Source organism: Ureibacillus thermophilus, assembly GCF_004331915.1.
GTDB classification, from domain to species: domain Bacteria; phylum Bacillota; class Bacilli; order Bacillales_A; family Planococcaceae; genus Ureibacillus; species Ureibacillus thermophilus.
In genome coordinates, this window is sequence record NZ_CP036528.1 from 2,228,665 (window position 1) to 2,276,172 (window position 47,508).

39 protein-coding genes, 1 other RNA gene, 5 pseudogenes and 1 other annotated feature (1 of these 46 only partly in view) are annotated in these 47,508 nt (G+C 39.9%); of the genes and pseudogenes, 11 read left to right on the plus strand and 34 right to left on the minus strand.

Annotated features, from left to right (window positions below):
* The 3 genes in view from mnmA to cymR are tightly spaced (at most 17 nt apart) and all read right to left on the minus strand, a layout consistent with a single transcriptional unit that may run on beyond the window.
* Nucleotides 1-298: the beginning of a tRNA 2-thiouridine(34) synthase MnmA gene (gene mnmA, locus DKZ56_RS11035; RefSeq protein ID WP_208650041.1), read on the minus strand. The gene continues 824 nt to the left of window position 1, outside the view; 298 of the gene's 1,122 nt are visible here — the first part of the coding sequence; the start codon lies at nt 296-298; its stop codon lies beyond the left edge, outside the window.
* 14 nt (nt 299-312) lie between these two features.
* Nucleotides 313-1,458, minus strand: a complete 1,146-nt coding sequence (locus DKZ56_RS11040; RefSeq protein ID WP_208650042.1) for a cysteine desulfurase family protein — start codon at nt 1,456-1,458, stop codon at nt 313-315.
* A gap of 17 nt (nt 1,459-1,475) precedes the next feature.
* Nucleotides 1,476-1,895: a cysteine metabolism transcriptional regulator CymR gene (cymR, locus tag DKZ56_RS11045; protein WP_208650043.1), complete on the minus strand. Its 420-nt coding sequence runs from the start codon at nt 1,893-1,895 to the stop codon at nt 1,476-1,478.
* A 128-nt stretch (nt 1,896-2,023) separates the two neighbouring features.
* Here cymR and DKZ56_RS11050 point away from each other — a divergent pair, with 128 nt between their 5' ends.
* Complete coding sequence (locus DKZ56_RS11050; RefSeq protein ID WP_208650044.1) at nt 2,024-3,313, plus strand: replication-associated recombination protein A; 1,290 nt, start codon at nt 2,024-2,026, stop codon at nt 3,311-3,313.
* A gap of 126 nt (nt 3,314-3,439) precedes the next feature.
* Here DKZ56_RS11050 and DKZ56_RS11055 read toward each other — a convergent pair whose 3' ends face one another.
* From DKZ56_RS11055 to hisS, 5 genes are all read right to left on the minus strand, one after another.
* Entirely contained in the window at nt 3,440-3,952 is a 513-nt protein-coding gene (locus DKZ56_RS11055) for a hypothetical protein (RefSeq protein ID WP_208650045.1), read from the minus strand.
* A gap of 165 nt (nt 3,953-4,117) precedes the next feature.
* On the minus strand, nt 4,118-4,879 hold the full coding sequence (locus tag DKZ56_RS11060; RefSeq protein ID WP_208650046.1) for a tRNA threonylcarbamoyladenosine dehydratase: 762 nt from the start codon (nt 4,877-4,879) through the stop codon (nt 4,118-4,120).
* A 175-nt stretch (nt 4,880-5,054) separates the two neighbouring features.
* A non-coding RNA gene (gene ssrS, locus DKZ56_RS11065) (6S RNA) lies at nt 5,055-5,259 on the minus strand.
* A gap of 149 nt (nt 5,260-5,408) precedes the next feature.
* Nucleotides 5,409-7,175, minus strand: a complete 1,767-nt coding sequence (gene aspS, locus DKZ56_RS11070; RefSeq protein WP_208650047.1) for an aspartate--tRNA ligase — start codon at nt 7,173-7,175, stop codon at nt 5,409-5,411.
* 26 nt (nt 7,176-7,201) lie between these two features.
* On the minus strand, nt 7,202-8,473 hold the full coding sequence (hisS, locus tag DKZ56_RS11075; protein WP_208650048.1) for a histidine--tRNA ligase: 1,272 nt from the start codon (nt 8,471-8,473) through the stop codon (nt 7,202-7,204).
* Nucleotides 8,474-8,531: 58 nt separating this feature from the next.
* Nucleotides 8,532-8,751: a binding site (T-box leader), on the minus strand.
* 143 nt (nt 8,752-8,894) lie between these two features.
* Between hisS and DKZ56_RS11080 the strand changes: the two genes are divergently transcribed.
* Nucleotides 8,895-10,436, plus strand: coding sequence for an N-acetylmuramoyl-L-alanine amidase family protein (locus DKZ56_RS11080; protein WP_208650049.1), 1,542 nt, complete (start codon nt 8,895-8,897; stop codon nt 10,434-10,436).
* A 411-nt stretch (nt 10,437-10,847) separates the two neighbouring features.
* On the opposite strand, the gene dtd is transcribed toward DKZ56_RS11080, so the two are convergent.
* The 6 genes from dtd to DKZ56_RS11115 form a co-directional block, all read right to left on the minus strand.
* Nucleotides 10,848-11,288 carry a D-aminoacyl-tRNA deacylase gene (gene dtd, locus DKZ56_RS11090; protein WP_208650050.1) on the minus strand — a complete coding sequence of 147 codons (441 nt, stop codon included), beginning with the start codon at nt 11,286-11,288 and terminating at the stop codon, nt 10,848-10,850.
* A gap of 20 nt (nt 11,289-11,308) precedes the next feature.
* Nucleotides 11,309-13,504 (minus strand): RelA/SpoT family protein, encoded by a 2,196-nt coding sequence (locus DKZ56_RS11095; protein ID WP_208650051.1) that lies wholly within the window; start codon nt 13,502-13,504, stop codon nt 11,309-11,311.
* 220 nt (nt 13,505-13,724) lie between these two features.
* Nucleotides 13,725-14,237, minus strand: coding sequence for an adenine phosphoribosyltransferase (locus DKZ56_RS11100; RefSeq protein ID WP_208650052.1), 513 nt, complete (start codon nt 14,235-14,237; stop codon nt 13,725-13,727).
* Nucleotides 14,238-14,250: 13 nt separating this feature from the next.
* Nucleotides 14,251-16,572 (minus strand): single-stranded-DNA-specific exonuclease RecJ, encoded by a 2,322-nt coding sequence (recJ, locus tag DKZ56_RS11105; protein WP_208650053.1) that lies wholly within the window; start codon nt 16,570-16,572, stop codon nt 14,251-14,253.
* A gap of 141 nt (nt 16,573-16,713) precedes the next feature.
* Nucleotides 16,714-18,981: a protein translocase subunit SecDF gene (gene secDF / locus DKZ56_RS11110; RefSeq protein ID WP_208650054.1), complete on the minus strand. Its 2,268-nt coding sequence runs from the start codon at nt 18,979-18,981 to the stop codon at nt 16,714-16,716.
* Between the two features lie 236 nt (nt 18,982-19,217).
* Nucleotides 19,218-19,550 carry a post-transcriptional regulator gene (locus DKZ56_RS11115; protein WP_245989431.1) on the minus strand — a complete coding sequence of 111 codons (333 nt, stop codon included), beginning with the start codon at nt 19,548-19,550 and terminating at the stop codon, nt 19,218-19,220.
* 94 nt (nt 19,551-19,644) lie between these two features.
* Here DKZ56_RS11115 and DKZ56_RS11120 point away from each other — a divergent pair, with 94 nt between their 5' ends.
* The gene (locus DKZ56_RS11120; protein ID WP_208650055.1) at nt 19,645-21,162 is read left to right on the plus strand and encodes a putative polysaccharide biosynthesis protein; all 1,518 of its coding nucleotides are present in this window, start codon (nt 19,645-19,647) and stop codon (nt 21,160-21,162) included.
* Here DKZ56_RS11120 and DKZ56_RS11125 read toward each other — a convergent pair.
* From DKZ56_RS11125 to DKZ56_RS11160, 8 genes are all read right to left on the minus strand, one after another.
* A complete protein-coding gene (locus tag DKZ56_RS11125; protein WP_208650056.1) occupies nt 21,133-21,783 on the minus strand; it encodes a DUF421 domain-containing protein in 651 nt (216 codons plus the stop codon). The genes DKZ56_RS11120 and DKZ56_RS11125 overlap by 30 nt on opposite strands.
* A gap of 267 nt (nt 21,784-22,050) precedes the next feature.
* Nucleotides 22,051-22,311 carry a preprotein translocase subunit YajC gene (yajC, locus tag DKZ56_RS11130; protein ID WP_208650057.1) on the minus strand — a complete coding sequence of 87 codons (261 nt, stop codon included), beginning with the start codon at nt 22,309-22,311 and terminating at the stop codon, nt 22,051-22,053.
* A 119-nt stretch (nt 22,312-22,430) separates the two neighbouring features.
* On the minus strand, nt 22,431-23,576 hold the full coding sequence (gene tgt, locus DKZ56_RS11135) for a tRNA guanosine(34) transglycosylase Tgt (RefSeq protein WP_208650058.1): 1,146 nt from the start codon (nt 23,574-23,576) through the stop codon (nt 22,431-22,433).
* A gap of 51 nt (nt 23,577-23,627) precedes the next feature.
* Nucleotides 23,628-24,665, minus strand: a complete 1,038-nt coding sequence (gene queA / locus DKZ56_RS11140) for a tRNA preQ1(34) S-adenosylmethionine ribosyltransferase-isomerase QueA (protein WP_208650059.1) — start codon at nt 24,663-24,665, stop codon at nt 23,628-23,630.
* A gap of 14 nt (nt 24,666-24,679) precedes the next feature.
* On the minus strand, nt 24,680-25,681 hold the full coding sequence (ruvB, locus tag DKZ56_RS11145) for a Holliday junction branch migration DNA helicase RuvB (RefSeq protein ID WP_208650060.1): 1,002 nt from the start codon (nt 25,679-25,681) through the stop codon (nt 24,680-24,682).
* A gap of 15 nt (nt 25,682-25,696) precedes the next feature.
* Nucleotides 25,697-26,317: a Holliday junction branch migration protein RuvA gene (ruvA, locus tag DKZ56_RS11150; RefSeq protein ID WP_208650061.1), complete on the minus strand. Its 621-nt coding sequence runs from the start codon at nt 26,315-26,317 to the stop codon at nt 25,697-25,699.
* A gap of 123 nt (nt 26,318-26,440) precedes the next feature.
* Nucleotides 26,441-27,301: a phosphotransferase gene (locus tag DKZ56_RS11155; RefSeq protein WP_208650062.1), complete on the minus strand. Its 861-nt coding sequence runs from the start codon at nt 27,299-27,301 to the stop codon at nt 26,441-26,443.
* Nucleotides 27,302-28,540 carry a LysM peptidoglycan-binding domain-containing protein gene (locus DKZ56_RS11160; RefSeq protein WP_425471026.1) on the minus strand — a complete coding sequence of 413 codons (1,239 nt, stop codon included), beginning with the start codon at nt 28,538-28,540 and terminating at the stop codon, nt 27,302-27,304. It abuts the gene before it with no gap.
* A gap of 136 nt (nt 28,541-28,676) precedes the next feature.
* On the opposite strand from DKZ56_RS11160, the gene DKZ56_RS11165 reads away from it, so the two are divergent.
* Nucleotides 28,677-29,207, plus strand: coding sequence for a transcription repressor NadR (locus tag DKZ56_RS11165; protein ID WP_208650064.1), 531 nt, complete (start codon nt 28,677-28,679; stop codon nt 29,205-29,207).
* Nucleotides 29,208-29,349: 142 nt separating this feature from the next.
* On the opposite strand, the gene DKZ56_RS15995 is transcribed toward DKZ56_RS11165, so the two are convergent.
* A complete protein-coding gene (locus DKZ56_RS15995; protein WP_425471055.1) occupies nt 29,350-29,523 on the minus strand; it encodes an IS3 family transposase in 174 nt (57 codons plus the stop codon).
* Between the two features lie 154 nt (nt 29,524-29,677).
* Here DKZ56_RS15995 and DKZ56_RS15580 point away from each other — a divergent pair.
* The 6 genes and pseudogenes from DKZ56_RS15580 to DKZ56_RS11200 all read left to right on the plus strand — a co-directional run.
* Nucleotides 29,678-29,867 (plus strand): annotated as a pseudogene (locus DKZ56_RS15580) (IS3-like element ISEnfa5 family transposase); the annotation flags it as partial.
* Between the two features lie 383 nt (nt 29,868-30,250).
* Complete coding sequence (locus DKZ56_RS11180) at nt 30,251-30,826, plus strand: biotin transporter BioY (protein ID WP_208650067.1); 576 nt, start codon at nt 30,251-30,253, stop codon at nt 30,824-30,826.
* 3 nt (nt 30,827-30,829) lie between these two features.
* Nucleotides 30,830-32,338: an AMP-binding protein gene (locus tag DKZ56_RS11185; RefSeq protein ID WP_208650068.1), complete on the plus strand. Its 1,509-nt coding sequence runs from the start codon at nt 30,830-30,832 to the stop codon at nt 32,336-32,338.
* Nucleotides 32,339-32,369: 31 nt separating this feature from the next.
* Nucleotides 32,370-33,473, plus strand: coding sequence for an acetyl-CoA C-acyltransferase (locus DKZ56_RS11190; protein ID WP_208650069.1), 1,104 nt, complete (start codon nt 32,370-32,372; stop codon nt 33,471-33,473).
* 89 nt (nt 33,474-33,562) lie between these two features.
* Complete coding sequence (locus DKZ56_RS11195) at nt 33,563-33,973, plus strand: hotdog family protein (RefSeq protein WP_208650070.1); 411 nt, start codon at nt 33,563-33,565, stop codon at nt 33,971-33,973.
* Nucleotides 33,954-34,277, plus strand: a complete 324-nt coding sequence (locus DKZ56_RS11200) for a MaoC family dehydratase (protein WP_208650071.1) — start codon at nt 33,954-33,956, stop codon at nt 34,275-34,277. Before DKZ56_RS11195 ends, DKZ56_RS11200 begins: the two co-directional genes overlap by 20 nt.
* Nucleotides 34,278-34,591: 314 nt before the next feature.
* Here the strand turns inward: DKZ56_RS11200 and DKZ56_RS11205 are convergent, their stop codons facing one another.
* Genes DKZ56_RS11205 through DKZ56_RS11225 form a run of 5 tightly spaced genes read right to left on the minus strand, consistent with a single transcriptional unit; the run spans nt 34,592 to nt 38,191 of the window.
* Nucleotides 34,592-34,987: a thiol-disulfide oxidoreductase DCC family protein gene (locus DKZ56_RS11205; protein ID WP_342775782.1), complete on the minus strand. Its 396-nt coding sequence runs from the start codon at nt 34,985-34,987 to the stop codon at nt 34,592-34,594.
* Nucleotides 34,987-35,859, minus strand: a complete 873-nt coding sequence (gene pheA / locus DKZ56_RS11210) for a prephenate dehydratase (RefSeq protein ID WP_208650072.1) — start codon at nt 35,857-35,859, stop codon at nt 34,987-34,989. Before pheA ends, DKZ56_RS11205 begins: the two co-directional genes overlap by 1 nt.
* Nucleotides 35,860-35,910: 51 nt before the next feature.
* Nucleotides 35,911-36,366 carry an ACT domain-containing protein gene (locus DKZ56_RS11215; RefSeq protein ID WP_208650073.1) on the minus strand — a complete coding sequence of 152 codons (456 nt, stop codon included), beginning with the start codon at nt 36,364-36,366 and terminating at the stop codon, nt 35,911-35,913.
* A 15-nt stretch (nt 36,367-36,381) separates the two neighbouring features.
* Nucleotides 36,382-37,668 (minus strand): GTPase ObgE, encoded by a 1,287-nt coding sequence (obgE, locus tag DKZ56_RS11220; RefSeq protein ID WP_208650074.1) that lies wholly within the window; start codon nt 37,666-37,668, stop codon nt 36,382-36,384.
* A 4-nt stretch (nt 37,669-37,672) separates the two neighbouring features.
* The gene (locus DKZ56_RS11225) at nt 37,673-38,191 is read right to left on the minus strand and encodes a Spo0B domain-containing protein (RefSeq protein ID WP_208650075.1); all 519 of its coding nucleotides are present in this window, start codon (nt 38,189-38,191) and stop codon (nt 37,673-37,675) included.
* Between the two features lie 395 nt (nt 38,192-38,586).
* Between DKZ56_RS11225 and DKZ56_RS11230 the strand changes: the two are divergent.
* Nucleotides 38,587-39,147, plus strand: a pseudogene (locus DKZ56_RS11230) (transposase); the annotation flags it as partial.
* Between the two features lie 880 nt (nt 39,148-40,027).
* Here the strand turns inward: DKZ56_RS11230 and DKZ56_RS11235 are convergent.
* The 6 genes and pseudogenes from DKZ56_RS11235 to DKZ56_RS11260 form a co-directional block, all read right to left on the minus strand.
* Nucleotides 40,028-41,383 (minus strand): annotated as a pseudogene (locus DKZ56_RS11235) (IS1182 family transposase).
* 144 nt (nt 41,384-41,527) lie between these two features.
* A complete protein-coding gene (locus DKZ56_RS11240; protein ID WP_208650076.1) occupies nt 41,528-43,666 on the minus strand; it encodes a heavy metal translocating P-type ATPase in 2,139 nt (712 codons plus the stop codon).
* Nucleotides 43,659-44,027 carry an ArsR/SmtB family transcription factor gene (locus tag DKZ56_RS11245; protein ID WP_055358810.1) on the minus strand — a complete coding sequence of 123 codons (369 nt, stop codon included), beginning with the start codon at nt 44,025-44,027 and terminating at the stop codon, nt 43,659-43,661. The genes DKZ56_RS11240 and DKZ56_RS11245 overlap by 8 nt, the downstream gene beginning before the upstream one ends.
* 303 nt (nt 44,028-44,330) lie before the next feature.
* A pseudogene (locus DKZ56_RS11250) lies at nt 44,331-45,490 on the minus strand (IS256 family transposase).
* A gap of 136 nt (nt 45,491-45,626) precedes the next feature.
* Entirely contained in the window at nt 45,627-46,037 is a 411-nt protein-coding gene (locus DKZ56_RS11255) for a DUF3021 domain-containing protein (RefSeq protein ID WP_208650077.1), read from the minus strand.
* A gap of 1 nt (nt 46,038) precedes the next feature.
* Nucleotides 46,039-46,492, minus strand: a pseudogene (locus DKZ56_RS11260) (LytTR family DNA-binding domain-containing protein); the annotation flags it as partial.
* Between the last annotated feature and the right edge of the window lie 1,016 nt (nt 46,493-47,508).

Below are 47,508 nucleotides of genomic sequence, written 5' to 3' on the forward strand. Positions count from 1 at the left end.
GAGTTCTTCCAGCTTTGTATTCCTCTAAAAAATAGGTAAATACTTTATCCCAATATTCTTTCTCAAAATTTACCGCGTAGTAAGGGATGCCGATTTGATTGCAGACTTTGATGACATCTTCATAATCTTCCGTTGCGGTACATACACCGTTTTCATCGGTATCATCCCAGTTTTTCATGAAGATGCCAATTACATCATAGCCTTGCTGCTTTAATAAATAAGCAGCTACAGATGAATCTACCCCACCGCTCATTCCAACAACGACTCGAATTTGTGATGGGTCTCTTGTTTCTACCATTTTCTTCACCTTTTCTAGTTATTCGTTATTCTTTTGACAATTTTTGCCGTACGCTCTGCAGCTTCCTTGATATCTTCCTCTGTTAATCCTAACCCAAAACTGAATCGAATGGAATTCCGAAGCTCTGGTGCACCTTTACCAAACATAGCAACGAGCACATGGGATGGATCGATGGAACCTGCCGTACAAGCCGAACCGCTGGATGCACAGATGCCATTCATATCCAAATTCACAAGGAAAGATTCCACATCCATTCCAGGAAAGCTGATGTTTAATATGTGTTTAAGAAAATATTCCTGATGTCCGTTGACTTTATAAGCGATATCTTCCTTGTTTAAAACGTCTAAGAAAATTTCCCGGAAACGGAGATAGGTTTCTCGTCTTTTTTCCATTTCTCTTTGCGCAATTTCAACTGCTTTTGCAAAGCCGATTGCCGCATGTACATTTTCCGTTCCTGCTCTTCGTTTTCTTTCTTGGGAACCGCCGTAAAACGTCGCAACAAGCGGCGTTTTTTCCCGCTGATACAAAAAGCCGATTCCTTTTGGCCCGTTGATTTTATGGCTGGAAACACTTAACAAATCTACTTGCAATTCGTTCACGTCGATTTTCTCAAGCCCGTACGCCTGCACCGCATCCGTATGGAAGATTGCTTGATGTTCCTTTAACAGTTCCCCTATTTCTTTAATTGGCTGAATCGTGCCGACTTCATTGTTGCCAAACATGATAGTGACTAGAATTGTATCGTCGCGCAATGCCTCTTTCACGGATTCAACGGAAATGCGACCGTTTTCATCAACCGGCAAATAAGTGATTTCAAAACCAGACTTTTCTAGTTGTTCACAAGCTTGAAGAACGGCATGATGCTCCACAGCAGTTGTAATAATATGTTTTCCTTTCGTTTGTAAAGCCCGTGCTACACCAAAAATGGCCGTATTGTCCGCCTCTGTTCCTCCGCTTGTGAAAATGATTTCCGTATCTTTCGCCCCGATTGACTTTGCAATTGTATTTCTTGCTTCATCCAAAACCTTTCTTGCATAGCGTCCTGCAGCATGGATGCTGGATGGATTCCCATATACCCGAGACATGGCCTCTGTTATCGATTCAATCACTTCTGGATGCACTGGCGAAGTTGCTGCGTGATCTAAATAAAAGGTTTTCATTCTGATAAACTCCTTTATTAAATATAGAACATATAACCGTCATATTCAGTTTCTTCATTGTAGTTTGCTAAATCTTCAATCGTTGTTGTATCAAGCACTTGCTTTACCGCATCACGAATCCGGATCCAAAGCTGTTGCTGAGGCGGCTCTTCATCTTCAATTCCCTCAACCGGCTGGATTGGACCTTCCAATACGCGGATTACATCGGCAGCGGAAATTTTGCTTGGTGGAATGGCAAGCAAATATCCGCCATATGCGCCGCGCACACTTTTAACTAACCCGGCGATGCGCAAAGGAGATACTAATTGTTCTAAGTATGCCTCAGAAAGATTTTTTTCTTCCGCAATTTTGCGCAATGGAAGTGGACCGTCCCCATAATGTTTTGCTAGTTCAATCATAATTGTTAATCCATATCTACCTTTTGTTGATATTTTCATCTCATACACCTCAAATTTTTATTCCGATATTCTTAGTCAAGTATACCATAACACCTTTTATTCCACTTGGAAAAGGTCTATTATAATTTTGTATAAAAAGTTTTAATCAGTTCATCGGAGGAAATACTATGCAAAACGAACCATTAGCCTTTCGAATGCGACCTAGGAATTTAAATGAAGTAATTGGACAACAGCATATTATCGGAAAAAACACCGCATTGTATAAAATGGTGCAAAAAGGTTATGTACCATCGATGTTATTATACGGCGAACCGGGAACAGGGAAAACATCCATTGCATATGCGATTGCAGGAAGCACAAATTTGCCTTTTTTTCCATTAAACGCAACAATTGCAGGAAAAAAGGATGTCGAACAAATTGTATCAGAAGCAAGGCTCACAGGAAAAGTCCTATTATTTTTAGATGAGATTCATCGATTTAATAAACTGCAACAAGATACATTATTACCCCATGTTGAAAACGGGTCAATTATTTTAATCGGCGCGACGACAGAAAATCCTTTCCATGACGTCAATCCGGCCATACGTTCCCGCTGCGGAGAAATTTTTCAATTAAAACGGCTCACTCCTGAGGAAGTAGTAGAACTATTAAATAGAGCCATAGTGGATGAAGAGCGAGGATTAGGAAAATATGCAATTGAAATTTCCGATGAGCAGTTAAAAAACATTGCCATCGCATCCAATGGCGATGCTCGAAAAGCCTTGACTTTATTGGAATCAGTTTTTTATGCTTCGGAAGAAATCGATGGAAAAGTGAAAGTGGAAGACCGCATTATTGAGCAGTTATCAAAACGGATTGGCGTTTATGGAGATAAAGGCGGCTCGCATTTTTACAATTTATTGTCAGCTCTGCAAAAATCCGTAAGAGGCAGCGATGTTAATGCCAGCTTATATTATTTGGCGCATCTTTTGGAAACAGGGGATTTGGTGGCCGTATGCAGAAGGCTGCTTGTAATGGCTTATGAAGACATCGGGCTGGCAAATCCTCATGTGGGCGCTCACGTATATGCGGCTACAGAAGCGGCAAAAGCGCTCGGTTTGCCTGAAGCAAGAATTCCCCTTGCCAATGCAGTCATTGAAATGTGCTTGTCTGAAAAATCCAATTCGGCCTATAAAGCGTTAGATGCGGCCATTGAGGCAATCCATGAAGGAAAAACTGGCGACATCCCAATGCATTTACGGGATGCCCATTATGCGGGGGCAAAAACTTTAGGCCACGTCGGTTATCAATATCCTCACGATTTTCCAATTGGCACTTTTGGCGGATGGGTGAATCAGCAATACTTGCCGGACAATCTCCAAGATGCGGAATTTTACCGTCCCGTGATAGCCGGTGAAGAAAAGCGGATGGCAACCATCTATGAAAAGTTGAAAACTCTGAAAAACAAAAATCCATAGTTTCCGAATGAAAAAGCCCCTATTTTTGTAAAATGTATTTCTACTTTTACTAAACAAGGGGCTTTTTCTGTTAAAAACCATATTTTCTTGTCCAAAAGCATAAGCCATTCACTCAAAGGTTATTAGTCAATTAGAAATTTTTTGTAAACAGAATTCATGAAAATATTTGATGCAATCAAACAGACGATTATTTTTGGCTAAATAGGTTTTTTCAAATTGGGAATGGTCATCATATAAATGGCTGTAAGTTTGTCCGATTTCTTGTAAAAATTGATAATTGCGCCCTTGCACATCCGGCAGGCAGCTTGCTGCATCGTACAAGGCATGTTTAATTTTTTCTTTTTGTTCTTCAGAAAGTTCTTTTTGAAGATTGATATATGCAAAAATTTTAAAGTACATAATTCGGCTTACATTATCCATAAACAAAGACCAATACATTTCATTTTCCGGCAATTGTCTATTATTACTTTGAATGTAATTTCTAAAGTAGGTATTTAACTCATTCAATAATTGCCCTAACTCTTCATAAGCAATATCCCATTTTTGAGATGTATCCACGTAATTAAATAAAATCCTATCCAGTTCTTCCTGCAGCTGAAATAAATTCATTAAGTCATTCGTCACTTGGATTTTCGTCATAAAATACCCCCTTTGTGATCCTGGTTATTATCAATAATAGCAATAAAGTTAATTTATTATTGGCGGAAATAATAAAACGTGAAAAAATTGTATTAAGTATGCTGATTTGTATTCATTATTGACAATTTTCGGAATTTGGGGGTATTTGCATTTTTATATAGAATGTTAGTGCTTTACACGTTGAATAGGAATATCTTTTAACACTGAATTAATAACCCAGCTTGCACAAATGAGACCACAAACAGATGGGCAATAAGCATTAGATGAAGGCGGCATTTTAGCTTTTCGAATCTCCGCATTAGGATTTCCTACTTCTTCCACCACATCCGGTCTTACTACAATCGGCGACTCATCGGAAAAGACAACGGTAATGCCTTTTTTAATGCCCTCTTTTCGCAATTTTGTACGAATCACTTTAGCCATTGGACAAGTATGGGTTTTGGAAATATCTGCAATGCGGAATCTTGTCGGATCCATTTTATTGGCAGCACCCATGCTGGATATAATAGGGATATTCCGTTTTAAACACTCTTTCATTAAATGAATTTTGTAGCTGATTGTGTCCGATGCATCAATCACATAATCAATATCGTATTCGAAAAATTTTTCATAGGTTTCTTCTGTGTAAAACATGTGCAAATGAATGACTTCACATTCCGGATTGATATCTTTAATCCGCTCTTTCATCACTTCTGCTTTAGGACGGCCGATAGTGGATAAATATGCCACTAACTGGCGATTAATATTCGTAATATCCACTACATCTTTATCTACTAAAATGATGCGTCCAATGCCGCTGCGCGCACAAGCCTCAGCCGCAAAGGAACCGACCCCGCCAATTCCCAAAATGGCTACTGTAGTATTTTTTAATTTTTCCAAACCTTCTTTACCTATAGCTAACTCATTTCTTGAAAATTGATGTAACATACCTTTCTGCCTTTCATTCTAATTTTTCTCATCGGAATTATAACATAACTCGTTTTTTTAGGGTATACTCCAATCTTTAATCATTTCAATCAATAATAAAAACTCCTCCAACGATCATGGAGGAGTCATATTTCCGATACATTTTATTTCAAAAATCAGTCCCACATCTTACGCGACGAATCCCGAAAGTGCCGTAGTGCGTAATTAACATTGTTTTGAACCCGCAGCTCGGCAGGTGGGTGCCCTCACTGACTCTTTAAACGTCCCCTGTATTGGCGTTCAAATGGGGCATGTTTGCCAAGCCAGGATTTGGGCTCCCTTTTTATAGGTGTTCGGTCAAAACTGTTAATGTAGCGCATTCGCGTACACTTCAGGATTCGTTTGTCTTTATAATATCATCCAATAACCAATATTGCAATGAATAAGGAATGATTTGTAATATTCTTTTGATATTTTTATTTAATATTTGATTCATCATTTTTTAACAAATGAAAAAGGATCAGGCAACCCGCTCCTTTTCGATTCTTCATTATTCTGGAAGATCCACTTTGATATGCAATTCTTTTAATTGTTTTGGTGTCACAGGGCTTGGCGCTTCCGTCAACAAGCAGCTTGCAGTCGCTGTTTTCGGGAAGGCAATTGTATCTCTTAAGTTGTTGCGGCCTGCTAAAATCATCACTAAACGGTCAAGACCCATCGCAATTCCGCCATGTGGTGGCACGCCGTATTCGAACGCTTCTAATAAGAAGCCGAATTGTTCATAAGCTTGTTCTTTCGTAAATCCTAAAAGATTAAACATTTTTTCTTGCAAGTCTCTTTCGTAAATCCGCAATGAACCTCCGCCCAGTTCATATCCGTTCAACACGATGTCATAAGCTTGGGCGCGGACTTTACCAGGATCTGTATCCATTAATTCGATATCTTCATCAAATGGACGAGTGAATGGATGGTGAGCCGCTGTATAGCGTTTTTCTTCTTCATCCCATTCAAGCAATGGCCAATCTGTCACCCAAAGGAAGGCAAATTGAGATTCGTCGATTAAACCTAACTCTTTTCCAAGTTTGTTGCGCAATGCGCCAAGAGAAGCGGCAACGATGGAAGCTTCATCTGCTCCGAACAATAATAAGTCGCCAGGTTCAGCACCAGTTGCATTTTTGATATCTTCTACAATTTGGCCTTCAAAGAATTTCGCGATAGGACCAGTAAAGCCTTCTTCCGTCACTTTAATCCAAGCTAATCCTTTGGCACCGTAAATGGCAACAAATTCAGTTAACGCATCAATATCTTTGCGGGTAAACTTGTCGTTTGCCCCTTTAACATTGATTGCTTTTACAACGCCGCCTTTTTCAACAGCACTTGTAAATACTTTAAAATTGCAGTCTTTGACAATGTCTGTTAAGTTGATTAATTCCAAACCGAAACGAACATCTGGCTTATCGGAACCGAAACGATCCATTGCTTCTTGGTAAGTCATGCGTGGGAATGGCGTTTGCACTTCTATGCCTTTTACTTCTTTCATAACCGCAGCCAGCATGCGTTCTGTCATATCGATAATTTCGTCCATGGACATGAAAGATGTTTCAATATCCACTTGTGTAAATTCTGGTTGGCGGTCTGCACGCAAGTCTTCATCGCGGAAACAACGAGCGATTTGGAAATATTTTTCAAATCCAGCCACCATCAATAATTGTTTAAATAATTGCGGTGATTGTGGAAGGGCATAAAACTCCCCTTCATGCACGCGAGATGGAACTAAATAGTCGCGTGCGCCTTCAGGAGTGGATTTTGTTAAGATTGGCGTTTCCACTTCCAAGAATCCGTCATTTTGCAAGAAGTTGCGGATTGTACGAGTTACATCCGAACGCAATTTGAATGTGTTGTACATAACAGGACGTCTCAAATCTAAATAGCGGTATTTTAAACGTACATCTTCGTTGATATCTACATAATCCTCAATAGCGAATGGAGGTGTTTTAGATGCGTTAATGATTTTAATGTCAGACGCTACAACTTCGATGTTACCTGTTGCAATATTAGGGTTTACTTGGCTAGGGTCGCGAAGTACGACTTTCCCTTCAATTTCCACTACATATTCGTTTCTGATTTTATCTGCAATTTCTCGGGCTTCAGGTGCTTCATCGCCAAATACAACTTGCACGATGCCAGTTCGGTCGCGAAGGTCAACGAAAATAAGGCTTCCTAAATCTCTTCGGCGTTGCACCCATCCTTTTAGCACCACTTGCTCGCCATGATGTTGTTCTCTTAACTCTCCGCAATAATGTGTTCTTTGAGCCATGTTAGTTCCTCCTAATTCTTTGCGTGTTAGTTTAAATGTTGTTTTAAGTAATTCACAATTTCATTAATTTGCACTTTTTCTTGATTGCCTGTTTCCATTTGTTTTACTACGACAACGCCTTCTTCAAGCTCTTCTTCGCCAATGATGACAACAAATTTTGCTTGTAGGCGGTCCGCAGATTTGAGTTGGGCTTTCATTTTGCGCATCATATAGTCCATATCCGCTGAAATGCCTTTTAAGCGGAAAGAGCTGACAAGTTCAACAGCTTTTTCTTTTGCCTCATCTCCAAGGGCGATGACATAAACATCAAGTCCATCATTGACTTCCAATTCCACACCCTCTGCTTCTAATGCAAGAAGTAATCGCTCGATAGATAAGGCAAAGCCGATGCCCGGAACGCTTGGACCCCCAATTTCCTCCACAAGGCCATTGTAGCGACCGCCGCCGCAAAGGGTTGTAATAGCGCCAAAACCTTCAGATGTGCTCATAATTTCAAAAGCCGTATGGTTATAATAATCCAATCCGCGCACAAGATTTGGATCGACTTCATATTCAATGCCTAAAGCTTCCAAATATTTTTTTACTTGGTCAAAATACTCTTTGGAAGCCGGCGTTAAATAATCCGTTAATTTTGGTGCTGTTTTCATGAGTGGATGCTCGCGGTCCACCTTACAGTCTAAAATGCGCAATGGATTTTTTTCCAAGCGATTTTTACAGTCATCGCAGAATTCATGAATATGCGGTTTGAAATGGTTGATTAGCGCTGTTCTGTGGGCATCTCTCGTTTCTTTATCGCCCAATGAGTTAATCACTAATTTTAAATGTTTTAATCCCAATGTCTGATATACATCCATAGCAAATGCGATGATTTCCGCATCTATGGCAGGATCCGCGCTTCCGATGGCTTCAACGCCAAATTGAACGAATTGGCGGTATCTACCTGCTTGTTGGCGCTCATAACGAAACATCGGACCCATATAAGAAAGCTTTACCGGCTGTTCAGGAGAACCGTACATTTTATGTTCCACATAGGCGCGAACCGTAGAAGCTGTTCCTTCTGGCCGCAATGTTAATGAACGGCCTCCCCGATCTTCAAAAGTATACATTTCCTTTTGAACAATATCTGTTGTATCCCCTACGCTACGTTGAAAAAGTTCCGTATGTTCGAAGATTGGTGTGCGTATTTCTTTATAACGATAAACGCGAGCCAATTCCCGTAATGTATTTTCGATTTTTTGCCATTTCGGCGTTTGATCTGGCAAGATATCTTGCGTGCCTCTAGGTACTTTATAAGCCATTTTGTATCTCCTTCCTGCAAACAAAATTTGGAACAAAAAAATGCTCTCATCCCTCTCTTCAAGGGACGAAAGCATATGACTTCCGCGGTTCCACCCTAGTTGACGCAAAAAGGCGTCCACTCGTTACGGATAACGGCCGTTTCCGTTTTTCCCTACTCATTTTCAGGAAAAAGCCTCACAAGTGTTTTTCGCAAATCCCTCCGTAGGAAAGATTTCAGCCAATGTCTTTCCCTCTCTGGACTTCAGGCAATTGCTACTCTCTTGGTCATGGGCTTTCGACAACATTTTTACATTACTTTTAATCTTAATTGTGGAACGAAAAGTTGTCAACTATTTTCAAAAAAGTATAGATTTATGCCTTCACTCCATTTTACAATAAAAAGAGATTTCAACATTTTTTGTCATTGAAAGTTGGATGTTTATGAAACAAACAATTTTATTTCTTTGTATGGCCCTTCTTCTAATTTGTTCTTCTGCATATCTTTCATCCTATGTTTTGGCCAACAATGGAGAAACCCGCATTGTTAATGCAGAGAAATTATATTTACGTGAAGGGCCTGGTTTATCTTATACCATCCTCGATACCCTTGAAAAAAACGAAAGATTAACAGTGTTGGATGCGGACGGGGATTGGCTTTATGTTGAAACCGATGGCAAAAAAGGATGGGTTGCCTCTTGGCTTACCCAAAAGGAACAAAAAGAAGATGTGCAAAAATATGCGATTGTACAAGTCGATTATTTAAATATTCGGCTTGAGCCCTCCCTCGATTCCCCTATCCTTGGACAACTGTTTACAGGAGATCAAGTGGCTGTTCAAAATGAGCAAAATGATTGGATTCAAATCCAGCATCAACAAATCTCCGGTTGGGTATCTTCTGATTTTGTAACCATCAACGAAACAAAAAACGATGAAACTAATAGGGAGCAAAGTGAACCATCAGAATCTACCGAAATAAAGAATACGAATCAATTTACCATTGCTGTGGATGCTGTCATCGTTCGAAAGAAGCCGAGTTTAAAATCGAAACAGTTAGGCGTTGCCAAAAAGGGAGAACAATTTGAAGTCATCAATCGAAATCATCAATGGATTCAAATTGATTTTCACGGCAAAAAAGGATGGGTTTACAATTTTTACGGAACTTTTGGAATTTCTGAAAACAATGATGATGAAAAAGAATTAAACAAGATTACCATCATCTACAATGGGACAAATATCCGAAAAGAGCCTTCCACTGCATCCAATGTATTGTTAAATGCCCAAGCCGGGGAACAATTTGTACGAATCGGCACAGAGGGAGATTGGTTTAAAATTCAACTGCCTGATGAAACTGTTGGCTATGTAGCTAGTTGGGTCGTTTCAGCAAATGAAAAAACCCCTAAACAAAATGAAAAGAAAGTAGAACGCAAAAAAGGAACCTTAAATGGCGTTACCATTGTGCTTGACCCTGGACATGGCGGAAATGACCAAGGAACAGCCGGGCTCCGTAATACCATTGAAAAAGAAATCACTTTAAAAACCGCTGAACTGTTAAAAACAAAATTGCAGCAAGCGGGCGCTAATGTGATTTTAACCCGTGAATCCGACGTTTATGTGGGGCTTTATAAGAGGGTAGCATTAGCTCATCAACATGGGGCAGATGCTTTTATCAGCATTCATTATGATGCAAGTGAAGACCGCACCATCTCAGGATTTACAACCTATTATTACCATGATTATCAACACTCTCTTGCCCAATATGTCCATGACGGAGTAGCAAATCAGCTTTCTTTACGCGACAGAGGCGTACAGAAGGGAAATTATTTGGTTTTGCGGGAGAACAAACAAAAGTCTGTTTTATTGGAATTAGGCTATTTAAGCAATCCGAGTGAGGAAAAAGTCATTAATGCGGAAAAATTCCGCGAACAAGCAACGATGGGCATTTATGAGGGCATATTAAATTATTTTGATGATCAGCTTGAATAAATCGAGTAGGAGGGAGCGATGAACTCCCGTCCTCTCACACCACCGTACGTACGGTTCCGTATACGGCGGTTCAATTAAGATCATTGACGCAAGTTTTTATAACTTCCGTGAATAGCTGTTCTCTTTATGCCAGTGGTCACTCCACGCTCCAAGAGGACCCCCACGGGATTCACCGCTTCCTCCCTCAAGTGAGGTACTAAGTTTTCTGTGTTCATCATGACCCACTGAATGCCAAGGGTTATTCTCTCTTAATTATTCGGTCCTTCTTAGTAGTTCTAAACCAACTAATACGATGACCTCTGCTGACTTCTGTCTTCGGGGTTCGGGACTTACACCCTATCGTTCATGTACATGCCGGGCGCACACAAAAAGTGGGCGTCTCAAACGACTTTTCAGACGCCCACTTTTCTATTATTTTGATTCTAGAATGATTGTAACCGGTCCATCATTGACAAGGGATACTTCCATCATCGCGCCAAAAATGCCCGTTTCCACTTTCAAACCTTGTTCACGCAGCGCTTCATTGAAGGCATTCCATAACGGTTCTGCCTGTTCTGGCCGGGCAGCTTCCACAAAGCTCGGTCTTCTCCCTTTCTTTGTTTCTGCATACAACGTGAATTGGGAAACAGATAAAATATCCCCGCCATGCTCTTTGATGGAATGATTCATTTTCCCCTGTTCATCTTCCCAAATACGGATTTCCGCTACTTTCTTCGCTAAATATTGCACATCTTCCATTGTATCTGTATGGGTAATGCCCACAAGAAGCACATACCCTTTCTCAATTTGTCCTGTCACTTTTCCATCAATGGTTACTTTCGCTTCTTTGCTTCGCTGCAAAACAACTCTCATTACAAACACACCTCAAAGCATTAATTAATCACCCGTTGCACAGAATAAATATCTGGCATTTGTTTAATTTTCTCAACAACTTTATGCAAAACCGAAATATTCGAAATAGCAAGAGTTAGATGAAGGGTTGCAATCTTATCATGGGCTGCGCGGCCAGAAACAGCTAAAATATTGACTTTTGTATCCGTCACCATATGCATGACATCATTTAATATGCCAGGACGATCAAAGGCAGAAATTTCAATATCCACTGGGTATTCTTTCTTCGTTGCTGAATCGGTATGCTCCCATTCCACTTCAATCAAACGATTTTCACCGCCTGACTGTATATTCGGACAATCTTTCCTGTGAACGGAAACCCCTCTTCCTTTCGTGATGAAGCCGACAATTTCATCGCCAGGAACCGGTGTACAGCATCGAGACAACCGCACTAATAAATTGTCGATGCCTTTGACGACAACCCCTAACTCTCCGCTGCTTTTCTTATGTTTTTGGCTTTTCATCTCTTTTTGGATTTTTTCAAGGGCTTCTTCTTGCTCCCGCTCTCTGCGCTTTTTCTCTGCCAAGCGATTAACCACTTGCTGAGGCGTAATTCCGCCAACACCAACGGCAGCATATAAATCTTCCTCGTTGGCAAAATTCAATTTATTTAAAACCCTTTGAATATTTTCTTCAGAAAGCACTTCTTTTACATCAAATTCCTGTGCCCGAATTTCTTTTTCAATCAATTCTTTGCCTTTTAGGATATTTTCTTCACGCAAATGCTTTTTGAAAAATTGTTTAATTTTGTTTCTTGCCTGGGAACTTTGGGCAATTTTCAGCCAATCCCTGCTCGGACCAAAAGATTGCTTAGAAGTTAATATTTCCACAATATCTCCCGTTTTAAGCGGCGTATCAAGGGGAACCATTTTTCCATTCACTTTGGCTCCGATCGTACGGTTTCCGATTTCTGTATGCACCCGGTAGGCAAAATCAATCGGAACGCTGCCAGCAGGCAATTCAATAACGTCTCCTTTTGGTGTGAACACATACACCATATCGGAGAATAAATCGAGCTTCAACGCTTCCATAAATTCTTCCGCATTGGAAGATTCATTTTGGAACTCCAGAATTTCGCGGAACCACGTTAATTTTTGGTCGATGCTTTCTTTATTCGGATTGACTGATTTTCCTTCTTTATAAGCCCAGTGCGCAGCAATCCCGTATTCTGCGATTTTGTGCATTTCTTTTGTACGAATCTGCACTTCCAAAGGATCCCCATAAGGTCCAATGACAGTTGTATGAAGGGATTGGTACAAGTTTTGCTTAGGCATGGCAATATAATCTTTAAAACGGCCAGGCATCGGTTTCCAAAGAGTATGAACAATTCCTAAAACCGCATAACAATCTTTAATACTGTCAACAATGATACGGACAGCCAATAAATCATAAATCTCATTAAACTCTTTATTTTGCAGAACCATTTTGCGATAAATGCTGTAAATATGTTTCGGACGGCCGTAAATTTCTGCTTCAATATTCACTTCTTTTAATTGGGAGCGGATTTCTCCCATGACATTTTCCAAATACGCTTCCCGTTCCGTACGTTTTCGTTTCATTAAGTTTACGATTCGATAATATTGTTGAGGATTTAAATAGCGGAGAGCCGTGTCTTCCAACTCCCATTTCACCTTTGAAATTCCAAGGCGATGGGCAAGAGGAGCGAAAATTTCCAAAGTTTCCTGAGAAATTCGTCGCTGCTTTTCTGTGGATAAATGTTTTAACGTACGCATATTGTGAAGGCGGTCGGCTAATTTAATCAAAATAACACGAATATCCTGGGCCATTGCAACAAACATTTTTCGATGGTTTTCAGCCTGCTGCTCTTCCTTTGATAAATATTTAATTTTTCCTAATTTTGTGACACCATCAACAAGCATGGCCACTTCTTCGCCAAATTCAGCTACTAAATCTTCCCTTGTCACAGAAGTATCTTCCACTACGTCATGTAGAAATCCGGCTGCTACTGTTGGTGGATCCATTTGAAGATCCGCTAATATACCAGCCACTTGTATTGGATGGATAATATATGGTTCTCCCGATTTGCGAGTTTGTTCTTTATGAGCTTCTTTTGCCACTTCATAAGCTTTTTTCACAAATTCGACGTGCTCATCATTCATATACGTTTTTATTTTTTCAAATACATCTTCGGGCGTCAAAATTTGCTCTTTCGCCATGATTTGTCCACCTTCAAAAAATTTTCTGTTTAATAGTATAAAATTAATTTTATAAAAAAAATATATAAAAAGTAAAGCCCAGTCTTTTAATATTACTTTCAATCAACATTTTAGAATATTGTAGGAATTTGTCAAAATTTTTCTACTGTAATATTCTTTCTTTAATATAGATAGAAAAAATTCGCACGTTATTCATTTCGTGCGAATTCTTCCGAGAAAATCAATATTGAAGCAATGTTTTTATAGGATAATTTCCGATTTTTTCTCGGCCCTTTAACTCTGTCAATTCAATAATGAATGCACAGCCTACCACTTCGCCGCCAAGTTTTTCAACTAGCTTGATTGTTGCTTCCACCGTGCCTCCTGTTGCAAGCAAGTCATCAATAATCAACACTTTTTGTCCAGGCGATACAGCATCTTTATGCATGGTAAGTACGTTTTTCCCATATTCTAAATCGTACTCTACACTTACCACTTCTCTCGGCAATTTTCCTGGCTTGCGCACTGGTGCAAAACCGATTCCTAATGCATAGGCAACAGGGCAGCCAACGATAAACCCGCGGGCTTCTGGACCAACAATAATTTCTGCTCCCACTTCTTTTGCAAATTCCACGATTTGGTCTACCGTATATTTAAAAGCATTCCCATTATCCATTAAAGGCGTAATATCTTTGAAGCTGATTCCTTCTTTTGGAAAATTCTCCACAATTGCAATATGTTCTCTTAAATTCATTACATGTTCCTCCTTAGGAATAAGAAAAATCCTTGATTCGCTCATTAAACCATTGCTTTAACTCCGAATAAGTGGAATATAAAAATTGTTGTTCCATTTCAATTTGCTGTTTGCGCAGTTGATAGCTGGCAGCTTCGGTTAAAGACCGTTTTTCAGTAAATGGATTCACTGAAATCAGACCATTTTCTATTGTAACAAAACCAAGCTCAAAAAACACCTTTGTCATAAACTGAATGGCGTCTACATTTAACCCTAAATGTTTCGATAAATGAGGAATGTGTTCCTTCAAGTTGATAAATGGCCGGCTTTTTAACAACGTATAATAGTGGGCAAAATGTTTCCGCGTTGGCATCCCATTGAAAAACAGAGGATTTGGCGTATAAAATACTGCATAAATCCGTTTAGGTTTGGCCGTTTCAATCAGTTTTTCCATCTCATCGATTTGTTTAGGCAAATCTAAGAGCACTAGAAAAGGTGAAAGGGAAAGCATCACCGCATCCTCTACCAATTGAATGGATGGCAATATACCGTGGAAACATTGAACGGTTTCCTCACGAAAAGCAATAAAGGAAGAATCTGCTGGGACCAATTTTAACCACTGATGAGCATTTGCTTTTCCTCTAAGATCAAATAACTGCCATTCTGACGTCTGGACATCTGAGATGAAAAATTGCGGTTTCTTTCGCCCTTGCCATTCGTTGATTTGCAAATCTCCAACAACGGATAATTTCACGCCATACGTGATTTCATCGTATAAATATCCTTTATAAAATCCAACAGCATCGATTATTCCATAGGCATTTTCCAGTTCCATTTTAATATGCTCTTCCTTCGCCCCAATTTTGCGCATAGAGCGGACAGAAACTTGTTCGATTGCAAAAATCGGCTTTTCAAATCCGACGCCAAAAGGTTTTAAAGCTTGGATTTCTTCAATGGCTTCAACGGTCACTTCACTTAAATCAACTGGCACATCAATGAATAATTTAGGAGTCAACAATTCCTCCGTTAAACACTCTAAAGCCTGCTGATGCAAGCGATTTCTTAATTCATCAATATGATTTGCTGTTAAGGTCATCCCAGCAGCCATTGGGTGACCGCCAAAATGAGGAAGAATATCCCGATTTTTTGCGAGTTCATTATATAAATGAAATCCATCAATACTTCTTGCAGAACCTTTTGCAAGCCCCGATTCTTCATCGATAGATAGCACAATCGTCGGTTTGTAATATTTCTCCACTAATCGGGATGCAACAATCCCAATCACTCCCGAATGCCATCCTTCTTTCGCCACAACCAGCACTAAAGAATTTTTTATATCCGGATTGTTTTCTATCATCTCAATGGCTTCTTCAGTGATGGTATTGACGAAATCTTTTCGTTCATTGTTTTTTTGATTTAATAATTGGGCGCCTAAAGCTGCGCTTGCTCTATCTTCACTCATTAAAAATTCTACGCCGGGCTTTGCGTCATCTAAACGTCCAATGGCATTCAATCTTGGACCAAAATAAAAACCGATGATTTCTTCGTCAATTTCATGTTGTTTTACACCGGAGACTTCACATAATGCCTGAACCCATGGATTAGTGGACTTTCGAATGTGCTCAATCCCTTTTTTAACAAGGTAGCGATTTTCCCCTGTCAATGGCACGAGGTCTGCAATGGTACCTATGGCAACATACTCAAATAAATGTTCGGGAACTTCTCCGTATAAAGCATGGGCAAGTTTAAAAGCAACTCCCACTCCCGCCAGTTCTCCAAAAGGATATTGCCCCTTTGGAATTCTTGGATGAACGATCACATCAGCGGGCGGAAGCTCATCTCCTGGTTCGTGATGGTCTGTCACAATTACATCCATTCCCAGTTCTTTCGCTAAACGAATCTGATCGATTCCACTAATCCCATTATCAACGGTGAGGATTAACTGAACGCCACTATCATGGGCCTTTCGAAACAATTCTTCATGAGGTCCATATCCATGGATAAAGCGGTTTGGAATTTCATATTCAACATCTGCACCTAAATCCAGAAGTACATTTAACATAACCGTTGTACTTGTTATGCCATCAGCATCATAATCTCCATAGATTAATATTTTGTCCCCGCGATTTAGAGCGCGTTCAATGCGTTCGACCGCTTCCTTCATTCCTGATAACATAAACGGATTATGTAAATGAGTATCATCTGTATAGAAAATATGTTTAGCTTCATCGATGGTTTGAACTCTTGAAGCCAATATTTTGGCGCTTAAACTTGAAATGCCTAATTCCCGTTGTAACCTTTGAACAAACAGTTGATCGGGATTTTGAATCTTCCACTTTCTTGTAGACTCTATCATTTCCTCACTTCCTCACGAAGAACATTATACATAAATTTTAATAGAATTGGACATACACTTTTCAAAATTCATCTAAGTATTAATATCACAACAAAAAAGATACTCCCGAACAATCGGGAGTACCTGTCCCACAACGATTCATTATACAACCGGCTCGTCTGAACCCCATTGTTTTTTCTCTTTTTTCTTCAAAGTTGTACCTTTTTTATCCATTTCTCGCGTTTTAAGCGTATACCAAAGCTGAGCGGCAATACAAATGGATGAGTACATACCTGTAATTAAACCGATGAGCAATGCGATTGAGAAGTTTCGAATCGCCGGCGCACCAAAAATTAAGAGCGCTACAACAACGATAATGACAGTCAACACTGTATTAACCGAACGCCCCATTGTTTGGCGGAGCGATTTATTAATGATGTCCGCAAGCTCTTCTTTCGTTTTAATTTCACCTTTATGGTCAACGTTTTCACGAATCCGGTCGAAGGTAACAATGGTATCGTTGATGGAATATCCGACAATCGTTAAAATTGCTGCAATGAATGTAATGTCTACTTCCAAGCGAAGCACGCTGAAGATTGCCACCATGAAGAATACGTCGTGCAATAATGATGCAATCGCACCGACACCCATTCTCCATTCGAAGCGGATGGCCACATAAATAATGACGCCAAGCGAAGCAATAGATAATGCTTTAATGGCATTTTTCACAAGTTCCCGTCCAACTGTCGGGGAAACGGTGCTGACATTTGGCTCATGGCCATAGTCTTTCATCACTTTTTCTTTTAAATCCAATGTTTCTTGCTGAGTGAAGTCTTTTTTATAGGTTGCAACAGCTGTATCGCTATTGTCACCGCTAATGACTAATTCATCTGGCGCAAATCCGATTTTAGCTAAATAATCGGCCATTTCTTCCTGCGTGGTTGGTTCATTTGTTAAAATTTCCACACGCGTACCGCTGGAGAAATCGATGCCTAAGTTCAATCGGAAAATACCAATCATGATCGCCCCAATGATGATGATGGCTAAAGAGATTGTGTAGAACTTTTTGCGATTGTGAACAAAGGCAAAACGGTCAAAATTCGTAGACAAGTCTAGTGTTTCTACGCCTTCTGAAGGGTCGTGAATTTTTGATTTGCGTACGCCGTAGAAGAATGGGCTTTCAAATTTTCCGCTTTTGACAAGGAGTCCAAGAAGCACACGGGACAACCATACAGAAGTTACGAAACTTAAAATGATAGAAATCATTAATGTTGTAGCAAACCCTTTAACAGAGCTTGTACCAAAGAAGAATAGCACGGCTGCAGCCAGCAATGTTGTCAACTGCGCGTCCACGATGGCACTTAAAGATACTTTTGTACCAATTTTAAATGCTTCTTGAGCCGATTTTCCGACGCGAATTTCCTCGCGAATGCGTTCTGCCGTTAAGATGTTCGCATCAACGGCCATACCGATACCGAGCACCAGCGCCGCAATCCCCGGCAGCGTCAACACTGCACCAATCCAGTTTTGAATAAGCAATACTAAATAAGCGAAGACTGTTAAAGTAATAATCGAGATAAATCCAGGCAATCGATAGTAAAGCAGCATGAAGATAAAGATTAATGCTACCCCAACGATGCTGGCAAAAATCGTGCTTTGTAATGCTTGTTCACCAAATTGCGCCCCAACAGATGTCGCATAAATTTCCGTCAATTTTACTGGAAGTGCCCCGGCATTTAATATGCTCGCTAAATTTTTCGTTTCTTCAACGGTGAAGTTTCCAGAAATCATGACATCTGTCGTATTTAAAGTTTGGTTTACAGAAGCTGCTGAAATAAATTTCGGATCAGCTTTTGTTGCTTCTTCCTTGTAGGAGTCTTTGCCTTCCTCAAAGTCCATCCAGATGACTAGTAAATTTTCACCCTGTGGCATTTTGGAAATTTTCGAAGTAATTTCCGCAAATTTTTGAGCATCTTTCAATGTTAATGTAACAATTGGACGGTTTTGTTGGTCAAAGGATGCAGCAGCGCCACCTTCCTTTAAATCTGAACCATCCAGCAATAAATTGTCGTTGACATCTCGGAACGTCAAATTCGCCGTACTTGACAACATTTCCCGAGCAGAGGATTGATCGTCAATTCCTGCAAGCTGTACGCGAATTCGATTTTCCCCTTCAACTTGGATGCTCGGTTCGCTAACACCGAAAGCATCAATCCGCTTTGATAAGGCGGTTGTTGTATTTGCAACGACATCATGTGTAATTTTTTGCCCTTCTTTCAAAGGCTGAACTTCATATAAAACTTCAAATCCACCCTGCAAGTCGAGCCCGAGTTTTACGTCTTCCAACACGCCTTTAATCGTAAAGCCCATCGCGCCAAATAAGACGACGACAGCTACGAAAAAGGCTAAAATACGGCTTTTTGAATTCATTTGAAATCCTCCTTGATGCAATATGTACAAAAGCTTGTACATACATAAACACACGAAAGCATATCTTTACAATAATCTTCCGAACAAGGGGCACAAAATCTTCTCGTGATATTTTTAATCATCGAAGAATAAACTTGAATTGAAAAATTCGTTCGTACCTATTGTAAAAATATACCTTCCATTTTCTCAGTAACAAACTAATTATGAATCACGAAAGCAAAGCTGTCAAACTGATTCTACTTCATTTCCATATCAGAATTGTAATGCTTCGCAGGTTTTAACAGTTCGTTCAGTTCTTCTTGATTCACTTCAGAAAACCAATTCGCTGATTGGAACTGTTGGATTTGAAGATGATTTACAATCTCTGAACCTCTTAATGAAAAAATCGTCGAAACAACTTCATGCAATCGAATTTCGTTCACTTTTTTCTTTCGCCATTTCTTTTGAAGACAATAATTCCAAATATCTTCAATCGAAATACCTTCATAGCCGTTCAATTTTAATTCTTCTAATTTGCTTTGAAGCACAGGCAAGACATGTTTAAATAAGCGATCGTGTTCAGGCATCATCCATCATCACTCCACCGGTTTTGTATTAACTGAAAATTTTAAAACATACAAATATTGTAACCAAAAAAAGATTAATTGAGAAGGGACTGTAGGAATGGCATCATTCGTGCGGGGTACTTTTTTTCTTACAATTGTCATTTTTTTGTCAAAACTTATCGGCTTTATATATAGAATGCAATTTATGAGAGTGGCAGGCGAAGAAGTGGTCGGGGTTTATATGACTGCTTATCCTGCATACATTTTCTTCGTATCGGTTCTGCAGCTAGGCATTCCAATCGCAGTAGCCAAAGTCGTTGCGGAACTCTATGCAAAACGTCAGCTAGGACAACTTCATACTGTGATGAAAACCGCCTCAAAATGGTCCATATTATCAATCATTTTATTTACTCCTATATTAGTGTTGTTCATCCCATTTCTAGCAGAAACGCTCTTACATAACGAAGGAACAAAAATCACGTTATACATCGCTTTAGGTGCTGTTCCCATCATCGTATTCTCCGGTTTAATTCGCGGATTTTTGCAAGGAATTGCCATCATTTCAGCGACAGCTTGGTCCCAAATAATTGAACAATTAGTGCGGATTTTTTTAATTTCCTTTGCCTTGCCGTTTTTTGTCGTGCCGGACAACCCTGAATTGACAGCAGCCTATGCTATGGCGATCACAGCTATTGGGGAGTTTATTTCATTTATCTATTTGTACATCCATTATGTAACGAAAAAAAGAAAAATTAAAAAACCTTCTTCTTCCAAACCATATCCGGCAATGCCTTTGCTTCGCATCGCCGTTCCAAGTGCGGGGAGCAGACTATTCGGAACATTCACATGGTTTCTAGAACCCATCGTCTTTTTAAAAGCTTTAACAATCGCAGGACTCACTGCCGCTGGTGCAACAACCCTCTACGGAATTATTTCAGGTGTTCATGTACCATTATTGCTTTTCCCTTCTTTCATTCCGAATGCATTGTCCATTGTGCTGATTCCTGCTGTCAGCGATGCGGTGGCAAGAAGCAATAACCGTTTACTAAACGATCGCATAGGGGTGAGCCTGCGCCTATCATCCATTATCGGCGCCTATGCAGCAACTTATTTTTTCCTTCATGGGGATGAGTTGGCGATGCGGCTATTCCATCTGGAGGAAAACCGAGGATTTATGAAAATCCTAGCTCCGATTTTCTATTTCTACTACATTCAAAGCCCTCTGCATTCTATTTTGCAAGCAATCGATGAAGCAAAGCCAGCCATGATGAACTCCATCTACGGCGGAATCGGAAAATTATTTGTAATGTTTGTATTGGCTTCACAACCGTTCATTCAAGAATACGGGGCCATTATCGCCATTGGATTTGGGGTGCTGGTGACATCCTTCTTGCATATGGCGACTCTAAGAGGTCATAAAATGATTAGTTCCGGTTTTCGATTTTTTGCCATTCCGTATGTGGCTTTCATTATTACTTGTTTGATCCAAAGCGTGCTTTTATCGAAAATGTCCTTTGGCTTTTGGGGAGACAGCGCCATAACCCTCATTGTTTTATCAATTTTATTGCTCGCAACTAATCAATTTAAGTGGAGCGATTTTCGATATTTACGCGCCATTTTTGTTCGTCGTTTTTAATTGGACGTGCAAATCGTAATTTTCATAACAGCAATAAAAAATCTCTTCTGGCTTTTCATAGCCTTTCTTTTTTAAGTTTTCTAGCAGCCATTCTTTATCTTTATTAATAAATTTTAAATGGCGCTCCACAATATATCCATCGACAATGAGCGGGAACACAACCGGGTCATCGTCTTTTAAAAAAATCGATAGCTTCCCAGATGGCTCCAAAAAAGCAAATTGGATTTGCCGGACAGATGAAACCCCTTGTTCCCGCATTTGCTGAAACAAGTCATCCAAATTGTAGCGCTGCTTTCTCATTTCTTCTTGATTAATGACGCCGTTTTCCACAATTAATGAAGGGTCTCCGTCAATTAAATCGCGGAGTTTTTTGCTTTTTAATGCAAACATTGAATTTAAATATTGAATGCCTAATAAAATCAAAATTGGAAAAACATTCTCAAATATAGGTTTTTCTAACTCATCTATGGAAAAGGCTACACACTCTGCAATGAGCACAAAAACGACTAAATCCATGATGCTCAATTCGCCGACTTCCCTTTTTCCCATTAGTCGAAACACGATTAAAACAAGAAGATACAAAAAAACCGTTCGGAAAAAGATTTGCAAATATATCTCCATATGTTCACATCCTTCCTTTCCTATTGTTTGCCGGCTTCCCTAGAACTATGCAAAATAAAAAAAGGGCTGTCCAGAAAGTCGAACACTTTCTGGACAGCCTTACTTCTTATAGGAATATTCTCTTAAAAACTTTCCCTGCGGTGGTCACAAAACGCGCCTCCTCGTCGCAATTTATCTGCGGCAAAAACTCTAGCGACAGCCGCAAAGGGTCGTCTTGAAATGATTTTTCAGACGCCCCCTTTCTTTTTACAGTTTGTCCATATTCAATTATTCGTTGATTACTCGTCCAATCGCTTGGCGTTCAAATTTTAGGCGCGTTTTTCCATCAACGAGAAGATAAACGACAGAATCTTCCAAAGAATCCACTTCTCCATGAAGTCCGCCGATTGTCACTACTTTATCTCCACGTTTTAAATTGTTTTGCATTTCTTGTGTCGCTTTTTGGCGTTTTTGAGCCGGGCGGATGATGATTAGCCACATTGCCACAAACATAATAATGATCGGTAATAAACTATATAATGTTTCCACCTTTTGACTCCCCTTTCTGATTCTCACTTCATAAGTATAGTATAAAATTATAGTAAAAATCGATGGATTTTCTAATTTATTTAAAAAAATCCCATTTTTTAATCTTTCATCATTTTACATTAAAAATTCTTTGCATCCGGTTTATTAAAGCCGTATTGCTCGAAAAATTCATCGCGGAAGTCAAGCAATCGATCTTCTCGAATAGCCTGTCTCACTTTTTCCATCAATCGCAACAAGAAATAGAGGTTGTGGTAAGTTGTTAATCTCATACCGAAAATTTCGCCTGTCCGAATGAGATGGCGAACGTAAGCCCGAGAATAATTTCTGCAAGCATAGCAGTCGCAGTTTGGATCAAGTGGGCCAAAATCTCGCGCATATTGGGCATTTTTAATGACAAGACGGCCTTGGGATGTCATAAGGGTGCCGTTTCGGGCAATTCTTGTCGGCAATACGCAATCGAACATATCAATTCCTCGAATCGCCCCTTCAATCAACGCATCCGGCGAACCGACGCCCATTAAATAGCGAGGCTTATCTTTAGGCAAAAGCGGTGTTGTGAATTCCAACACTCGGTACATAACCTCTTTTGGCTCCCCAACGGATAAACCGCCGACTGCATAACCTGGGAAATCCAATTCCACAAGAGCTTCCGCAGAGCGTTTTCTCAAATCTTCAAATTCGCCCCCTTGAACGATGCCAAACAGCCCCTGCTCTTCTGGACGCTTGTGGGCTTCTTTGCATCGTTTTGCCCAGCGCGTCGTCCGGTCAACGCTTCTTAGCATATATTCATAAGTGGCTGGATATGGAGGGCATTCATCAAAGGCCATAATGATGTCTGCTCCTAAATCGTTTTGAATTTCGATGGATTTTTCAGGGCTCAAGAAAAGTTTATCTCCATTTAAATGGTTGCGGAAATAAACCCCTTCTTCTTCAATTTTTCGAAGATCGCTTAAAGAAAATACTTGGAATCCGCCAGAGTCTGTTAAAATCGGCCGATCCCAACTCATAAATTTATGCAATCCGCCCGCTTCTTTTACAATATCATTACCGGGTCTAAGCCATAAATGATACGTATTGGATAAAATAATGCCTGCCCCAATTTCTTTTAATTCTTCAGGCGACATCGTTTTGACGGTTGCTTGGGTTCCAACCGGCATGAATGCAGGAGTTTCAAAAGATCCATGAGGTGTATGGACAATCCCAAGTCTTGCCCCGGATTGTTTACAAGTTTTGATATGTTCATATCGAATAGCTGGTTGTGTCATAAAAAATTCCTCTCTTCATCTAAAGTATAAACAGTACTTCGATTAATGGAGTTACCGTTTTGGGCGAATAAACATCGCATCTCCAAAACTAAAGAAACGATATCGTTCCTTAATCGCTTCTTCATATGCATAGAAAATCGTTTCTTTTCCGGCTAAAGCACTCACAAGCATCACAAGGGTTGATTTTGGTAAATGGAAATTTGTAACAAGTCCGTCAATACATTTAAACTCATAGCCGGGATAAATGAAAATATCCGTCCAACCTTGTTCTGCTTTAATTTTCCCATCATATTTGGAAGCGACGGTTTCAAGGGTTCTTGTGGAAGTAGTGCCAACAGCAATGACTTTGCCGCCGTTTGCTTTCACTCTGTTAAGGGTTTCCGCAGCACTTTCGCTAATGCTGTAAAACTCTGAATGCATCTTATGCTCTTCAATGGTATCGCTTGTAACAGGGCGGAAGGTGCCGAGCCCTACATGAAGGGTAATAAAGACAATTTCCACCCCTTTATTTCGAATTTGTTCAAGAAGTTCTTCCGTAAAATGAAGACCCGCAGTTGGCGCGGCTGCTGAACCGATTTCTTTTGCATACACCGTTTGATAGCGTTCCTTATCTTCCAATTTTTCATGGATATATGGCGGAAGCGGCATTTCTCCCAGCTCGTCCAACACTTCATAAAAAATGCCGTCATAATGGAACTCAAAAATGCGTCCGCCGTGCTCAAGGATATCCGTGCATGTTGCTGTCATCCGGCCATCCCCAAAGGTGATTTTTGTACCTATTTTTACCCTTTTAGCCGGTTTGACTAATGTTTCCCATCGGTTATTATCCAATTGTTTTAATAGCAAAACTTCCACATGGGCTCCCGTTTCTTCTTTTATCCCAAATAGCCGCGCAGGCATTACGCGTGTATCATTCAACACAAGGCAATCGCCCGGATTGAGTTCTTCTACAATATGGGAAAATTGATGGTGTTCAATCTCCTTTGTGTAAGGAGTCACAACAAGAAGTCTGCTTGCAGCTCGATCTTTTAATGGTGTTTGAGCAATTAATTCTTCTGGCAAGTCAAAATCAAATTCTTCTATTTTCATACTAAAACTTCCTTTTACTTAGTTTCATGATAAGTATAACCAAGATGTTCAAAAGCTAATTTCGTCGCCACTCTACCTCTAGGGGTGCGCTGAATCAATCCGATTTGCATCAGATAGGGTTCATATACATCCTCAATGGTGATGCGTTCTTCCCCTATGGATGCAGCCAGTGTATCGAGGCCAACCGGTCCCCCATTAAATTGAACAATCATGCTTTTCAGTAATTTATGGTCAATTTGGTCAAGTCCAAAACGGTCCACTTGGAGCAATTCCAAAGCCTGTTTGGCAATATCTAAAGAAATAGTTCCGTCCCCAATGACTTGAGCATAATCTCTCACCCGTTTCAGCAAGCGGTTGGCGATTCGCGGAGTCCCTCGGGAACGTCTTGCAATTTCCTCTGCTGCTTTGTCATCAATATCCACTTCAAACAGTTTACTGCTTCTTTTCACAATTTCAACTAAAGATTGCTGGTCATAATAATCAAGCCTTAATAACACGCCAAAGCGGTCCCTTAATGGGGCAGATAAAGAGCCTACTCTTGTGGTTGCTCCCACCAGTGTAAAAGGCGGCAAGTCTAATCGGATGGAACGGGCTTCCGGACCTTTGCCGACGACGATATCAAGGCAATAATCTTCCATCGCCGGATAAAGCACTTCTTCTATTGCCCGGGAAAGTCTATGAATTTCGTCAATAAAGAGGACATCTCCAGGCTCCAAAGAATTGACAATGGCTGCCAAATCCCCTGGGCGTTCAATGGCCGGACCGCTAGTTAAACGGATATTTACTCCCAATTCATTGGCAATAATATTAGCTAATGTGGTTTTCCCCAGTCCAGGAGGGCCGTAAAGCAGCACATGGTCCAGTGATTCTTGCCGCATTTTTGCAGCTTCAATAAAAATCTTTAAATTATCTTTTACTTGCTGTTGTCCAATATATTGAGACAAACGTTGAGGTCTGAGGGAAAGTTCAATTTGTTGATCCGATTCATTAGCTTCGCTTGAAACGATTCGATCCACTTGCCGCCCTCCTTATCATTTCGTATTTAACAACAGTTTTAATGCATATTTCATGTAGCTTTCAGTTGATTGCAACTCTTCATTAGCTTTTAAATCCGGCACGATTTTCGCCAATTCTTTTTCGGAATAGCCGAGAGCCTTAAGCGCCAATATCGCCTCATCCAACTCTTGTTGATGGAAATTTCCTCCAAACAGCGGCAGTTCATCTTGGGCGCTAGGAAGTTCCACATGCTCAAGTAAAGAACCAAGCTTCCCTTTTAAATCAAGAATCATTTGCCTTGCTGTTTTCTTTCCTACTCCAGGAAATTTTACTAAAAAGCCTTCATCTTCCATTTCGATAGCTGCAATCACCTGCGATGGATTTCCGCTTGCTAAGATGGATAAGGCGCTTTTTGGCCCGATGCCGGAAACTTGAATCAGCTTTCTAAACAACTCTCTTTGTTCCAACGTTTTGAAACCAAACAGCTGTTGGGCATCTTCCCTGACATGCATATGTATAAAGACTTTTTGATGTTTAGGATTGATTCGAAATTCATATGGATTTGGCGTCATGACCATATAGCCAATTCCGCTTTGCTCCAACACGATGTATTCAGGGGTGATTCTCGTCACCTGTCCAATGATATAATCATACATTTCCATTCCTCACATTCATCGTGTTTTATAGTAAAACACTTTTATAGAAAACAAAAGAAAGACCGTCCTATGATGACGGTCACTTATTTTCTATTCCACTCTATATTATCATAATCTTCATCTTTATCCTACTTCAAACATTTCCTGAATTTTTTCCGTTGCAACCATTAATTCAGGCCAATGCCTTAACGCATTTTCTGTAAACGGCATTATATAGTCTAAGAAAGCATCTCTTTCATAATCTCCTAAATGTAAAACATACTGCCATTCTCTTAGTAATTCATTGGGATATTGCAAATAATGCAATTTTGATAGACAAATATCTCTTAAATATTTATTTTCTCGTAATAAAGTTTCAAGATTATAATCTAAATTCGGAAGCGCCCGGTGCATCCATAAAATCATTTCTTCCGCCGCATCTCCAACAACCGCCAAATCAAAATCAATCAATTTCATTCCATCTTTGGTGATTAAAAAATTATGATGAACTACATCGCCATGGAGCAATGTCAATTTTTTTGGAGTCGGTCCAGGATTTTGCTGAATCTTTTTTAAAGCTTTGTTTGCGTATAGAACAATATCATAATAATGGTGGCTCAAATATTTAACCAGCTCATTTTCTTGAAATAAAAATCGTTCAAGCCTTGCATTCCATTTTTGAATGAGTTTATGTTTTGGAATAACAGGATAATGACTCCACTCAATATGTTTATTCGTTTCATGGAGAGCTTTTAAAATTTTGACAGCTTTCTTCCGATGGGTTTCTTTCCCAAAATCCGCGCTGTAGCTGTTCTTTTGCCAGCTTTGCACAATTACATTGGGCTCTCTTGATTTTTTTAAAGGAATGGTATAGGGAAATCGAAGTTGTTCCAATTGTTCATGAATCAGCGCAACTTTTTCGAAAACGTGCATTTGGTCATATTTTTTGATGAACAGTGTTTCATCCCCTGCATGTTGCTTCCATATATTATTTTTGATTTGCATTTAGTATGACCACGGTTTAAATTGTGGTGCACAAGGATCCATGCTCATTGGATTATATTGCTGTTGATATTGCTCCATTTGCGGATATGTTGGTTGTGGATAGAATGGGTACATTGGTGAATAATATCCTTGTTCCATTGGAGGATATTGTGGGTATTGGTAATAATCATAAGCAGGCAATGTTGTTGCTTGCTCAAATTCTTTTGAAGCGTCTTGATGATCTTTTGATTGTACATAACCTTGGCTGATTGTTTTTACATCTTCCGCATCTTCTTTTGTAGTGGAGTCAAACAGCCAATCTGTATTATCTTGAGCTTCTCCATGAAGAGCATCTAATTGCGGCGGAACATATCCATATCCATCATACATTCCCAACTGAGGTTGTTGAGCGTATTCTTGAGCTGAATAAGGCATCATTTGAGAAACATCATATCCTTGAGGCATCATCGGATATGGCATTGCTGAGTAATCCGGGCATGGTGGCAGCATTTGCGGCCCTGGAAAATATGGTTGAACGTAATCATGCATTTGGTGATGTCTTCCTCTGCAGCCACAGTCCTCTACTTTGTGCTGCATGCCGTGACAAGGATGTACCGGCTGCGGCATACATGGGATATAAATTGGCTGCGGCACAGGAACATATTCAACATGAGTTTGAGGTACAGGAACATATTCCACTTCTTTTTCGACCACCTTTTCTTTTTCTTCTTTCTTTTCTTCCTTCACTGCTTGCGGCGCTGGTTGTGGAATTTCGATAAAAATTGGCTGCGGCATCACAGGTTGCGGGATTGGCATAATTTGCGGCTGCATCATTTGGCGTTGAATACTAAATTGCGGATGAATATCAAAATGAAATTCATTTTTTTCCTGGGAGTGGAGTTGTTGAACAGGTGTTGGAGCAATTGGCGGGATAGATGGGATCGGTGGAATTGGCGGCATTTTCAACTCTGCTTTTTTCTCCATCTTTTCGATTGGCTTTTCTTTTGTCGGAGTCTCCACTTTCATTTCCTTAGGCGGCGTTTCAATTGCTTTTGCTTTATCTGGCATTTCTTTAGGAGCTGCCTTTTGTTTTGGTACAGCAAAATCATCTGGTAAAATAATCTCCATGCCAGGTACAATATAATCCGGATTAGCTAAATGAGAATTGAGTCTTTTTAACTCCACAAAATCAATTCCATATTGTTTGGCAATTTTCCAAAGAGTGTCTCCCTTTTGTACAATATGTGTTCGCACAAACATCCTCCTTCTCTCGATTTATAATATGTTATGAAAAGAAAATGGTCACAAAAATATACCCTTTCATCTACCTCGTGTTAAACTATGTTTTATAGGCTTATCCGTATACACAGAATTTGTCTATTTAGAAGGTGATTGTATGAAAAAAATGCTTGGAGAAGAACGTAGAAATGAATTATTAAATGTATTAAAAAATTCAAGAACACCGATTACGGGAACCCAATTAGCAAAATATGCAAATGTCAGCCGACAAGTGATTGTCAATGATATGAACTTGTTAAAAGCCCGCAATCTCCCTATTATCTCTACAAGCCAAGGTTATTTATATTTGCATCAAGAGGTAGCGGATTCTTTGATTGAAAAGAAAATTGTCTGTATACATACAGCGGATGAGGCAGAAGATGAAATGTTTACTATTGTCGACTGCGGGGTGACGATTAAAAACGTCATCGTTGAGCATCCAGTCTATGGAGAAATTACCGCTTCCATGATGTTGTCATCCCGGATGGATGTGGAACATTTTTTAAAAAAAGTGAGAGAAACGAATGCCACTTACCTTTCCGCATTAACTAACGGTACGCATTTGCATGTCATTTCATCTCCGACCATCGAACAAATTGAGGAAGCAGAAAGAAGACTGCGGGAAAAAGGATATTTAGTGGAAGAATGATTTCAAAACAATCTCCATTTATTTATAAAGTAATTAGGCGGAACTGTCTGAAAAAGAAAAAAAGAGGCTGAGGCAAAAACAAATAATTAAAGAGGTTAGAGAAGTAATTGAACTGCTTCCTGTCAAGTAGACAGTGTAAATACTAAGCGGCTTGAGCCCTGTATTCTAAGGGACTTAAGCCGTTTAATTTTTTCTGATAACGGAAATGGTTATAAAAATAAATATATTCATCAATCGATTGTTTCCGTGCTTGATATGAATCATAGGTATTCAAATGATATTTTTCACATTTGAATTTACTCCAAAAGGATTCAATTGAGCGTTATCGATGCATTGACCCACACGAGACATACTTTGTGTTCATTGTGCCTCGTCTATGATCTCCTTATATTTTTTGGATGTATATTGGAATCCTCGATCGCTATGTACGAGTGGATGTTCGTCAGGTTTCAGGGTTTGGATTGCTTTTGAAATCACCTGTTCAACACGTAGCTGAAAATCGATTAAATCGCGAGTTTACTGCAGAAAAGCCCAATATGAAATGGTGTACAGATGTAACGGAGCTGAAAAAAAAAAGCCTATTTAAGTGCCCTTATTGATTTGCATGATGGTTCTAATGTGAGTTATGAATTGGGTCATTCCAATAATAAACATATTATTCTTTTTATGTATCGTACTGTTAAATACTTAGAGGAACAAGGTTATTCAATACCTTTTAACTCAGAAATAGATGATAGTAAAATTAAATTAGGTATGACTTATGAAGATGTATATGAAATAGTTAAGAAAAAAGTATTTTCAATGGATAATTCCAAAATTTATACAAATGTAAGTCGCAATAATACTAAAGTTACTACGGATTATATATTTGAAAGTAAATATTCAGCTGTCTTTACGTGATGAGGAATTCTTAAATTCCCTCAAAAAAATTTTTGCTCTAAAATAGTAAACTTAATCTAAAAATAGGTTGACATAAATGTAGATTACGATGTAAATTGATGTCAACCTATTTTATATTTTGGTTTACTAAAGGGGATGTAAGAATGAAAATTAAAGAGATTACTTATGTTGCATTGTTTGCGGGAATCATGGGAATTTTGGGATTGGTTCCACCTATTACATTGGGGTTCACTCCTGTACCAATTACTTTACAAACGTTAGGTGTGATCTTGGCAGGAGGTATACTCGGTGCTCGGCTTGGTTCGTTGAGCATCATTGTCTTTTTATTGATCGTAGCTGCAGGAATGCCGCTTTTACCCGGTGGACGCGGTGGAATTGGGGTCTTTTTCGGTCCGAGCGGCGGCTATTTAATAGGATATGTAATTGCTGCTTTTAGCATCGGCCTTATTTTTTCTAAAATTCAAACGTTGAAATTTAAACATATTATCGCAACAAATTTAACGGTTGGCATTTTTTCTGTCTATTTAACAGGTATTCCTGTGCAGGCTTTTGTAATGAATCTTCCAATACTTGAAACGATTAAATTGAGTCTTGTTTATATTCCAGGAGATTTCATAAAAGCAATTATTGCTTCAATCCTTGTTTACAAATTACAGAAATACCCGATTATTGCCCAAAACTTTGTTAAATCGTCTACAGCACAAGTAAGGGAGGGATAAGGTGTGATTACTTCTCCCTATTCAAAGCATGCAAAGCTTTTTCCCAATAAAGCTGCACTAATAACGAAAGATGGAGTTTTAACATACCGTGAATGGGATAAAGCGGTACGGAAAACGGCCACATGGTTTCAGGCAATGGATTCCCATCATAAAACAGTTGGCATCCATTTGCCGAATGGAATTCCGTTTTTGCAGGTTTTTGCAGGGGCAGCTGCTGCCGGATGGAAGGCAGTTCCCCTTGATTTAAAATGGAAGAAAGAAGAACTGCAAAAACGTATTGAACTTGCCCAACCTGATGTCATCATTACTACAACAAATCTTTTTTCAAAAGAAATAGGGTTTAATCAGAATGTATGGATTTGGGAAGAATGCAAAGAAAAAATTGCGGAAATGCCACCAAAGAAAAACTTTCCGGATTTAGACGATTCGCTTCCGTTTTATCTTGGATTTACATCAGGCTCAACCGGTTCGCCAAAGGCTTTTATCCGTTCGCACTTGTCTTGGATAGAAAGTTTTGTGTGCACTCGCCGTGAATTTGGCATCAAGGAAAACGACCACGTGCTGATTCCCGGTCCGCTTTTTCATTCCCATTCGTTATTTGGAGCGATGAGTACTTTGTTTATCGGTGGAACCGTGTATGTATTGGACAAATTTTCCCCTGAAAAAATGTTTTCAGTTATCAGGGATCATCCGGTTTCAGTAGTGTATATTGTTCCGACGATGGCTGAGGCGCTTCTTAAAAAAAACACATCGGTGAAGCAACCGTTGAAATTAATTTCTTCTGGGGCGAAATTAGAGGTACATACGAGAAATAGAATCCGCTCAATGTTTCCAAACCTGACATTGTTTGAGTTTTATGGTGCAGGTGAGCTTAGTTTTGTTTCATTTTCTAATAATGAAAGAAAGCCAGATTCTGTTGGCAGGCCGTTTCATAATGTGAAGGTTCAGATTCGCCGCCATAATGGAGAAATTGCCGGTGTCGGAGAAATCGGGAAAATCTATGTACGCAGCCCTATGACATTTATTGGTTATATCACAGAACCGGGTGGATACGCGAAATCAATTGCAGATGAACAAGGTTGGGTGACGGTCAATGATATGGGATGGATCGACGAGGAAGGTTATCTCTATGTCGCGGGCAGGGAGAATAATATGATTTTGTATGGTGGTATAAATCTTTTCCCTGAGGAAATCGAAGCTGTTTTGAGTAAGCATCCGAAAGTGGAAAAAGCGGCTGTGGTTGGATTAAGCGATCCGTATTGGGGGCAAATTGCGGTAGGTATTATACAGGGAGATGTATCTGAACTGGAATTAAAGCGGTATTGCAAAACGCATTTGGCTTCATATAAAGTGCCGCGCAAATGGTATTTTACAGAAGAAATGCCTATGACTACCAGCGGAAAAATCGCCCGTGGAGAGCTTCTGAGGTTGCTGGAGAAAAGACTGGTGAATGCCACTTCGATTAATGATTGTAAACACCCCATGATAGAAAGGGATGAGCTGCCGCGGTAAAGAGAAGTAGGTGCGAAAGGAGAATGATGACATGAGAGATGCGGTAATTGTTGCAGCGAAAAGAACTCCGATTGCCCGTGAAAACGGGGCTTTATGTCATCTGCAGGCACATCAATTAGCGGCGCCGCTTCTTTCTTTTTTAGCCAAGGGAATCGAGGAGAAGATTAATGACGTCATACTTGGCAATGTTGTTGGTCCTGGAGGCAATATCGCACGTTTATCAGCTTTAGAGGCAGGTCTTCCCTTCTCTGTGCCCGGAATCACTATTGACCGTCAGTGTTCTGCAGGACTTGAGGCTATTCGCATGGCTTGTCTTTTTGTTCGTGCAGGTGCCGGATCGTGCTATATGGCAGGAGGAGTTGAAAGCGTCAGCACCTCTCCCTTCCCGAAGCGTGCCCGGTTTTCACCAGAGAGAATCGGGGATCCGGATATGGGAGTGGCTGCGGAATATGTAGCTGAGAAGTTTGGCATTACAAGAAAAATGCAGGATGAGTATGTTTTGTTAAGCTGGACGCGAAGCCGGAATGCTTACAGCAATGGAATCTATGATGAGGAAATCTTTCCTGTAGACGGCTTGGAATGTGATGAAATATGGCAGCGTAAACGGAATATGGAGAAGATAGTGAAACGGGCGAATCCCGTTTTTGTGAAAAATGGAACGGTAACAGCGGCAAATAGCTGCGGAATTCATGATGGTGCAAGTGCAGTTCTTGTCATGGAAGCTGGTCTGGCGGAAAAACTTGGATATAAACCGCTGCTTCGTTATGTCGACAGCCAAGTGTCGGGTGTGCATCCTTTTTACCCTGGATTTGCTCCGGTGCCTGCGATCAAAGAATTGCTTGAACGAAATACTTTGACGATTGATGATATTGATCTTATTGAAATAAATGAAGCGTTTGCGTCCAAAATTGTTGCTTGTACTCAGGAGCTGTCGATTCCATTGGAAAAAATAAATGTTCATGGTGGTGCACTTGTGATTGGCCACCCATACGGTGCATCGGGTGCGGTTTTAGTAACAAGATTATTTTATGAAGTTCAACGGCATCCAAGGACTAGATATGTCCTTGCTGCTATCGGCAGTGGCGGAGGCGTAGGGGTGGCAATGTTGTTTGAAGCAATTGGAGAACAGGAATGAACTATGTCCCACCGAGCGGTCAAATGGTTGGCATAGAAGAACAGGGACATATTATATCAAAGTACCTCTTAAATAAATGAGGTGATAAATTGAAATCGGAGAGTTATACAGTTTGTTTTACAAAAGAAGAAGTTCTTCGTTATACCGAATTAGCCGGAGTGAAAAATCCGATCTTTCGCAATATGGAAGCGGCATTGGAGAAGGGGTATAAAGGGATACCTGTTCCACCGGCGATGGCAATGATTGCCTACCGACACATTAAATTACCTTGGAAGCTTTCCGAACCGGTCATTCTCAGGAAACAGGAATGCCGGCTGTACAGAATCATGTATGCGGATGAAATTTATACCGGTACCGTTAAAATATCAAAGTATTCATTCCGTCATAATAAACTATTTATTCTTCAGGAATTGGAAATATTTGATCAGCAGAATCATCTCTGTTTTAACGGAATCTCTCATTTGATAGCAGGTGGTGTAATTGAAAAAAATACAGTTTGAAGTGACAGAAAAGGATATCGAAGGTTATGCAGAGTTGTCAGAAGATTATAATCCGATTCATCTTGACAATGAATATGCCAAGGCTCACGGCTTTTCGGGAAAAATGGCCCATGGGATGCTATCTTTGGCGAAAGTATGGGGCATTTTAGCCAATGAATTAGAAATCATGCAATTTCCAGCTGAATTCCATTTGCAATTCCAATCGCCTGTCTATGTTGGGGAACAGGTAGAATTGAACATTATGGAAAAAGACAATGTTGTCACAATCACCGGCAAAGTTATGAAAGGCAGGGCGTCGTGGTGACGTTTTAATTTACACCTTCAATTGATCGTTTGTACACATATGATTTGATCAAGCACCTCTTGAGACGTTTTTTAAACCTTACAATCAATATTGGCTGTAGGGATTTTTTCATGAATTAAAAATTGGATGTTTAATAAAAAAATTTCTTACTTGAATCGTATAGATTCTTAGTTCTTTGTCAAATGGTGTTGGTGATAAGTTTAAGTGACTTTTCAGGTATGATGTAATCGTACGGAGGCTGTCCACTTTTTCAGACGCCCCCTTTTTTTAGATTTTGTCTTAGCCTCTTTACTTTTGACAGCCTAGTCCCTCTATTAGAAAAGAAATCGTTCTGCCTCTTCTGGGCTCGGCAATTGGCAGACAGCTTTCCCGCCAAGAAGATAACGATATTTGGCCACACCATCATAAATCAAATCTCGAAGAAAAGAGGGAAGCATTATGAACAAATAAAAAACTTTCCAAAAGCCGTCAAGCTTCCGGCAAATTCGCAAAACGGCAGAAGATTTTGCATAATATCGTCCATTTTCTATAAGAATTAAACTGTCCATATCAGCCGGAACTCGGTAATCTCTGCATAACCCTTTGCCTGCTTCACTTTCCAACGAAGCAAACTGAAAAAGCTTTCGGGAATCTCTTTTTATAATGAATTGTACGCCTCGATGGCAAAATCCGCATTCCCCATCAAATAATACGATTGCTTTCAGATTCATCACTCCGTTGCATTGTATGTATAATATGTACCGAGTGATTTGACTGTGCATCCAAGGGCACGCAATTCCTCAAAGGCCCATTCCATCATCGGTTCATTTTCATCTGCTAGCACATCAATGATAAAGAAATAATTCCCCAATCCCGTTTTCAGCGGGCGGGATTCAATTTTACTCAAATTTAACTTTCTCCAGGCAAAAACAGAAAGCACTTGATGCAATGCTCCGGAATCATCATGAGGCAATGTCAGCATCAGCATCGTTTTCGGCTGGCCGTCTGAATTTTCAATCGGCAAGCGGGTATTGTGCTTCGATAAAATCACAAAGCGGGTATGGTTAAAATGAAAGTCATGAATATTTTTTTCAACGATTTCCAGCCCGTATTTTTCTGCTGAAGAGGCATTGCCAATGGCTGCGATGCATTTGTCTGGATTTTCCGCCACCATTTTTGCCGCTTCTGCTGTAGAAGTTGTTTGATGCAATGGGACATGGCTGAAACGATAAAATAAATATTTATGGCATTGAGCTAAAGCATGGGGATGGGAATAAATCCCCTCGATTTTTTCCCAATGGTCTTTTTGGGCTTTATTCACCATTAAATGTTGCTGAATTTTTAATTTAATTTCTCCAATGATGAATAGATTGGCTTCATGGAATAAATAGTCGATGGTAAGCGGCACTGTGCCTTCCAAAGCGTTTTCAAGAGGCACGACGGCATAATCCACCATATCATTTGTTACAGCATCAATGCATTCAGGAATGGTTCTATAGGCAATAATCCATTCATTTGGAAATATTTCTTTTGTTGCTAAATACGTAAAAGAAGCTTCCGGTCCTAAATAGGCAATCCGGTACTTCCATTCATTTTGCGTCACAATAAAGCCTCCTATCAACCCTAAATGGCGCTTCTTTCCCCGAAACTTCTACTATAATGCTCCAGAACTGATCACTTCCGCAGATTCAACAAATTCCAATTCGTTCAGCTTTTTAATCAGCTCATGCAAATCAATAACCATGCTTGTTACATCCAAAGAAAGGGTGACGTTGGCTCGGCCTTGAATGGGTATGGTTTGATGGATGGTTAAAATGTTGCAGTGCGCTTCTGTAATCACTTCCAACACTTTTGCCAACGTTCCCTTTTGATCTTGCAGTTGAATAATGATCGTTAAAATTCTTTCTTTTACGATGGAGTGAAAGGGAAAGACGGCATCCCGATATTTATAAAAGGCGCTTCTCGATAAGTCCACTTGTTTGACTGCATCCCAGATCGAATTCACTTTCCCTGATTCCAACAGCCTTTTTGCCTCCAACGTTTTTTGCATCGCATCGGTCAACACATCTTCCCTTACTAAATAATAGCGTTGTTCAGCAACATTCTTCATCTCCATCCCTCCCAACTATTCAATAAATTCAAATTCGTAATCTAAAATGCGCACAGTGTCTCCGTCTTTCGCACCGCGTTCTCTTAAAGCATCGTCTACCCCCATATGACGAAGCTGTCTTGCAAATCGGCGGATGGATTCATCACGGCTGAAATCCGTCATTTTAAAGAGACGCTCAATTGTATATCCGCTTAAAATATAAGCGCCATCATCGTCGCGGGTAATTTCAAAATCCCGTTCTTTTTTCTCATGTTTATAAACGACTGTTGCATCGCTTTCATCCGCGATATCATACAGTTCGAAATATGGAGTAACCTCCAGTAAGTCGGCAATTTCATGCAATAGCGGTTTAAGCCCTTGTTTGGTAATGGCGGAAATAGGAAAGACTTTTATATCATCCCCAAGTTTTTTCTTAAATTCTGCTAAGTTTTCTTCCGCACCCGGCATGTCCATTTTATTGGCCACCACAATTTGTGGACGTTCTGTCAGGCGCAAATCATATTGTTCCAACTCTTTATTGATGGTTACATAATCTTCATAAGGGTCTCGCCCTTCCATTCCAGACATATCCACCACATGGACAATAACTCTTGTCCGTTCGATATGGCGCAAAAATTGAATGCCTAACCCCACACCTTGATGAGCGCCTTCGATTAACCCCGGCAAGTCAGCCATGACGAAGCTGCGGCCGTCATCCGTTTCCACTACACCAAGATTTGGAACAATCGTTGTAAAATGATATGCACCAATTTTTGGTTTTGCGGCAGACACAACAGAAAGCAATGTGGATTTCCCGACGCTTGGATATCCGACAAGACCAACATCGGCTAATAATTTTAATTCTAATATAACATTTAATTCTTGCCCTGGCTCTCCTTTTTCTGCAATTTCCGGTGCAGGATTAGCAGGTGTGGCAAATCGCATATTTCCTCTTCCTCCGCGGCCACCTTTTGCAATAATTGCCTGCTGGCCATGTTCAACTAAATCGGCAATCACTTTTCCCGTCTCTTCATTAATAACCACCGTACCTGGTGGAACTTTTACAATTAAATCTTTTGCATTTTTCCCATGCATGCCTTTACTCATGCCGTTTTCGCCCCGGGATGCTTTAAAATGGCGATTGTAGCGGAAATCCATCAATGTGCGCAAACCTTCATCCACTTCAAATACAACGTTACCGCCATTTCCTCCATCCCCGCCAGCCGGGCCGCCATAAGGAACATATTTTTCACGGCGAAAGGCAACCATTCCATCCCCGCCATCTCCACCTTTTACATATATTTTTACGTGATCAACAAACATATTTTCACTCCTTAATGGTTAAAACATATTTCCATTCATGGTTCGTTTCTTTTTCCGTTATTACTTTCAACTGACGATTGACATCAGAATGGAAAGGCTCCACATCCCACTTTCCTTGCAAATCAAAGATGATATTTACCATTTCTTCGTTTGCTTTCACTTCCATCAGCAGTTGCGGCTCGGTATATGGGTCAAGATGAGCATAAACATGCTGAATCGTCTCTTCTAAGTATTCGACAGTTTCCCCATCTTTTTTCACTTTTGGAGTCATTGTGACATTACTTTTTAACAAAAATTCAATGGAAGGAAACCGATAACGAAAGGTTTGAACCCATTCAACGGTTTTCGGCCAGTTCAATTTATTTAAATTTGAATAAACTCTATATTGATTGCAATAATTTTCTATATGTTTTTTCGCATCTTCAATTCGATTTAAATCTAAATTCATTTTGATTAATTGCAACTGATTAATAAAATCATGATTTACTGCCCTCAAAATTTCACCAGTTGAAAGTTTCGTCAATTCCCCCACTCCTACACAACTTTTCTAACCAATACCTTTTTTAGTATAACAAGTTTTTCTTCGCATTTCTTCTATCAAATCGTCCATTTTTAGAAATAAAAAAAGGACTGCATCTTTGCAGTCTGAAAGGAGTAGCATTCGCTACTCCTTTGCTCTTTCTTCCATGCGTTTTAAAATTCCACTTCGCAACAAAACAATTTTATTTAACATTATTTTTTTCAACTATATCTCGAATAATTAAAATAATTCCAACTATGTTTATGGCAAACTAAAAATGTAACGTTTGGCAATTAATTTATGCAGGTCCTATAAAACAAAAAACCACTTGCCAACATTCCCCAAATACACTACCCTCCTAGTTGGACAAAACAGTTCAACGGGAGGTATTCAAGGAGATGTTAGCAGTGGCTGAAATTCATTATATCAGATATGAAGCAAACCAAAAAGGATGTTCCTATTCCGATATTGCCAAAAGAATGAATCGTGATCCAAGAACAGTGAAGAAGTATGCGGAAATGGAAGACTTCAATCCCTCAAAAGTTAAACAAACGAGAAAAGCGAAAGTGATGGATCCAGTGAAACCGATATTGGATCAATGGATTAAAGAGGACTTGACAAAGAAGAAAAAATATCGAAGAACTGCGAAACGAATGTATGAAATCTTAAAAGAAGAATATGGATTTACAGGTTCAGATCGTTCTGTTCGGCTCTATGTATCAAAAAGAAAACAAGAACTGCTCGAACAAAGTGAATCAGCTGCGTTACCTTTAGAATCGAAACCTGCAACGGCTCAAGTTGATTTTGGAGAAGCTCCTTTTCTCTATCAGGGGAAATACGTCGATTTTCCTTACCTGGTCGTTTCATTCCCTTACAGTAATGCGGCCTATGTGCAAGTCATGCCAGCTCAAAATCAAGAATGTTTCTTGGAAGGATTAAAACGAATCTTTCACTATATATTTGGTCCCAGGAGCTGTTCGACCTTCCTTCACTTCTACTATAAAAAAATAGTAGCACAAACCTTGGCCTAGGTCTGTACTACTAATGTTAGTATGTTTATTTTTCTAAACTTGCAAAAATCGAGTAGGAGGGAGTGATTAACTCCCGTCCTCTCACACACCGTACGTACGGTTCCGTATACGGCGGTTCAGTTAAAATAATTGAAGTTTTTATAACTTCCGTGAATAGCTGTTCTCTTTATGCCAGTGGTCACTCCACCCTCCAAGAGGTCTCCCACGGGATTCACCGCTTCCTTCCTCAAGTGAGGTACTACGTTTTCTGTGTTCATCATGACTCACTGAATGCCAAGGGCTATTCTCTCTTAATTGTTCGGTCCTTCTTAGTTGTTCTAGACCAACTAATACTATGACCTCTGCTGACTTCTGACGGTTCAGCTACTTATCACTAAGTAGGTTATGAAGCGTATTTCACCTATCCGCCAGACCTCCCCGGGTAAGTACATGCACTTTCACACCATCTATCCGCCTCATTTACTCGATATGACCTTCGACAGAAAGAGCTTTGTTTTGTTTGGCAAACTCACTCAATCATACCTAGCCTTATATGAGGTTCGTGTTCCTCGGACCGGTGTTTTGCCTCCAGCTTCCTTCAGATTCCGCGTCACCACGGACACCCTTGCTCTTGGCTAACCTCTACTTCTGTCTTCGGGGTTCGGGACTTACACCCTATAGTTCATGTACATGCCGGGCGCACCAAATAAGAAATGCTTGGCTTTAAGCGCCAAGCATTTCAGACTGTCGACAAACCCCAACTCAAATGTTTCATTTGAGTTGGGGTTTGTCTTTTTTTGCTCATTATTTTCTAAGATTCTTGTCTTATTTAGGCTGGACATGGTCTTTTCCATGTCCAGTTTGCCATTTTCTTTAAGTTCATGGCAGCGAAAGTAAGCATCGCCTGCATGGACAATTTTTCCAATCCTCGTAGAGTTGTCCATCGCATGCCATGCTTCTCTTTTCCATCGGCAAAGACCCGTTCAATCGTTTCTTTGCGCTTATCATATATATTTCTATTGATATCTGTATGTCTTAAGTGGTCGACTTCTTCCACATAATGCTCCCAAATGTGGCGATGAATAAATTTAGTGTGATCTTTACTTTGGGTACACTTTTCTAAAAATGGGCACGTTTTACATATTTCCGGTTTCGAAGCGTACTGTCGATATCCTTCTCTTGTTGTTGTTCGGTATTCAAGAGTTTGGTTGTTTGGGCAGATATAACAATCATAATGCTCATCGTATACATATTCATACTTTTTAAAGAAACCGTCCTTTGTTCTAGGCCTTGTATATGGCATGACTGGACGAATCTCTTTATCCAATAGACTTTTCGCATTCGCTGGGGTTTTGTATCCGGCATCTACGGCTACTGCAGTTGGTTTGCCTACTTTTTCGATGACTTGTTCGAGTAATTGACCAAACACCTGACTATCATGAATATTCGCTCCCGTTACCTTGGTAGCTAAGATAAAGCCTTTTGCATCACAGGCGGTATGAAAAGAATAGGCAAACATCTTTTCCCGTTCATCTTTTACGTAATAGCCACTATCAGGATCGGTTGTACTGACCTTTATTTCCTAGGTTTCTTCATTCTCTTTCGGGGGAAAGGGCTTTTTTCCATGGTTTTCACGGTCTTGGTTAATCTCTAACTCTAATTGCGCTTGATAGCTTTTTGTTTCTGCCCGGACAATTTTCTTATCGAACTTCTTTTTATTGGCGCTCGCTTTGACATGTGTTGAATCAATAAAGGCAACAGATGCATCCACTAATCCTTTATTCATCGCTTCTTTTAAAATACGATAAAATATCTGTTCAAATAAATCAGTACCTTGAAAACGACGAACATAATTCTTGCCGAACGTTGAAAAATGAGGAATTTTCTCTGTGAAACCATATCCTAAGAACCATCGATACGCCACGTTGGTTTCAATTTCTTTGATCGTTTGACGCATGGATCGAATACCAAATAAATACTGCACAAAGACCATTTTAATGAGCACAACAGGATCAATACTAGGCCTTCCGTTATCTAGGCAATAGGTATCTTTGACAAGATCGTAAATAAAATCAAAGTCTATGGCTTGTTCAATCTTCCTTACCAAATGATCTTCTGGAACCAATTGATCAAGAGCCACCATTTCCAATTGATTTCGATTATTGTCAGTACGCTTCGATAACATCCTAAATTTCCCCCGTTAACCAAGAATTCTATCCCTATTATACAAAAAAAGCCTGTAGATTTGGCCCCTAGTTAGAGACTTTGTCTACAAGCTGAAAGACCGAAATAAATTCGGTCTTTTTGTGTGTCTTCTTCAACTATTGCATTATTCTTTCACATTTAGCAATCGCATGCTGTTTAATGTTACGATTAATGTTGCTCCCATATCGGCAAATATCGCTAACCATAACGTTAACCAACCAGGCACAATTAACAGTAATGCCAATGCCTTAATCCCTAAAGAGAAAGTAATGTTTTGCTTAATAATCGCTAAAGCTTTGCGGCTCAATTTAATCGTATATGGCAATTTGCTTAAATCATCAGACATTAAGACAATATCGGCTGTTTCTAGGGCTGTATCGGTTCCAGCACCACCCATTGCCACACCAACGGTTGAAGCTGCAAGAGCTGGTGCATCGTTCACACCATCTCCAACCATCGCAACACTTCGATACTTGTCGCGAAGCTCTTTGATGAAATTCAGTTTATCTTCTGGAAGTAAATCGGCTTTAATATCGGAAACACCGACTTGTTTTCCGATGGCTTCGGCTGTTCTTTGGTTATCTCCCGTCAGCATCACCGTTTTTTCAATACCGACTTGATGAAGTTTTCGAATAACCTCTTTGGATGATTCTCTTATTTCGTCTGCCACGGCAATTAACGCCAGAATTTCTTTTTCCGTCCCTAATGCCATGACCGTTTTCCCTTGTATTTGAAGGGTTGTAATTTGTTCTTTTATTTCTGATTGGATGCCATTTGGAAGAAGTTCTTCAAAAAGACCTGGACTTCCGACATAATACATTGCGTTATTTACTTTGGCTTTGACCCCTTTACCTGTAATGGATTGGAATTCTTCAACCGATACATCATTAAAATTCAATCCATCTTCTTCTGCTTTTCTTATAATGGCGGAAGCAAGTGGATGTTGTGAGCCTTTTTCAATGGCTGCTGTAATGGTCATTAATTCATTTTCATTGCCATTATAAGTGACCACATCGGTGACGGAAGGAATACCTTTTGTTAATGTTCCTGTTTTATCAAAAGCAATCACTTTTAAGTTTCCTGCTTCCTCTAAATAAATACCACCTTTAATTAACACACCGTTTTTCGCTGCATTTCCAATGGCAGTTACAATCGAAACAGGCGTGGAAATAACCAACGCACACGGACAACCAACCACTAATACAGCTAGACCTCGATAAATCCATTCGCTCCAATCAGCACCCATAAATAATGGAGGAATAACGGCTAGTAAAAGAGCAAAAATGATAATGGCTGGTGTATAGTATTTGGCAAAACGATCTACAAACGCTTGAGAAGGTGCTCGTTCTGCTTGAGCTTCTTCCACTAAATGGATGATTTTCGAAAGAGTTGTATCTTCCACTCGTTTTGTCACTTTTACTTCCAATAACCCTTCTTCATTCAATGTTCCTGCAAAGACTTCATCACCGACTGTTTTGGTTACTGGAACACTTTCTCCCGTAATGGCAGCCTGATTTAATGTAGATGTACCCTTGATGACGATTCCATCCATCGCTAATTTCTGACCAGGCTTTACGATCATAATATCTCCGACTTGAATATCGTCAACAGGGACCATCATTTCTTCATTTCCTCGACGAATTAATGCTTCTTTTGGAGCAATATCCATCAACGATTCAATGGATTGACGAGCTTTATCCATGGAATAACGCTCTAAGGCTTCGCTAATGGCGAATAGAATAACAACCGTTGCACCTTCTCCCCATTCACCAATCGCTGCAGCTCCTAAAATCGCCACTGTCATCAGCGTATTCATATCAAAATTCAATCGAACTAGGTTTTTGAAACCTTTTATAAATAACGAATATCCACCGATTAAAATTGCTGCAGCATATCCAATTGTCGCAAAGATATGCTCTTCTCCGTATTGCTTCCCTAAAAACCAACTGATCACAAGCAAAACGGCGGAAATATACACTTTAATGTTCTCTTTTTGCTTCCAAAAAGGTTCACGCTTGACTGATTTTTCTTTATCTTCCCGAACCTTTAAGTTTTCAAAAGCTCCTGCTTTTTCTAATTCTTCGATGGTTGTTGTACCCAAAACGGTAATTTTAGATGCTCCAAAGTTTACTTTAGCATCTTGAACACCTGGCAATGATTTTACATTATTTTCAAACTTTGCCGCACAGTTTGCACAAGTAAATCCTTGAACACGGTAGGTTTTCGCTTCTGATTTAGATAATTTTGCTTGTTGTTCAGACACGGACTTTCACCTCTTTATCATGTACTAACGCAATCATGATTAACTGCTTAATATGGTCATCATCCAGCGAATAAAATGCTAGCTTTCCTTCTTTTCGATACTTTACAATCCCTTGTTTATAAAGGGTGCGTAAATGATGGGAAGTTGTTGCAACAGAAGCCCCGATGATATTAGCAATATCACATACACATAACTCTTCATCTTGGCAAAGTGAATAGACAATTTTTGCCCTATTTTCATCTGCCAGTGCTTTAAACAACAGGACAACACTGGATATATCTTCTTTTTGCAATTCCCCTTGTATTCGATTGACTTTTTCTTCGTCATAACAATAAATTTCACATGTATCTTTCTTACTCATTCATTATCCCCCTTTCATATTCAAATTTCCGTTTGAATATATTATACCTCATTTCTTTTATTATTCAAACATTTATTTGAATGAAAAACAAAAAAGAATTGGATGTAAAAAATCAACCTAATATTTACCAGGCATTTCATTTAGGTACCGTCAAGAATTTTGTGTAATGTAAATGGGGTAGGGTTTCTCTGAAATGGATTTGAATTGATAGGGGACTGATTTTCTCCACACAGGGGACTGAATATTCAGTCTCCTGTGTGGAAAGAGAGAATCCCCCTTATCTCATTGATTTACATGATTTGGTTAATTGTAACGTTCTTCAAACATTCGTTGAAGGGCTTCATGAGCTTCGGAAAATCCTCGTAACTTTCGCCCTGCCCATTTCTCATTAAAATCTTGGATGGTCAAATACACGACTTTTTCCGCGGCTTCTAAACTGCTCAAACTGTTCATCGGCTTTAGACGTTTCCGAATCTCCTTGATCGTTCGTTCAATGGTATTCGTCGTGTAAATCACACTTCGAATACGGCTTGAATCATCCATAAATGTTAGGAGGGCATCCAACTCATTGGCCCAAGATTGGACTTCTCTCGGATACTTGCTGGACCATTTCGACTCAAACTGTTGAAACATCTGTAACGCACTCTCCTTATTCGGTGCGCGATAAATCAGTTTGAGATCCTCTGCCAATTCAAATTGATCTTTTTTCCGAACACGATTTAAGGTATTACGTACTTTGTGAACGACACAGCGCTGCACATCGGCTTTCGGATAAACGGCCCGAAAAGCTTCCTCCAGCCCCGGAAGGCCATCGAAGACGCCCAGAAGCACTTCCTTTACGCCTCTGTTGTATAGTTGTTGAAGAATCTCCTGCCATCCATAGGCGCTTTCCTGTCCTCCCACAAAGAAATCAAGAATTTCGCGATATCCTTCTTCATTCACCCCTAACACCACATAAATGGCTTCTTTCTCCACGGTTTCGCGACGAAGTTTTACGTATAAACCATCCAAATATAAGACGGAATAACGCTTGTGCAGTGGACGAGCGTGCCATTTCTCGATGTCTTCCTTCACTACATCGGTAATACGGCTGATCGTTGCAGGAGAATAGGCATTGCCTAAAATTCGTTCAATAAACTTGCCAATTTCCCGTGTACTCATGCCGCTTTGGTACATCCTAATGATGGCTTCCTCAAGCCAGCCGGTGTGGCGTTGATAAGGGGCAAACAATTGTGTTTGAAACGTTCTCTTGGCACCAAAAGACCCTCAATCCGGCCATATTGCGTATCTTGATTTCGTTGATAGTAGCCGTTTCTCATATTGGATGTGTCCGCCTGTTCGATTTCGAGGAAATGTTTGATTTCTTCCCGCATAATCAGCTCTAATTTTTCCTTCACAAACTGACGAATGACACTTTCCAGTTGATTTGCCCAGTCGACATTCGTTATACTTCTTTTAGACATAGGTAGGGTACTCCTTTCTCTAAGATTTTTGGTCCAATCAGAGAATGCCCTACCTTTTTTCTTTTGATCTAGTAAAATGCTTTACACAAAATTTTATACATCATCAAATCCGATCCTGACTGAAGGGGATATTTATTTATATTTTCTCTAAATCTTCATTCATTTGATTTGCTAAGTTTTTGAAATATAAATAGTAGCAACCCCATATAACTAAATAGACTACAATAAATATAGTTGCTGAAATAAGGATGTTTTTCAAATCAAACGGGATCCACCCAATTCCCAAGGACAGGATAAAATATAAAACAATTACTGTAACAAAGTGCAATGCCGTTTGTTGCGACAGACGGAGCGATTCTAATTCAAAATAAAGCGAAGATACGGCAAAAAACCATCCACAAAATATGCTCCCAAATGAGTTTTTTATAAATTCTTCACCATTAATGACAGGGAAATGACCGAAATAGATGATAGAGCTAGTTACCACTACTGCGATAAAGGAACCGATCAATATCCCGATGATGCTTCTGTATAAGAATTTTTTCATTCTTTTTCCCCCTATTCTTTTTTAATGCTTTTTTGATGGCATGAACATAACGTCGAGAAATGTACTCTTTCACTCCTGATTTAAAATAAACGCATAGAGTGCCATTGAACGATGCTTCAAACCGGCTCAACTCATAGAGATTTACAATGACCGACTTAGAAATGCGAACAAACTTGTTAGAGGGAAGCAATTTTTCGAGCTCATACAGCTTTTCCTTCAAATTTAAATGTTCCCTCGGCTGTCACCGCCTCGATGCTATCCCCATGAGCACGAAAAAAATGGATCTCATTTGGCTTTAATATATAATGCATATCACCATTTTTTCCGACAATAAATTCCGTCTCCATCCCTTTTAAAAAATCAAGAATTTCTTTAATCGTGTCATCTACTTCCTTACAGTGAATGGTCACGATTGTCTCAGCGTAATCGCTGTCAATATCCAAAGACACTTTCATTCTGCCCGCCTCCTTTACATTCATCTTTTTTATTAAATTGTATTCGTTATGCTAGCTGTTGTCTTCATGATAAAGGTAAAAGGTTGTTTTTCCATCCCATCCGGCAAAAATCGTCCCTTGAAATGCATACGATACATGAACCTCTCCCACCTCGGCGCTATACCGAAACTTCGATGAAACTGGACGATCTGGCCCAAAAAGACCACCTAGCACGGCGATTGATTTTTTCCTTTATTTACGACATAGTGAAAGATCTCTACTCTGAAATCGTATTCGGCAAATAAAATCGAGTAGGAGGGAGCGATTAACTCCCGTCCTCTCACACCACCGTACGTACGGTTCCGTATACGGCGGTTCAATTAAGATCATTGACGCAATTTTTTTTAACTTCCGTGAATAGCTGTTCTCTTTATGCCAGTGGTCACTCCACCCTCCAAGAGGTCCCCCACGGGATTCACCGCTTCCTTCCTCAAGTGAGGTACTGCGTTTTCTGTGTTCATCATGACTCACTGAATGCCAAGGGCTATTCTCTCTTAATTGTTCGGTCCTTCTTAGTAGTTCTAAACCAACTAATACGATGACCTCTGCTGACTTCTGACGGTTCAGCTACTTATCACTAAGTAGGTTATGAAGCGTACTTCACCTATCCGCCAGACCTCTCCGGGTAAGTACATGCACTTTCACACCATCTATCCGCCTCATTTACTCGATATGACCTTCGACAGAAAGAGCTTTGTTTTGTTTTGCAAACTCACTCAATCATACCTAGCCTTATATGAGGTTCGTGTTCCTCGGACCGGTGTTTTGCCTCCAGATTCCTTCAGATTCCGCGTCACCACGGACACCCTTGCGTTGAGCTAACCTCTACTTCTGTCTTCGGGACTTACACCCTATCGTTCATGTACATGCCGGGCGCACACAATCGAGTAGGAGGGAGCGATTAACTCCCGTCCTCTCACACCACCGTACGTACGGTTCCGTATACGGCGGTTCAATTAAGATCATTGACGCAAGTT

Excerpts from the sequence above, each read along its gene's own strand:
- ruvA (WP_208650061.1), bottom strand. The coding sequence starts at position 26,317 with ATGTATGATTATATCATTGGACAGGTGACGAGAATCACCCCTGAATAC.
- DKZ56_RS11050 (WP_208650044.1), top strand. The coding sequence starts at position 2,024 with ATGCAAAACGAACCATTAGCCTTTCGAATGCGACCTAGGAATTTAAAT.
- DKZ56_RS11115 (WP_245989431.1), bottom strand. The coding sequence starts at position 19,550 with ATGATGCCTGAACACGATCGCTTATTTAAACATGTCTTGCCTGTGCTT.
- DKZ56_RS11155 (WP_208650062.1), bottom strand. The coding sequence starts at position 27,301 with ATGCAAATCAAAAATAATATATGGAAGCAACATGCAGGGGATGAAACA.
- cymR (WP_208650043.1), bottom strand. The coding sequence starts at position 1,895 with ATGAAAATATCAACAAAAGGTAGATATGGATTAACAATTATGATTGAA.
- DKZ56_RS11100 (WP_208650052.1), bottom strand. The coding sequence starts at position 14,237 with ATGAATTTAAGAGAACATATTGCAATTGTGGAGAATTTTCCAAAAGAA.
- DKZ56_RS11160 (WP_425471026.1), bottom strand. The coding sequence starts at position 28,540 with ATGTTTGTGCGAACACATATTGTACAAAAGGGAGACACTCTTTGGAAA.
- queA (WP_208650059.1), bottom strand. The coding sequence starts at position 24,665 with ATGAAAATAGAAGAATTTGATTTTGACTTGCCAGAAGAATTAATTGCT.
- DKZ56_RS11120 (WP_208650055.1), top strand. The coding sequence starts at position 19,645 with ATGGCATCATTCGTGCGGGGTACTTTTTTTCTTACAATTGTCATTTTT.
- DKZ56_RS11215 (WP_208650073.1), bottom strand. The coding sequence starts at position 36,366 with ATGAAGAATGTTGCTGAACAACGCTATTATTTAGTAAGGGAAGATGTG.
- DKZ56_RS11165 (WP_208650064.1), top strand. The coding sequence starts at position 28,677 with ATGAAAAAAATGCTTGGAGAAGAACGTAGAAATGAATTATTAAATGTA.
- tgt (WP_208650058.1), bottom strand. The coding sequence starts at position 23,576 with ATGACACAACCAGCTATTCGATATGAACATATCAAAACTTGTAAACAA.
- DKZ56_RS11125 (WP_208650056.1), bottom strand. The coding sequence starts at position 21,783 with ATGGAGATATATTTGCAAATCTTTTTCCGAACGGTTTTTTTGTATCTT.
- DKZ56_RS11080 (WP_208650049.1), top strand. The coding sequence starts at position 8,895 with ATGAAACAAACAATTTTATTTCTTTGTATGGCCCTTCTTCTAATTTGT.
- dtd (WP_208650050.1), bottom strand. The coding sequence starts at position 11,288 with ATGAGAGTTGTTTTGCAGCGAAGCAAAGAAGCGAAAGTAACCATTGAT.
- DKZ56_RS11040 (WP_208650042.1), bottom strand. The coding sequence starts at position 1,458 with ATGAAAACCTTTTATTTAGATCACGCAGCAACTTCGCCAGTGCATCCA.
- aspS (WP_208650047.1), bottom strand. The coding sequence starts at position 7,175 with ATGGCTCAAAGAACACATTATTGCGGAGAGTTAAGAGAACAACATCAT.
- DKZ56_RS11205 (WP_342775782.1), bottom strand. The coding sequence starts at position 34,987 with ATGAATCTGAAAGCAATCGTATTATTTGATGGGGAATGCGGATTTTGC.
- recJ (WP_208650053.1), bottom strand. The coding sequence starts at position 16,572 with ATGATAGAGTCTACAAGAAAGTGGAAGATTCAAAATCCCGATCAACTG.
- DKZ56_RS11180 (WP_208650067.1), top strand. The coding sequence starts at position 30,251 with ATGAAAATTAAAGAGATTACTTATGTTGCATTGTTTGCGGGAATCATG.
- DKZ56_RS11245 (WP_055358810.1), bottom strand. The coding sequence starts at position 44,027 with ATGAGTAAGAAAGATACATGTGAAATTTATTGTTATGACGAAGAAAAA.
- hisS (WP_208650048.1), bottom strand. The coding sequence starts at position 8,473 with ATGGCTTATAAAGTACCTAGAGGCACGCAAGATATCTTGCCAGATCAA.
- DKZ56_RS11060 (WP_208650046.1), bottom strand. The coding sequence starts at position 4,879 with ATGTTACATCAATTTTCAAGAAATGAGTTAGCTATAGGTAAAGAAGGT.
- DKZ56_RS11255 (WP_208650077.1), bottom strand. The coding sequence starts at position 46,037 with ATGAAAAAATTCTTATACAGAAGCATCATCGGGATATTGATCGGTTCC.
- obgE (WP_208650074.1), bottom strand. The coding sequence starts at position 37,668 with ATGTTTGTTGATCACGTAAAAATATATGTAAAAGGTGGAGATGGCGGG.
- DKZ56_RS11095 (WP_208650051.1), bottom strand. The coding sequence starts at position 13,504 with ATGGCGAAAGAGCAAATTTTGACGCCCGAAGATGTATTTGAAAAAATA.
- DKZ56_RS11190 (WP_208650069.1), top strand. The coding sequence starts at position 32,370 with ATGAGAGATGCGGTAATTGTTGCAGCGAAAAGAACTCCGATTGCCCGT.
- secDF (WP_208650054.1), bottom strand. The coding sequence starts at position 18,981 with ATGAATTCAAAAAGCCGTATTTTAGCCTTTTTCGTAGCTGTCGTCGTC.
- DKZ56_RS11055 (WP_208650045.1), bottom strand. The coding sequence starts at position 3,952 with ATGACGAAAATCCAAGTGACGAATGACTTAATGAATTTATTTCAGCTG.